The 47356-nt window shown below is 70.2% G+C and carries 36 protein-coding genes (1 of these 36 running past the window's edge); 6 read left to right on the top strand and 30 right to left on the bottom strand.

All coding sequences use genetic code 11. The annotated features are described in order from the left end of the window. Positions 1–113: 113 nt before the first annotated feature. From ACFWU3_RS06330 to ACFWU3_RS06315, 4 genes are all read right to left on the bottom strand, one after another. A complete protein-coding gene (locus ACFWU3_RS06330; RefSeq protein ID WP_384431963.1) occupies positions 114–1571 on the bottom strand; it encodes a GH1 family beta-glucosidase in 1458 nt (485 codons plus the stop codon). Positions 1572–1632: 61 nt separating this feature from the next. After that, positions 1633–2550, bottom strand: coding sequence for a carbohydrate ABC transporter permease (locus ACFWU3_RS06325; protein ID WP_384431960.1), 918 nt, complete (start codon positions 2548–2550; stop codon positions 1633–1635). A gap of 16 nt (positions 2551–2566) precedes the next feature. Next, positions 2567–3520, bottom strand: coding sequence for a carbohydrate ABC transporter permease (locus ACFWU3_RS06320; protein ID WP_384432413.1), 954 nt, complete (start codon positions 3518–3520; stop codon positions 2567–2569). Positions 3521–3663: 143 nt separating this feature from the next. Beyond that, positions 3664–4977, bottom strand: coding sequence for an ABC transporter substrate-binding protein (locus ACFWU3_RS06315; RefSeq protein ID WP_384431957.1), 1314 nt, complete (start codon positions 4975–4977; stop codon positions 3664–3666). A 280-nt stretch (positions 4978–5257) separates the two neighbouring features. Here ACFWU3_RS06315 and ACFWU3_RS06310 point away from each other — a divergent pair, with 280 nt between their 5' ends. Beyond that, positions 5258–6274: a LacI family DNA-binding transcriptional regulator gene (locus ACFWU3_RS06310; protein ID WP_384431953.1), complete on the top strand. Its 1017-nt coding sequence runs from the start codon at positions 5258–5260 to the stop codon at positions 6272–6274. A 170-nt stretch (positions 6275–6444) separates the two neighbouring features. Then, a complete protein-coding gene (locus tag ACFWU3_RS06305; RefSeq protein WP_384431950.1) occupies positions 6445–7194 on the top strand; it encodes a hypothetical protein in 750 nt (249 codons plus the stop codon). Positions 7195–7373: 179 nt separating this feature from the next. Here ACFWU3_RS06305 and ACFWU3_RS06300 read toward each other — a convergent pair whose 3' ends face one another. The 4 genes from ACFWU3_RS06300 to ACFWU3_RS06285 form a co-directional block, all read right to left on the bottom strand. Next, positions 7374–8267, bottom strand: a complete 894-nt coding sequence (locus tag ACFWU3_RS06300; protein ID WP_384431947.1) for a geranyl diphosphate 2-C-methyltransferase — start codon at positions 8265–8267, stop codon at positions 7374–7376. Positions 8268–8279: 12 nt separating this feature from the next. Next, positions 8280–9542, bottom strand: a complete 1263-nt coding sequence (locus ACFWU3_RS06295; RefSeq protein ID WP_384431944.1) for a family 2 encapsulin nanocompartment cargo protein terpene cyclase — start codon at positions 9540–9542, stop codon at positions 8280–8282. A 74-nt stretch (positions 9543–9616) separates the two neighbouring features. Beyond that, positions 9617–11029 carry a family 2B encapsulin nanocompartment shell protein gene (locus tag ACFWU3_RS06290; RefSeq protein ID WP_384431941.1) on the bottom strand — a complete coding sequence of 471 codons (1413 nt, stop codon included), beginning with the start codon at positions 11027–11029 and terminating at the stop codon, positions 9617–9619. 684 nt (positions 11030–11713) lie between these two features. Beyond that, the gene (locus ACFWU3_RS06285) at positions 11714–12664 is read right to left on the bottom strand and encodes an SDR family NAD(P)-dependent oxidoreductase (RefSeq protein WP_384431938.1); all 951 of its coding nucleotides are present in this window, start codon (positions 12662–12664) and stop codon (positions 11714–11716) included. Between the two features lie 909 nt (positions 12665–13573). On the opposite strand from ACFWU3_RS06285, the gene ACFWU3_RS06280 reads away from it, so the two are divergent. Together ACFWU3_RS06280 and ACFWU3_RS06275 are read left to right on the top strand one after the other, a co-directional pair. Next, entirely contained in the window at positions 13574–14179 is a 606-nt protein-coding gene (locus ACFWU3_RS06280) for a hypothetical protein (RefSeq protein ID WP_384431935.1), read from the top strand. Between the two features lie 201 nt (positions 14180–14380). Further along, positions 14381–17071, top strand: coding sequence for a SpoIIE family protein phosphatase (locus ACFWU3_RS06275; protein ID WP_384431933.1), 2691 nt, complete (start codon positions 14381–14383; stop codon positions 17069–17071). A gap of 241 nt (positions 17072–17312) precedes the next feature. Here ACFWU3_RS06275 and ACFWU3_RS06270 read toward each other — a convergent pair whose 3' ends face one another. Continuing rightward, complete coding sequence (locus tag ACFWU3_RS06270) at positions 17313–18095, bottom strand: CAP domain-containing protein (RefSeq protein WP_384431930.1); 783 nt, start codon at positions 18093–18095, stop codon at positions 17313–17315. A gap of 1065 nt (positions 18096–19160) precedes the next feature. On the opposite strand from ACFWU3_RS06270, the gene ACFWU3_RS06265 reads away from it, so the two are divergent. Next, on the top strand, positions 19161–19787 hold the full coding sequence (locus tag ACFWU3_RS06265) for a phosphatase PAP2 family protein (RefSeq protein ID WP_384432410.1): 627 nt from the start codon (positions 19161–19163) through the stop codon (positions 19785–19787). A gap of 22 nt (positions 19788–19809) precedes the next feature. On the opposite strand, the gene ACFWU3_RS06260 is transcribed toward ACFWU3_RS06265, so the two are convergent. The 4 genes from ACFWU3_RS06260 to ACFWU3_RS06245 are packed head-to-tail and all read right to left on the bottom strand — an operon-like array spanning position 19810 to position 23882. After that, positions 19810–21135 carry a glutamate-1-semialdehyde 2,1-aminomutase gene (locus ACFWU3_RS06260; protein WP_384431927.1) on the bottom strand — a complete coding sequence of 442 codons (1326 nt, stop codon included), beginning with the start codon at positions 21133–21135 and terminating at the stop codon, positions 19810–19812. 7 nt (positions 21136–21142) lie between these two features. Continuing rightward, a complete protein-coding gene (gene rfbC, locus ACFWU3_RS06255; RefSeq protein WP_384431925.1) occupies positions 21143–21694 on the bottom strand; it encodes a dTDP-4-dehydrorhamnose 3,5-epimerase in 552 nt (183 codons plus the stop codon). Beyond that, positions 21691–22938, bottom strand: coding sequence for a polysaccharide pyruvyl transferase family protein (locus tag ACFWU3_RS06250; RefSeq protein WP_384431922.1), 1248 nt, complete (start codon positions 22936–22938; stop codon positions 21691–21693). The genes rfbC and ACFWU3_RS06250 overlap by 4 nt, the downstream gene beginning before the upstream one ends. Then, a complete protein-coding gene (locus ACFWU3_RS06245; protein WP_384431919.1) occupies positions 22935–23882 on the bottom strand; it encodes a glycosyltransferase family 2 protein in 948 nt (315 codons plus the stop codon). Before ACFWU3_RS06245 ends, ACFWU3_RS06250 begins: the two co-directional genes overlap by 4 nt. A 158-nt stretch (positions 23883–24040) precedes the next feature. Between ACFWU3_RS06245 and ACFWU3_RS06240 the strand changes: the two genes are divergently transcribed. Continuing rightward, on the top strand, positions 24041–25249 hold the full coding sequence (locus tag ACFWU3_RS06240; RefSeq protein WP_384431916.1) for an RNA-guided endonuclease InsQ/TnpB family protein: 1209 nt from the start codon (positions 24041–24043) through the stop codon (positions 25247–25249). Between the two features lie 13 nt (positions 25250–25262). Here the strand turns inward: ACFWU3_RS06240 and ACFWU3_RS06235 are convergent, their stop codons facing one another. The 17 genes from ACFWU3_RS06235 to ACFWU3_RS06155 form a co-directional block, all read right to left on the bottom strand. Next, positions 25263–26561, bottom strand: a complete 1299-nt coding sequence (locus ACFWU3_RS06235; RefSeq protein WP_384431913.1) for a hypothetical protein — start codon at positions 26559–26561, stop codon at positions 25263–25265. Continuing rightward, the gene (locus ACFWU3_RS06230; protein WP_384431911.1) at positions 26558–27832 is read right to left on the bottom strand and encodes a DUF4910 domain-containing protein; all 1275 of its coding nucleotides are present in this window, start codon (positions 27830–27832) and stop codon (positions 26558–26560) included. The genes ACFWU3_RS06235 and ACFWU3_RS06230 overlap by 4 nt, the downstream gene beginning before the upstream one ends. Further along, positions 27829–28893 (bottom strand): NAD-dependent epimerase/dehydratase family protein, encoded by a 1065-nt coding sequence (locus tag ACFWU3_RS06225; RefSeq protein WP_384431908.1) that lies wholly within the window; start codon positions 28891–28893, stop codon positions 27829–27831. Before ACFWU3_RS06225 ends, ACFWU3_RS06230 begins: the two co-directional genes overlap by 4 nt. Positions 28894–28896: 3 nt before the next feature. Further along, positions 28897–29544: a PIG-L deacetylase family protein gene (locus tag ACFWU3_RS06220; protein WP_384431905.1), complete on the bottom strand. Its 648-nt coding sequence runs from the start codon at positions 29542–29544 to the stop codon at positions 28897–28899. Beyond that, positions 29541–30350: a glucose-1-phosphate cytidylyltransferase gene (locus ACFWU3_RS06215; RefSeq protein ID WP_384431902.1), complete on the bottom strand. Its 810-nt coding sequence runs from the start codon at positions 30348–30350 to the stop codon at positions 29541–29543. The genes ACFWU3_RS06220 and ACFWU3_RS06215 overlap by 4 nt, the downstream gene beginning before the upstream one ends. Continuing rightward, on the bottom strand, positions 30347–31582 hold the full coding sequence (locus ACFWU3_RS06210) for a class I SAM-dependent methyltransferase (RefSeq protein ID WP_384431900.1): 1236 nt from the start codon (positions 31580–31582) through the stop codon (positions 30347–30349). The genes ACFWU3_RS06215 and ACFWU3_RS06210 overlap by 4 nt, the downstream gene beginning before the upstream one ends. Beyond that, positions 31579–32823 carry a glycosyltransferase gene (locus ACFWU3_RS06205; RefSeq protein WP_384431897.1) on the bottom strand — a complete coding sequence of 415 codons (1245 nt, stop codon included), beginning with the start codon at positions 32821–32823 and terminating at the stop codon, positions 31579–31581. The genes ACFWU3_RS06210 and ACFWU3_RS06205 overlap by 4 nt, the downstream gene beginning before the upstream one ends. A gap of 2 nt (positions 32824–32825) precedes the next feature. Next, entirely contained in the window at positions 32826–34130 is a 1305-nt protein-coding gene (locus tag ACFWU3_RS06200) for an O-antigen ligase domain-containing protein (RefSeq protein ID WP_384431895.1), read from the bottom strand. A gap of 1 nt (position 34131) precedes the next feature. Next, the gene (locus tag ACFWU3_RS06195) at positions 34132–35652 is read right to left on the bottom strand and encodes a right-handed parallel beta-helix repeat-containing protein (protein ID WP_384431892.1); all 1521 of its coding nucleotides are present in this window, start codon (positions 35650–35652) and stop codon (positions 34132–34134) included. Positions 35653–35660: 8 nt separating this feature from the next. Next, positions 35661–37637 (bottom strand): alginate lyase family protein, encoded by a 1977-nt coding sequence (locus ACFWU3_RS06190; protein ID WP_384431889.1) that lies wholly within the window; start codon positions 37635–37637, stop codon positions 35661–35663. Next, a complete protein-coding gene (locus ACFWU3_RS06185) occupies positions 37634–39841 on the bottom strand; it encodes a bi-domain-containing oxidoreductase (RefSeq protein ID WP_384431886.1) in 2208 nt (735 codons plus the stop codon). The genes ACFWU3_RS06190 and ACFWU3_RS06185 overlap by 4 nt, the downstream gene beginning before the upstream one ends. 17 nt (positions 39842–39858) lie before the next feature. Next, on the bottom strand, positions 39859–41793 hold the full coding sequence (asnB, locus tag ACFWU3_RS06180) for an asparagine synthase (glutamine-hydrolyzing) (protein WP_384431883.1): 1935 nt from the start codon (positions 41791–41793) through the stop codon (positions 39859–39861). A 3-nt stretch (positions 41794–41796) separates the two neighbouring features. Then, positions 41797–43317 carry a Wzz/FepE/Etk N-terminal domain-containing protein gene (locus ACFWU3_RS06175; RefSeq protein WP_384431880.1) on the bottom strand — a complete coding sequence of 507 codons (1521 nt, stop codon included), beginning with the start codon at positions 43315–43317 and terminating at the stop codon, positions 41797–41799. After that, on the bottom strand, positions 43314–44681 hold the full coding sequence (locus ACFWU3_RS06170; protein ID WP_384431877.1) for a Wzz/FepE/Etk N-terminal domain-containing protein: 1368 nt from the start codon (positions 44679–44681) through the stop codon (positions 43314–43316). The genes ACFWU3_RS06175 and ACFWU3_RS06170 overlap by 4 nt, the downstream gene beginning before the upstream one ends. After that, positions 44678–45943, bottom strand: a complete 1266-nt coding sequence (locus tag ACFWU3_RS06165) for a glycosyltransferase family 4 protein (RefSeq protein ID WP_384431874.1) — start codon at positions 45941–45943, stop codon at positions 44678–44680. The genes ACFWU3_RS06170 and ACFWU3_RS06165 overlap by 4 nt, the downstream gene beginning before the upstream one ends. Then, the gene (locus tag ACFWU3_RS06160) at positions 45933–47258 is read right to left on the bottom strand and encodes a nucleotide sugar dehydrogenase (protein WP_384431871.1); all 1326 of its coding nucleotides are present in this window, start codon (positions 47256–47258) and stop codon (positions 45933–45935) included. Before ACFWU3_RS06160 ends, ACFWU3_RS06165 begins: the two co-directional genes overlap by 11 nt. A gap of 82 nt (positions 47259–47340) precedes the next feature. After that, a protein-coding gene (locus tag ACFWU3_RS06155; protein ID WP_384431868.1) for a sugar transferase crosses the window boundary here: on the bottom strand, positions 47341–47356 show its end. It continues 1463 nt past the right edge of the window; the window shows 16 of its 1479 coding nt (coding positions 1464–1479); its start codon lies beyond the right edge, outside the window — the gene reads right to left on this strand; the stop codon is at positions 47341–47343.

The following is a 47356-nucleotide window of genomic DNA, read 5'->3' as shown; positions in this document are numbered from 1 at the left end:
TTTCGCTGGGCGGCGGCCCTGGCACGGGGGCCGCGTTGGCCCCCGCGGCCGCCCCCCGGTCAACCCCCGGGGCGTGGGGGTGCGCGGCGGGGCCACCCCCCCCTGGCCGCGCCTCACTCGTCCGTCGCGTTGCCCGACAGTGTCCCGGTCCTGGCGACACCGGCATACCACCGGGCGCTCGCCTTGGGAATGCGCCTGCCCGTCGCGTAGTCCACGTAGACCGCGCCGAAGCGCTTGCTGTAGCCGTAGCCCCATTCGAAGTTGTCGAGCAGAGACCACAGGAAGTAGCCGCGGACGTCCACGCCCGACTCGATCGCGCTGTGCACGGCGGCCAGGTGGCCGCGCAGATAGGCGATCCGGTCGGGGTCGAGGACTTCTCCCGCGGGGTCGACGTAGTCGTCGAAGGCCGCTCCGTTCTCGGTGATCACCAGCGGAAGTCGCGGGAACTCCGCTCCGACGCGGACCAGCAGTTCGGTCAAGCCGCTGGGGTCGACCGCCCATCCCATGGCGGTGGTGGGACCGGGCGGGAGGTGGAAGGACACGTCATCCGCCCCGGGCCATGGGCTGTGCGCACTCCTGCCGTGCCCGTCGGAGCGGTGGCTGCCGTCGGTGGCACCGCCCGAGACCAGCGTGGGCGTGTAGTAGTTGACGCCCAGGAAGTCGAGCGGTTGGTGGATCTCCGCTGTGTCGCCCTCGTGTACGAACGACCAGTCCGTCAGGCGGGCCGTGTCCCGGAACAGTTCCGCGGGGTAACTGCCTTCGAGCATAGGTCCGGTGAACACGCCGTTGGCCAGTGTGTCGATGCGGCGGGCGGCCTCGACGTCCTCGGCGCTCCCGGTGAGAGGGCGTACATGGTGCAGGTTGAGTGTGACGGCGATGCGCGCATCGCCCGGGAGGTGCGCGCGCAGTGCCTGGACCGCTCTGCCGTGGCCGAGGTTGAGGTGATGGGCCGCTCGCAGCGCGGCGACGGGATCGGTGCGGCCCGGGGCATGTACCCCCGAGGCGTACCCGAGAAAGGCACTGCACCAGGGCTCGTTGAGAGTGGTCCAGGTGCCCACCTTGTCACCCAGGGCATCGGCGGCGAGAGCCGCGTACTCGGCGAAGCGTTCCGCGGTGGCGCGTTCCGGCCAGCCTCCGGCGTCCTCCAGTTCCTGGGGCAGGTCCCAGTGGTAGAGGGTCGCGAGCGGCTCGATGCCGTGGTTCAGCAGTTCGTCCGTGAGCTGTCGGTAGAAGTCCAGCCCCTTCTGGACAGCGGGGCCCCGTCCGGTGGGCTGGATGCGGGACCAGGACAGCGAGAACCGGTAGGCGTTCACACCGAGGTCGGCCATGATCGCGACGTCCTCGCGCCAGCGGTGGTAGTGGTCGGTGGCGATGTCGCCGGTGTCGCCGTTGCGGACCTTGCCCGGGGTGCGGGAGTAGGTGTCCCAGATGGAGGGGGTGCGGCCGTCCAGTCCGGCGGCGCCTTCGATCTGGTATGCGGCGGTCGCCGTTCCCCAGGTGAATCCCTGGGGGAAGACGAGGTCCTCGCCGCTCGGGGCAGTGGGCGCGAGGTGTCGGGCAGCGGTGTCCACGGGGGTCCTTCCAGGAGAGCGGTCGTTCAGTGCGCGGGATCGGTGAAAGGGGCGGGCGCGCTCAGCCCTTGACCGCTCCCTGCATGATGCCGCCGACGATCTGGCGGCCGAAGACGATGAACATCGCCAGCAGCGGGAGCGTGCCGAGCAGGGCGCCGGCCATGATGAGTGACTGGTCGCGGACGTAGCCCGCGCTGAGCTGGGTGAGCGCGACGGGAACCGTCGGATTGCTCATGTCGAGCACGATGAACGGCCAGAAGAAGTCGTTCCACGCGTGCACGAAAGTGATCATGAACAGGACTGCCATCGCCGGCCTGGCGACCGGCAGGACGATGCTCCAGAAGATGCGGAGCGAGTGCGCGCCGTCCACCCGGCCCGCCTCGACGAGTTCGTCCGGCAGCGCTTCGGCGAGGTACTGGCGCATGAAGAACACGCCGACAGCGCTGACGAGGGTGGGGAAGATGACCGCGGGAAGCCGCTGCCCCCAGCCGAGATCGCTCATCATCATGAACAGCGGTACGACGCCGAGTTGGGGCGGCACCATCATCGTCCCGATGACGAGCATGAGCAGGATGTTGCGCCCCTTGAAGCGCAGTTTGGCGAAGGCGAAGCCGGCCAGTGTCGCGAACAGGACCGTCGACAGCGCGATGACGCCCGCCACGATGAAGCTGTTCAGCATGGCCTTTCCGAGCGCCGCGTCCTGCCACGCCTTGCCGAGGTTCTCCAGGAGATGCGGACCCGGCAGGAACGGCGGCGGGGACTGGGTGACCCGGGTGTTGTCGCTCGACGCCGCCACCATCGTCCCGTAGAGAGGGAACAGCGACACGAGAGCGGCGATGCCGAGCAGGATGTAGGTGACAGGCCCCGCGTGGTGCTGCCGGCCGGCCTTCGGTGAGAGCAGATGCCGTCGCGGTCGGGAAGCGGCGGGGACGGCTCGCGGGCGTACGTCCGGGCGGTCCCGGAGGCTCTGGGTGGTCATGGCTGAGTGCTCCTGATCAGGGCCTGCGGGATGCGATGCGCTTGACGACGCGCTGGATGACGAAGACGAGGATCAGCACCAGGAACATCGCCCAGGCGACAGTCGCCGCACGCCCCATCTGGTAGTTCTTCCACCCCTCCTCGTAGAGGAGCAGGCCGAGGGTCTGGTACTGGTTGTCGGCTCCGCCGGTGATGCCGTTCGGGCCCTGGCCGAAGATGAGCGGCTCACCGAAGAGCTGGGTGGCGCCGATCGTGGAGAGCACAATGGTGAAGACGACGGTGGAGCGGATCCCGGGAATGGTCACCTTCAGGAACTGCTGCCAGCGGGAGGCGCCGTCGATGGCCGCCGCCTCGTAGCGCTCGCGCGGCACGGCCTGCATCGCCGCGAGGTACAGGAGCGCGTTGTAGCCCGTCCAGCGCCAGATCACGATCGTGGAGATGGCCGTCTGGGCGGCCCACTTGTTGTTCTCCCAGTCGATGTTGTCGATTCCCACCACGCTCAGCAGCCAGTTGATCATGCCGAAGTCACGCTCGAAGAGCATGGTGAAGACAAGGGCTGCGGCGCCCACCGAGGTGGCGTAGGGCGTCAGTGCCGCAACACGGAAAAACGTGGAGCCACGCAGCCGGTAGTTGAGCAGATGCGCCAGGCCAAGGGCCATCAGGAGCTGGGGCACGGTGGAGATGACGCCGATGGTGAAGGTGTTGAACAGCGCGTTCCAGAAGCGCTCGTCCTCCCACAGGGCGACGTAGTTGTCGAAAGCCACCCACTCCATCAGGTCCAGCGAGGCCAACTCGACCCGGTGGAGGGAGATCCATCCCGTGTAGACGAGGGGGTAGAAGCTGAAGGCCGCGAACACGGCGAAGAAGGGGGCGATGAAAGCGTACGGCGCGCCACGCAGGTCGAGCCGGTGCAACAGCATGCTGCGGCGGGGCCGGTCACGGTCGTGACGGTTACGGAGGTCGGGTGTGATGCCGTGCGAACGCTGAGGGCTGGGGGCGGGCTCGTCGGCCGGTGCGGTCGGGGTGGAAGTGGCCACCGGGGATCCTTACGTGGGACGGGGATGGACCGGGGCCCGGCGACCACGAGAGGAGTGGCCGCCGGGGCGGGGTCAGGTCATCCAGCGGCCTTCTTGATGCGCTCGTCGGTGGTCTTCCACGCCGTGTCGGGGCTCTGGTTCTGCGCCTCGATCAGCGTCAGGCCCTGGGAGAAGATGTCCTTGATCGTGCCGTCCTTGCGGCCGAGGACCTGCTCGTCGGGGATCTCCTCGGCCGCGGCGCCGAAGATCTTGCCGATCGGCGCCTCGCTGAAGTACTCGGACGTGGCGTTCGCGACCTGGGGTGCGGCCAGCGCCTGCTGCGAGGAGGGGAAGTTGCCGATCTTCTCGAAGACATGGGCCTGCTGTTCCGGCGCCGTGAGCCAGGCGACCAGCTTCTTCGCCTCCTCCTTCACCGGGCTCTTGTCCATGACGCCGAGGAACGAGCCGCCCCAGTTGGCTCCCTTCGGAGCCTTCGCGACATCCCACTTGCCCTTGTTCTTCGGGCCCGCCTTCTCACTGATGTGGCCGAGCATCCAGGCCGGGCACACGGTGGTGGCGAAGGTGCTGTTGGCCAGGGCCGGATCCCAACCGGGCTGGAACTGCCGGAGCTTGGCGGTGAGCCCCGAGGTCGCCGCTTGCGAGGCCAGCGCCCAGGCGTCGGTGACGACGGGGTTGTCCTGATAGACGAGCTTGCCGTCCTTGTCGTAGAACTGCTCGGAGTTGCCGTAGATCATGGCGTTGAACAGGCCGCTGGAGCTGTCCATGAAGGCGACCTTGCCGCCCTTGAATCCGGCCTTGAAGGTCTTGCCGGCCGCCACGTACTTCGCCCAGTCGCCCTCCCACAGTTGGGCGACCTTCTCGCGGTCGGTGGGTAGGCCCGCCTGCTGGAAGAGGTCCTTGCGGTAGCAGACGGCCATCGGGCCGATGTCCGTGCCGAGGCCGATGACCTTGTCGTCCTTGGTGGTGACCTGGCTCAGCTTCCATGGCAGGAAGTGGTCGACACCGGGCGCGTCCGCCAGGTCGACGAACTTGGCGGCCTGGGTGTCGACGAGTTCCTTCGCGCGGCCGATCTCGATGCCCTGGATGTCCTTGAGGCCGCTGCCCGCCGCCAGATGGGTCTGCAGGGCGGTGTAGTACGTCTGCTCGTCGCCGGCCACCTCGGCCTTGATGGTGACGTTCGGGTGCTCCTTCATGTACCGGTCGAGGAGCCCGGTCTCCTTGTAGCCCATGACGCCGAAGAGGCCCATGGTGATGGTGACCTTGCCGTCCTTGACGCCTCCGCCGGTCCCGCCGGTGTCGCTGCCTCCGCAGGCGGTGACCAGTCCGAGTGCGGCCACGGCCGCGACAGCGGCTATGCCTCTTGTACGCAGCAGTTTCTGAGCCCTGCTCATATTGCCCTCCCAGCGGCGGCACCGACGTCGGAGCACGAGCCTGTCGGTCCTGCCTGTGCGGCTCGATCATCGAGTGGGAACGTTCCCAATGGCGGTGGGAACGTTCCCACCGAGTTGCGCGAAGCCTGACCGCCCTTCGGTCGCTGTGTCAAGAACTTGAATCGACTTCGTTGCCACCACGTGTCGTGGTCCATGGTTCGTGGAAGCCTCGGAGCCGCTGATCCTTCTGGCACAATGCGCTGGTGAACGGCGTGCCGATGCCGACCCACGAGGAGGGGCCATGGGGGAAACACGGCGACCGACCATCAAGACCGTGGCCGCACGTGCCGGGGTCGGGCGCACCACCGTCTCGCGAGTGATCAACGGCTCCACCCTCGTCAGTGACGAGGCCAAGGCTGCCGTTCTGGACGCCATCGCCGAGCTCGGCTACGTACCCAACTCGGTGGCGCGTGGCCTCGTGACCAGCCGGACCAACTCCATCGCGCTGGTGATTCCCGAGTCGGAGAGCCGGCTCGGTTCGGAGCCCTATTTCGCCGCCGTCATCCGGGGTGTGAGCACCGGCCTGGCCGACACGCGTACCCAGCTCCAGCTGGTGCTCGTACGCGACAAGGGCGAGCGTGACCAGCTCACGGACTCCGTCGCGGAGCGGCGTGTGGACGGAGTGCTGCTGGTGTCGGTGCACGAGCACGACCCGCTGCCGAGCCTGCTGGAAGCCCTCGGGCTGCCCACCGTCCTCGCCGGCCGGCGCTCCGCTGCCGAGTCGTTGAGCCATGCCCACTCCGACAACCTCGGCGGCGCCGCGGCGGCGGTGCGCCATCTGCTGGCCCGCGGCCGGACCGCGATCGCGACCATCGCGGGGCCGCTGGACATGGATGTCGGCCGCGCCCGGCTCCAGGGTTGGCGAGAGGCGCTGGCGGAGGCGGGCCACGGCGCGGACGAACGGCTGGTCGCCACAGCCGACTTCACCGAAGAGGGCGGACGTCGCGCTATGCGTTCGCTTCTTGAACGGGCACCGGAACTCGATGCCGTTTTCGTCGCTTCGGACGTGATGGCTGCGGGGGCGATGCTGGAACTGCACAGCCAGGGGCGACGCATTCCGGACGACGTGGCCGTGGTCGGCTTCGACGACTCGTTCATCGCGCGCCACACCGATCCTCCGCTGACGAGTGTGCGTCAGCCGGTCGAGGAGATCGGGTCCACGATCGCCCGCATCCTGCTCGCCGAGATCGCCGACACCGATGCGCCTCGACAGCAGATCATGCTTCCCACGGAACTCGTCGTCCGCAGTTCGTCCTGAGGGCGAGGAGGAGGGCGGGACCGCGGACCGGTCTTCGCGAGCGCGAAGATCGTGCCGTCGGCCGTGGTGTGGCGAAGGGGTCGCGTGCCCTGCGAACGTTGTTGGGGGAGCAGGGTTGCCCCCGTAGATACTGACCCTCATGGACGACGTGGCGGCGAGGGGGGAACGGCATGATTTCTGAGCCGGAGGTGGCGGGGGAGTTCGGTGGGGCGGAGCCCCGGGAGGTGATCGGCGACTTCGACCAGGAGCCGGCGGGAAGACGTATACCCCGGACACGATGGGTGTGGGCGCTTGGCGGGGTGGTCGTGGCATCGGCTGTGTGGGTGGCAGCGCTGCCCCTGCTCGGGGCACTCGATCGGAAGCCGGACATGCACGGGTACGCGCTGGACCAAGACCTCTGTCGTTCCCTTCAACTGCGGTCGATCGGCGGGGCGATCGCTCCGAGAGAGACCACTCCCATGACCGACTCAGGGCTGTTGGAGCACCCTGCACTCGACCAGATCCAGTGCCTCATTTCTCTGGGATCACCGACGAGCGGGGACGCGGATGGAGGTGGGTGGTCCATCCACTACACCGTCGGACTCGACGTGGCGCTGCACAAGAAGGCCGACCCTGCCGTCGAATTCGAGGCGCGGCGACGAGTGACTGATCTGGGCGTTGTTCCTGAAGAACTGGTGGAGACGATTCCGGACCTCGGCGACGAGGCGTATCTGGTGACGCCGGATGCCGGGAGTTCGGAGCTGAGAGTGGTGGAGGGCGGCGCGGTCCTTTCACTGCAACTCTCCGCCTCCACGCAATACCAGGGTGCCGACGACAACGATGAGGTGGTGGGGGAGGGGCCGGACACCCCCGATGTGTCTCAGTACCGGTCCGCGTTGATCGGCGACATGCGTGACCTGATGTCGAGGCTCAAGCGATGAGTCCGAGAAGTAACCGTTGCGAGCAGGTGGCGGCGTCCGCTCCTGCGGTTCTCGCTCACACTCCCACATGCTGGTGGCCTTCGTGACGAGGTGGGTGCGCCGATGGGACGGACCCGCCAGATGGTGGGTCCGCCCCACTGGAGTGGTGGTCCGCGTCGGCGCCGGTCGGCCGCGCTCCGTCAGATGCGGTCGGCGGCGATCAGGAGGTACTGGAAGGAGCCGTCCTTGTAGGAGTTGATGAACGCCTCTTCGATGCCGGTGACCAACTTGGACGTGGCCCGCAGCTCCCAGTAGGGGAGGGTCGCGGGGGTCAGGTCGACAACAGCCTGCGGTACGAGGCGGTTGTCGGCCATCGCGCGCAAGTACTCCCGGCGTGAGTGGATGTTGCACTCGAAGTGTGCGTTGATCTGGGAGACCCACTTGGAGGGCTGGCCGTAACGGGGGTTCCAGCAGCCGGTGATGGTCACGTAACGGCCGCCCACCTCCAGGACGCGGGAGTGCTCGGCGAAGAGGTCGTCCAGGTCGACGTACATGCTGGACTCGTTGTTCCAGGAGGCAGCGGCCCGACCGGTCTCGAAGGGCGTGTTGAGCATATTGCAGACACGGGCGTGGACATGGTCCTCGATACCGAGTTCACGGGCGCGCCGGTTGGCGAACTCAGCCTGTTTGGCGGACAGGGTGACGCCTTCGACCGTGCATCCGAAGCGCTGGTGGGCCATGACCATCGAGCCGCCGCGGCCGCAGCCGGCGTCCACGAGGGTGTCGCCGCGCCCGATGGAGCCGAGGTGGTCGAGGAGGAGTTCGGCCTGCGCCGATTCGAGCCGGTGGAGCTCCGCGATCAGCCGCTTCTCGTACGCACTGTCATCGGCGTCGCCGAGGGCATCGTGGTCGATGTCACCGATGCCGTAGTGGTGGTGGTAGAGGCCGTCGACGTCGCCGAGGCGCAGGTTCACCGGCCTGGCCTCGTGGTCCCAGTAGCGGGCGATGTCCCCCTGGTAGGGAGTCGTCGGGGCCGGGATGAACGCGGAGGGTGCTGCGGAGGCCTCGGTGGTGGTGAGTTCGGCGCTCGTCATGTGAATCCATCCTTACCAGAAGTCGGGCAGGCTGTAGCGGTAGGTGTTCGTCTGGTGCCAGTAGTGGTTGCCGTCGACCCATGCGGCGACGCCCCGCAGGAATCGTTGGACGCCCGGGACGGGGCAGGCCGCGGAGAGAGCGGCGGCCTCGTCCTCGAAGGCGTGCATCAGGTCGTTGTGGACCTCGACCGCCTTGAGGTACGCGTCCTGCTCCGACGCGCCCTCGCGTTCGGCGATCACCACCGGCAGGTTCAAGTGCTTGCCGGGGGCGGCGAGTTCCTTGGTGTAGGAGTACAGGTCGTTGACGATGGTGGTGGCGTTCCCGGCGAGCGCGATCACGCGCTGCATGGCGGGCTGCGCGTGGAGGTCCGCCGGCAGCTCGTAGCCTCCGACCGTGTCCGTGATGGTGGGGCAGGGGCGGAAGTTGTTGAACTGCCGCATCGCCAGGTACTCCCAGACCTCCGGCACGTGGTCGGTCTGACTCCAGGCGGCCTCGGCGAGGTACCCGAGATGCAGACGTGCCATGTCGTGCCGGTAACGGTCGGCCTGGGAGGGGGTGGACTGCTGGACGAAGTACTCCATGGCCGAGCGGTACGCACGGCGTGGGGCGTCCGAGTGCAGGGACTGGGCCCACTGCGGCCGGTACTCCTCCGTGGTGTGGAGGTGATCGAGGGCGGTGTGCGCCAGCAGGAGCCGACCGCCGAGGCCGATGGGCGAACCACCGTGGTCCTCGCAGTAGCAGTCGTCCACCGCGTTCTCGGCGACCATCAGCCGGGTGGCGATCATCAGGTGGTCGACGGACGGTGCGTCCGGATGGCAGGCCACCATGTAGCGGCCCACCGAGAAGCCGTCGAATTGGTCCTCCCACTCGTCCGGGTACAGGTCGACTTCCTCCAGCGCCCAGGCCTTGATCCGTGAGCTGACCTCCTCCACCCGTACCTGGTCGGGTTCCGCCACGGGGTGGTGGTAGAGGCCGGGGATCGGGTGGCCCACGGGCGTTTCCGCCTCGGGGGGCTTCGGCGGGCCTTCGCGCGGGGTCAGATACAGGCTCGCCGTGCCCAGACCACTGGGGCCGCGCAGGACCCTGGCCAGAGCGGACGGGACGGACGGGACGGGCGGATCAGGCGGATCAGGCAGGACGGGTGGCTCGGGCGGGACGGGCGCGACGGTGACTTCGGCGGCGGAGGCCCGTACGGCGTCGACGACGGGCGCCCCGAAGCGGGCCGCAGCGGCCGGCAGGCTCGACTGCACGGCGGAAGGCCCGGGATCGGACATCCAAAGCTCCTTGATGAGGCGGGTGACTGCCCCGGTTCCGGGCGGTCCCGGCCGGCCGGGGGTCCGGACCGTGCCTAGGCGGGCCGACGGGCGATCTGCACGTTCTCCAGCACGCCGAGTGCGTCGGGCACCAGAACGGCGGCGGAGTAGTAGGTGGTGACCAGGTAGGAGATGATCGACCGTTCGTCGAGGCCCATGAAGCGCACCGACAGACCGGGCTCGTACTCCTCCGGCAGACCGGTCTGGCGGAGCCCGATGACGCCCTGGTTCTCCTCGCCCGTTCGCATGCAGAGGATCGAGCTGGTGTTCTCCTTGGTGATGGGGATCTTGCCGCACGGCAGGATCGGCACGCCGCGCCAGGCCGGGACCTGCTGTCCGCCGAGATCGACGTGGTCCGGGTAGAGCCCGCGGGCGTTGAACTCGCGTCCCATCGCCGCGATCGTCCGAGGGTGGGCGAGAAAGAACTTGGAGCCGCGGCGGCGGCACAGGAGCTCGTCGAGGTCGTCCGGAGTCGGCGGCCCCGAATGGGTCTGGATGCGCTGCTTGAAGGAGGCGTTGTGGAGCAGTCCGAACTCGCGGTTGTTGACCAGCTCGAACTCCTGCCGCTCGCGCAGCGCTTCGATGGTGAGCCGCAACTGCTCCTTGGTCTGGTTCATCGGCTCGTTGTAGAGGTCGGCGACCCTGGTGTGGACCCGAAGCACCGTTTGCGCGATGGAGAGTTCGTACTCGCGCGGGTGGGGCTCGTAGTCGACGTAGGTGCCGGGCAGTTCGGGTTCGCCGGTGTGGCCGGCCGACATCGCGATCTCGGCCTCGCCGTGCCGGTTCTGCCGCTGCTGCGGCAGCGCACTGAATTCCCGTACGTGGGCCTGGAGTCCGGGTGCGGCTGACAGCACGGCGCTGAACTCGTCGCGGGACAGGGTGAGCAGGGTTCCGGCGGTTTCGGCGGTGGCGGTGGAGTCCCATGTGGCGTCGGAGGACAGCAGGGCGTGATCACCGAAACGCTCGCCGTCGGCGAGCACGGCGACGGCGATGTCGTCGCCGTACTTACCCACGGAGGTCTGCCGGATCCGGCCGTGGGCGATCAGGTGGATCTGCTCGGCAGGAGCGCCGCGCTCGGCTAGCACCTCGCCCGCGCGGAAGTCGCGCTGGACGCACCGCCCGGCGAGTGCGGTGAGTACCTCGTCGTCCTCGAAACCACGCAGCAGGGCCAGTTCCCTCAGCTCGCGGGGGATCACCCGGACATGGGCGCCGTCCTGCACGAACTCGACGCGGCCGTCGCCGACGGTGTAGCTGAGCCGGCGGTTCACCCGGTAGGCACCGCCCTTGGTCTCCACCCAGGGGAGCATCCGCAGCAGCCAGCGGGAGGTGATCTCCTGCATCTGCGGGGCGGACTTGGTCGTGGTGGCGAGGTTGCGGGCGGCTGCCGTGCCGAGACTGGACTGCGGGGGCGGTTCCAGTTCGGCTTCCGGGCTGGTCTCAACGGTCATCGGGCGAGGACTCCTTCGGGGCGGCGGCCGGCATACGAACGCGTTGCCGGTGAAAGGGAAAAGGGAGTGAATATCGGGATTCCGTCCGGATGCCGGTTCACCGTAGTGGCCGTTGCACCCCGTCTGACCTGGAAAACCGTCGGGATTACTTCGATGCAGTGGCAATGTGATCTGCGACGTTTGCCCGACGACCGACGAGATCCGGTCACATCCAAGATTTTTCCCTGCGGGGGAGGGGGAGGCGTGCTGACCAGGCCCGGAAGCGGGGGAGGGGGCGACGTGAACCACTCTCCGGGTGCCGGAGCCTGCGTGGATGCCGATCCGGCCACGCTCCTCGGCCGCGAAGTGACCTTGCGGTGATAAGCAATGGGGGAGGGTGGCCGTCCTGCGGGCGACTCGTCCTTCACCAGCGGGCGGGCCGTGGGGACGATGTCCGCCGGCCGGTACAGCGGGCTGCTGCGATCGGCGTCATCGACGGACGCCCGAACGAGGCGACAACTGCCCTACGTGGTCGACTGATCGAGACTCTCGCCCACTTCCGGGGGTGGTTACGGAGACGTCTCCGCGCCTCGATGATCTGGATCAACGCCCGTAATGCAGGCAACCGGTTCCGACGGAGAGCCCCGGTTGGCCGGACCGAGCACCGCAGTTGGCTCCAGGAAAGGACTGCCCTGAGCGCGGCGTCTACTGGAAGCCCAGGTGCGGATCGGTGCCGGCCAACTCACCGCTGGAGGCCCACAGGCGAGCAGCGATCGCCGGATCGGCCATATGAGAGGGGACGGGCTCACGCCGTGGTGTGCCACGCAGGCCGAAGAACCTCGGCCCCCACAGCTGCCCTCCCCGCACCCCCGAGTCGAGGACGGCACGGACGACGGGCCATGCTCCGGCGTCCTTGCCCTGCACCAGGAGCCCGGCGGGCAAGGCGCGCAGTCGCTCGGCGGGTGTGGTCATGTGTACCGGCGGACGCGACGGGGTGAGGGAGTCCAGCGCGCCGCCGGGGTGGGCCACCACACTGAGCACCGTGCTGCCGACGGCTCGCAGACGGCGATCGAGTTCGAAGCCGAAACACATCTGCGCCAGCTTCGATCGGCCATAGGTGCGCTTGGGCCGGTAGTCCCGGGTCGACTGCAGATCGCCCAGATCCAGTCGCTCGGACCGCGCCGCGAAGCTTCCGACCGTCACGATGCGGCCTGCCGGCGCCGCTGACAGCAGGGGGGCAAGCTGTTGGGTGAGAGTGAAGTGGCCGATGTGGTTGGTGCCGAACATCAGCTCGTGGCCATCCTCGGTCTCCCGACGCGGCGGGGCGTCGAGCGCGACCCCTGCGTTGTAGACCACCGCGTCGAGATGATCGAGGTCCAGCCCGTCCACGGCGGCCTTCGGTGACGACAGGGCGGCGAGGTCCAGTTGAAGATGCCGGACGTGCGCGCCGGGGACGCGCGAACGGATCGAGGCCATGGCAGCGTCCGCCTTCGCGGCGTCCCGACTGCCGAGCACCACGACGGCACCGGTGGCGGCGAGCTGCTCCGCGACGAAGTAGCCGATTCCCGCGTTGCCGCCGGTGACCAGGAAGGTCCTCCCCTCAGCAGACGGCAGCCGGTGAACGTCCCACGGCCGGCTCCGGGATGGGAAAGACACGATGACGGGGCTCCTTGTGCTCGGGCGGCGTGCTCATCGCGAGCACCAACCCGCCCAACATCGCAGCCCGCACCGACAAACGGCCGACAGGTCACGGCCACCGCCGACAGGTCCCCGACGCCCCTCACAGTCCCGAGCGGCTGCCTGCCGGCAGGATCGGGTGCCCGGTCGTCACAGCGAAGGTGAGACCGCTCGGCCCGAGGCGCTGGAGCGAGCCCTCCTGGGTGACCTTCCGCCGGCCCTCCTGCGCGTGTGCAGTACCACCCAGCAGGCGAGGGCGACGGTGGTGACAGTCCAGGCCGCGAACCACAGCGAGAGCCACCAGCGAGGATCGGGGCGCAGAAGTGCTTCCGTGGCGGCCAGTGAGACGGCGACGGACAAGCCGCAGCACAGGAACAACGCCGCCCAGACCACAGCGAGACGCCTCCTGTGTTCGGCTGCCTTTCGCTGTACCTCGCGGTTCCTCATGGTCCCCCTTGATGACGCGTCGAACAGCCGGGCCGGCACCCGCCGTGCCAGGTCCGGGTGTTGGGCGTTGCAGTTGCCTGGAAGGCGAGTGCTCGGCAGGCCGTGTTCCACGCGCTACGGAGGTGTGACGGCGGTCACACATGCCTCGGTGTGAGCTGGCGACGTTTCGCTCCGCGTCTGCCGCTCCAGTCGGTCATCCGCCGCAGGACCGGTGCGAAGACGCTGTCCCGGTGTGTCGCCGCCCGCTGTGACCTTCGCTCCTTGAGTTCAGCGCCCCCCTCGGCCGATCGCCCCCGTACGCCGACCAGGCGCCGTGTCCCCGACGTTTGCCCGCGGTGAGCGATGGAAAGGTCGAGTCCGACGTACGGTCGACCGACCGGCTGAGCCTCACCCGGCGGGGGCCGGTTCTCCTTGACGCCGTGACCGAACGGGAGCCCGCCGATGCGCCTCTACGCCCAGACTCCAGCTCGCCGGAACCGCCAGGTGCTCGGGGACCTGATCGCCCTGGTCCTGATGGCTGCCGCAGTGAAGTTCGCCCTGGTCGTGCACAAGGCGATCATGCTGTTGGTCGAGCCGGGGCGGAAGGTCGAGAGTTCGGGCGACAACCTCGCCTCCGAACTCGACAACGCCGGCGACGCGGCCTCGGACGTGCCGCTCGTCGGCGACCTGCTGAAGAAGCCGCTCCAGTCCGCAGCCGACGCGAGTACCGGGTTCGCCGACGCCGGACAGTCGCTCCAGGACACCGTCAGCCAGATCGCCACCCTGACCACTACGGCTCTGATCGTCATTCCCGTGGTCTTCGTCCTGCTCCTGTGGCTTCCTCCACGCCTGCGCTGGATGCGGCGCAGTGGCGATCTTCGACGCCTCCTCGACGCACCCGGAGGCGCGGATCTGCTCGCCCTGCGCGCCCTCACCGGTCCGCCCGGCGATCTTGCCAGGCTCCAGGCTCCTCCCGGCGGTCTCGCCGACGCTTGGCGCCGCGGGGACCAGCACGTCATCGCCGACCTGTCCGAGGTCGCACTCCGGCGGGCCGGCCTGCGGCCCTGACCGGGGAAGCAGGGCAGGTTCCCCCTTCGGGCCCTGCGCGGTTCTCGGGCTCCGGGGGCGTGGTCGCCGACCGCGCCACTCGACCCAGGGCACCGTGGGCCGGCAGGCCCCTGTCCAGCGGCTACCGGGTAGGTATAGCCCGATTACCTCCAGTGATGCTAGAAAGGACGCGTGATCAGGCGTTTTGACCGATTCCGTGGTGTGTCGGTTCAACCACGGATCGACAAGCGCCCCAGGAGCGTCGCCGGGCAGGTGTTCCTCCTGCAGGTGGTGGTCGTGGTCCTGCTCGTTCTGGTGGCGGTCGTGGCGCTGCTGCTTCAGTCCCGGTACGACGGCGACCGAGAGGCCAGGACGCGATCGATCGCCGTGGCGGAAACGTTTGCGCAGACACCGGGTCTGCTCGCGGCTCTGGAGTCGCCCGATCCGGCCCGCATCCTCCAGCCGATCACCGAGGAGACCCGTAAAGCCGCGGGCGTGGACTTCATCGTCGTGATGGACACCAAGGGGATCCGCTACACCCACCCGCAGCCGGAGCGGATCGGTCAGCGATTCGTGGGCACGATCGAGCCCTCGCTGGCGGGAGAGGTCACCGTCGAGAGTGTCGACGGTCCTCTCGGCCAGGAGGTGCAGGCCGTGGTCCCCGTCACCGCGCCCAACGGCTCCGTCGTGGGCCTGGTCTCCGCGGGCCTCACCGTCGAGAGCGTCACCGGCGCGGTCTACCAGCAGCTGCCGGTCATCCTCGGCGCGGGCGCCGCGGCCCTCGCGCTGGCCATGGGCGGTACGGCACTGGCGGCGAGACGGCTGAAACGGCAGACCCATCTGCTCGGCCCGGCCGAGCTGGCCCGGATGTACGAGCACCACGATGCGGTGCTGCACGCCGTGCGCGAAGGTGTCGTGATCATCGGCGACGACGGTCGGCTCGTACTGGCGAACGACGAGGCCAGACGGCTGCTGGACCTGGATCCCGACTGTGAGGGCCGGCGCGTCGCCGATCTGCCCGGTCTCGATGCCGCGACGGCGGATCTGCTGGCCTCCGGACGTGCGGCCACGGACGAGGTCCAAGCGGCCGCGGACAGGCTGCTGGTGGTCAACCAGCGCCCGACGCACGGGTCGGCCGGCCCGACGGGCGCCGTGGCCACCATTCGCGACTCCACCGAGCTCCAGGCGCTGACGGGCCGCGCGGAGATCGCCCGTACACGGCTCAAGCTGCTGTACGACGCCGGCGTCGGCATCGGCAGCACACTCGACGTCAGGCGTACCGCCCAGGAGCTGGCCGACGTCGCGGTGCCCCGCTTCGCCGACTTCGTCACCGTCGACATCGCCGACCCCGTCCTGCACGGGGAGGAGCCGAACGGCGCGGGGACCATGCGACGCACCGGCGTGAGCGGTATCCGTGACGATCATCCGCTCTATCCCCGGGACCGACTGATCATGTTCGTGCCGTCCACGCCACAGGCCCGCGGGCTGGGCAGTGGGCGGGCAGAGGTCGTGACCGATCTGTCCCAGGCGCCGGGCTGGCAGGCCCAGGACCCGGAGCGGGCGAAGGAGATCGTCGAGTACGGCATCCACTCGCTCATCACGGTGCCGCTCCAGGCCCGGGGTGTGGTCCTCGGCGTGGCCAATTTCTGGCGCTCGCAGAAGCCGGGCGCCTTCGAGGACGAGGATCTCTCCCTGGCCGAGGAGCTGGTCGCCCGCGCCGCGGTGTCCGTGGACAACGCGCGCCGCTACACGCGCGAGCACGCGTTGGCCGTGACGCTCCAGCGCAGTCTGCTTCCCCGCACCCTGCCGGAGCAGAGCGCGGTGGAGGTCGCGCACCGCTATCTGCCGGCGCAGTCAGGGGTGGGCGGCGACTGGTTCGATGTCATCCCGCTGCCGGGCAGCCGGGTGGCGCTGGTGGTCGGCGATGTCGTCGGCCACGGTCTGCACGCCGCGGCGACGATGGGGCGACTGCGCACCGCGGTGCACAACTTCTCCACGCTCGACCTGCCGCCGGAGGAGATCCTCGGCCATCTCGATGATCTCGTCGGGGGCCTGGACCAGGACGAATCGGACGGCGACGGCGGGACGGAGATGACAGGCGCGACCTGTCTCTACGCGATCTACGATCCGGTCTCACGGCGTTGCACCATGGCCCGTGCCGGGCATCTGCCGCCCGCCCTCGTACGCCCGGACGGCACCGTCGAGTTCGCTGACCTTCCGGCCGGCCCACCGCTGGGACTCGGCGGTATGCCGTTCGAGGCCGCCGAGTTCGAGCTGACCGAGGGGACCCAGCTCGTGCTCTACACGGACGGACTGATCGAGGAGCGCGGCCGGGACATCGACGTCGGCATCGAGGAACTGCGTCGCGCCCTGGCGCATCCCGGGCGGCCGCCGGAGGAGAGCTGCCAGGCGGTGCTGAGCGCTCTGCTGCCCGCCCGTCCCACGGACGATGTGGCGCTCCTGATCGCCCGTGCGCGGGTGTTCGGGCCGGACCGGGTCGCAGAGTGGGACGTGCCGCGCGATCCGAGCGCGGTGGCGGGAACGCGGGCGGCGGCCGCGTCGCACCTGGACGAGTGGGGTCTGTCCGAGCTGGCGTTCAGCACCGAGCTCATCCTCAGCGAGCTGGTCACCAACGCCATCCGCTACGGCTCCGGAGCGATCCGGGTCCGGCTGGTGAACGACCACGGCCTGACCTGCGAGGTGGCCGACGGAAGCAGCACCTCGCCGCATCTGCGGTACGCCGCGACGATGGACGAGGGCGGCCGCGGGCTGTTTCTGGTGGCCAAGATGGCCGAACGCTGGGGCACCCGCTACACGCCCGAGGGCAAGATCATCTGGGCTCAGCAGGCCCTGCCGGGGGAGAACGGGGACGGCGAGGCGCTGCTCGAGCTGTTCGACACCGAGGGCATGTGACGGGGAGACCCGCGCGGGGAGGTTCACGGGACGGGCTGAGACAGTCGGGGAGGGGCGCGCCGGCCGGCATGCCATATCGGACATGTCCGGACGGCGTCCGCTGTCTCCCGAAGGCGACCACCACCTCTCCGGCGGCGAGATGGTGCTCAGGGCCGCCGGTGAGGTGGGTGATGGTGGACAGGCCGGTGGCGATGCGGGCGCATCGGTGCCGGTGCTGTCGCGCCCGTCTTCGCGGTTCCGGCTATCGGGCGGTGCCGAAGTCCTGCGTCCAGTAGTCGTCGGGCTGCGCGTGACCGACGCCGATCTCCTTGAACGCACAGTTGAGGATGTTGCTCTTGTGGCCGGGGCTGGCCATCCACCCCGCCATGACGCTCTCGGGGGTGTTGTACCCGTAGGCGACGTTCTCGCCGTAGGTGCTCCATTGGTAGCCGGCGCGCGTGATCCGCTGACCCGGATCCGATCCGTCGGAGCCGGTGTGGTCCATGTTCCGGTGGGTTGCCATGTCCTTGCTGTGATCCTGCGCGGCCTTGGCGAGCTTCGCGTTCGACTTCACCGGGGAGCATCCCGCCTTGCTGCGCTCGGTGTTGACGAGGGCCACGACCCGGGCGATGTCGCCGGACGCGGGTGCGGCGGGCTTCGGGGTTGCGGGCTTGGGCGCTGCGGGCTTCGGCGTGGTGGGCCTGGGTGCGGCCGGCTTCGGTGTGGCGGGCTTCGGTGCGGCAGGCTCGGGGGCCGCCGGCTTCGGCGCGGCCGGCTTCCCGGTGCCGGGTGCCGTCGTGGGCTTCTGCGCGTCGGGGCCGGTCGGCTTCCGGTCCCACGTGTCCCTGTCCCATCGCCGGTCGGTCTTGTCCCCCTGCCACCGCTGTTCGGCGTGTGCGTTCTTCCAGTGGCCGTGCGACCGGGTGTCCTGGGTCCCCTCCGGGTCCATACAGGCCATGGCGACAGAGGGCACACCCACGGCCGCCATGGCGACGGCAGCGATGGTGATCTTCCGGTAGTGCTTCGTCCTGCGGTGCTTGCTCATGTGTGACCTCACTCGGCATCGCGGAGCGCCACCGAAAGCGGTTGGCCCGGTCCGTTCTGTGGGTGACCAGTGGTGGCGCCTTTGCGGGCAGCCATTGTTAGGACCGCTGCACGCGGAGGGCAACGACCAGCGACTACGGCACACGATCGTAGGTTCGGATCGCCCTTGCCAAGAGCGTGCGGGCGTGTATGCGGAACCATCCACGCCCTTTGACGCCCCATCAAAAGAGCCCGTGCGCCCGACGAGGGGTCGCCTACGCGACGAGGCCTGAAAGCCGCCGGGCACCGTATGAGGTGTGCTCATTGAGAGATGGACAAATATCCCTATGTCACCAGGTGAGGTCACTGCCGGTGGCCCGCCTGGCACGGGAATGTCTGTGGCGGATGTCACGGAACCATTGCTTCCGCTTCGTCTCCGCCCCTTGAGGGGTCGCGGTCAACCCCCGCCACTCCCAGCGCGCGCCATCGGCAACGAACGGGCGCTTCGAGGGAGATGGTGCGCAAGTGGTGCGAATCGTGGCAGAGGGTTCCGCGCCGAATAAGCCATTCCAGGGCAATCGCGCCAGATACTCGCAACCGTCCCATGTTTGGGCAACAAGGTTTCGTCGGAGGCGACGTTGCCGTGCAGAATGCTGTGGGCGGTGCCGCGGATCTCCGGAGAGCGACCGTCTGGCACCGGCCTTCGGGGCGAGGATGTTCGCGACGGCAGCAAAGCGGTGGCACCGAGGTTGGTCCGGTGCTCGGTTCGACCGAGCCGCGGGAGTCGGGCATGACCAGTGAGAGATGCCGCGACTGAGGAGCGTTCCGCGGTTCCATCAGGAGAGGGGACTCGTGGGCGGCCGACACGCCGAGGGGCCGGCGATCGCAAACAGGAAGGCGCTGACGCATGGCTGTCCACCGGTCGGATGAAGCGTCGCACCTTCGCCCTGCCTCCAGGAGTCGCGATCCGGAACACCCTCTGCCGTTGAGGGCAGAGCACCTCGGACCCACCGGACGCGGTGGGCGTGCGGCCGGCCGGTCGGCGTCCGCGGTGCTGCCCCCAACGCTGCGCGCATGGCTCGGGCTGATGGCGGCCCTCGCCGCGCAGGTGGTCGTCTTCCTCGGCGTCGTGTACGCAGGCCGGGGCGAGCCCGGACGGGTCGACAGCTGGATCATCCGGCCGACGGCGGACAGTGTCGGCCCGCCGTGGCGGGACGTCGCTCTGGCCATCGACGTCCTGGGAGAGCCGGTGGGAGCGGCGATGCTGGTCGTGGCCATCGCGACGGGCTGCCTGCTGCTTCGGCGTCCCCGCGCGGCGGTGTTCGTCGTTGCCGGCTCCGCCCTGGCCGTGGCGACGACGACGCTGCTCAAGCCCCTGGTGGGACGCACCATCCACGGAGCCGACAACCTGTCCTATCCGAGCGGGCACACCGCCTTCTTCACCGCGCTGGTCCTCGTGGTGGTGATGCTCGCGACCGGCCGGCTCCGTCTCGGCAGGACGGCCGGCATGTCGGTCGTGCTCGCCGCAGCGCTGGTCGCGGCCGCCGCCATGGGCTGGGCACAGGTCGCCCTGGGCGCCCATTACCCGACGGACGCCCTCGGCGGCTGGTGCACCGCGCTGGCGGTGATCCCGGCGACCGCCTGGCTGGTCGACCGGATCGCCGACCGGCTGGTCGATCGGAGAGCCGGTGCCGGTCGGCGGGAGCCTCGCTGACGTCACGTCACGTCGCCTCACGTCACGCCAAGCGGCGGAACACGGGCTTCACCGGCCGTCCCCCGAGCCACGGCGTGGGGTCCCCGGCGTCAAGTGCCTTCCGGTACACCGCACATGCCTGCGCCACCACGTCGACGGTGTGATCGATGTCGGCGTCGCTGAGCGCGCTGCTCACCACGAGCGACGGCGCCAGCACCCCGCCCGCGAGAAGACTGCGCAGAAGGAGGGTTCGGTACTGCTGCGACGGCTGCCCGCGCTCGTCAAGGGTGGCGAAGACCAGGTTGCTGGCCCGGCCCCGGACGACGACATGGTCGCCGACGCCCATGACGCCCGCGACATCCCTGACGCCGGTGGCCAACCGCTCGCCGAGGGCATGCAGTTGTGCGGTGATGCCCTCCTCGACGTAGGTGGCCTGCACGGCCATCGCTGCCGCCAGTGAGTGCGTTTCCGCACCGTGCGTGGTGGACAGCAGGAACACCCGCTCGTCGAAGTGACGCAGTCCGCCCCGTTCCATCAGCTCACGGCGCCCGGCCAGTGCGGAGACGGCGAAGCCGTTGCCCAGCGCCTTGCCGAAAGTGGAGAGGTCCGGGACGACGCCGTACAACCCCTGGGCGCCCGCCTCGGACCAGCGGAAGCCGCTGATCATCTCGTCGAAGACCAGCACGCAGCCGTGCCGGTCGGCCAGTTCGCGCAAGCCGGCCAGATAGCCGGGCGGCGGCTCGGTGTGGCCGGCGGGTTCGAGGATCAGACAGGCGACCTCGCCCTGATACCGGGTGAGCAGCTCCTCCGTCGCGGCAAGGTCCCCATAGGGGAACGCCACGGTGAGGTCGGTGATCGCCGACGGAATACCGGCGGACATCGGCGTGGAGCCGATGAACCAGTCGTCGACGGAGAAGAACGGCTGGTCGCCGCAGATGGCCACCCGCGAGCGCCCGGTGGCGGCGCGGGCGAGGCGCACCGCGGCGGTGGTCGCGTCGGAACCGTTCTTCGCGAACTTCACCATCTCGGCGGTCGGCACCGTGGCCAGGAAACGTTCCGCCGCTTCGGCCTCCACGATCGACGGCCGGACGAAGTTGCTGCCACGGTCGATCTCCCGTCGCACCGCCTCGACCACGCGCGGGTGGGCGTGGCCGAGGCTGACCGACCGCAGGCCGGAGCCGTACTCGATGTAGCGGTTGCCGTCCACGTCCCACACATGGGCACCGCGGCCGTGGCTGATGACCGGGGCCAGATCCTCGGGGTACTGGTCGTCGCCCTTGGCGTAGGTGTGCGCACCCCCGGGGATCACGGCGTGCAGCCGCTCGTTCGCCGCCCGCGACAGGGGCAGTTGGAACTCTTCGCTGTCCACGCCGACCTCAACTCTCTCTGTGCTTCAGGACCTCGGCGAGGCTCGGCGCCTCCCGGTCCCGCTGGGACATCGACGTGACCGGCAGCGGCCAGGGGATGGCCAGCTCCGGGTCGTCGAAAGCGATCGTCACGTCCTCGGCCGGATCGTGGCGGCGGTCTATCCGGTACGAGGTGTCGGCGATCTCGGACAGCGCCTGGAAGCCGTGCGCGCACCCCGCCGGGATGTACAGGGTCGCCTGCGTATCGCCCGACAGCTCGAAGGAGGCGTGGTCGCGGTAGGTCGGCGAGTCCGGCCGCAGGTCGACGACGACGTCGAAGATCTGCCCGTAGGAGCACCGCACCAGCTTGGCCTCGCCGGCGCCGGAGCGCAGGTGCAGGCCGCGCAGCACGCCGCGGACCGAGCGGGACACGCTGTCCTGGACGAAGGCGTTCGGATCGAGGCCCACCGAGCGGACCACGTCGGCGTCGAAGGTGCGGCAGAAGAAGCCGCGCTCGTCGGCGTACGACGTCGGCTCGAAGAGGTACGCGCCCGCGATCGCCGGGACTTCGGTCGCCTTCATGGTGTCTCCTGCCGGGTGCGGGCGTGTCCGTGGCCGGTCGCCGGGAACAGAGCGGCGGTCAACGCGGTGAACTGGTCCTCGAGTTGGCGGGCGGCGACCAGGTTCCGCTCGGCGAGGATGTGCCGCAGCTCCGCCGACTGCTTCTCCAGCGCCCGGAACTGTTCCAGCAGCCGGTCGGCGTCCACCTCGCGAGCCGGGTGGCAGTACCCGTCCAACCCCATCCGATCCATGAGCGCGTCGCTCTTCGCCGCATAACTCAGGGCGAGCGTCGGGGTACCGACCTTCAGCGCGCAGATCAGGTTGTGATACCGGGTCGCAACGACGCTCTCGGCAGCCGCCATCTCCTTCATCAGGTCGGCCAGCGTGGCCGCCTCGGCAGCGGTGACCAGCGGCGAGTCCACCGCGTCGAGGATCGCGGAGACCACCGGCGCGTCGCACTCGTCCCCGGTGAGCAGCCGAACCGGCCTGCCGTCCTCGGCCAGTGCGCGGACGAACCTGGTCGTTCCGTCGAGGTAGCGCCGGTGGATCTCCTCGGCCCGGGCGCGGTCGTCGTTGCCCCCGTGGAAATCCATGACGCCGACGCACACCGGGCCCGGCGGGACCGAGAGCCCGTCGGGACCGCCTGTCGACGGTGTCGGCAGGGCGAAGGCGAGGTCCGGGTAGATCTCGTCGCGCGCGGTGTCCACGCCCATCGCCCGCATCGCGTCGCGGGACTGGGTGTCCCGGTACGACCGGTAGGCGGCCAGCCGTGCGGACCGGCGCACCAGAGCCCGGGTCGCCCGGTCGCCGATCGCGGTGGCGCCGACGCCGACCAGCGCGACCCGGGTGCGGAACAGCCGGCCGGTCGCGCAGAGCAGGAACAACGAGTACGGGAAGCCCCACGGCCGCAGGGGCAGTGTTGCCTCCAGGACGCCCATGCCCGGCACGATCACCACGTCGTGCTTGCGTACCCAGGCGGCGGTGCGGAACGCGTCGACGAGTTTGCCCAGACCCTTCGCCACCATCGCGCCCGCACGGGACGCGGTCCGGTACTCCCCGCGGTACCAGTGCAGCCGCGTCGCGGGGATCCCGTACCGGGACGCCACGACCTCGGGCCCGCCGCACAGCGCGTCCACCACGGCCTCCGGGTGCTCGGCGCGGAGGTACCCGAGCACGGCCTCGAGCGACCCGTCGTTGCCGAGGTTGCCGGAGCCGAGCAGTCCGAACACCCCGACACGCACCGGGGTTTCGCCCACGGACGTCACGCCTGCCTCCCCTCACGCCCGGCGACGACGGCATCGACGGAGACGGTGAGCCGGCCCGGGTCGACCGGGGCGCGGTCCTCGACCCGTTCGCCGGCGCCGGGCCGGACCCGGCTGGTCATCCAGGCGGCCAGGTGGCGGAAGCACGCGCGCCGGTCGGCCGGGGACAACGGCGCCCGCCGGATCGCCGCGACGAAGCCCCAGACGTACTCGGCGAGCAGTCGGGGCGTCGGGTGCAGCTTGCCTGCCCGGCGCGGGTCCAGGTTGACGCACCGGGAGCGCTTGGACGGGTTCGCCCGCTCGGCGCGGGTGGGGTGGTCGCGGCGGAAGTACAGCAGCTCCGGCACCTGGTGGAAGGGGCCGTTCAGGACGATCTCGGCGACGAAGGTGCGGTCCGCGTGGTGGTAGCTGTTGTGCGGCCTCACCCGGCGCAGCATGTCGGCACGCATCACCCCGTAGAAGTCGTCGCCACCGGGCTCGAACAGGAAACTGCGGAAGCGCTCGGGCGCGTGCGGCGAGGCGGTGGCGAGCCCGTACTCGTAGGGGACCTTCAGCTGTCCTTCACCGTCGATGACTGCCTGGTCGGAGTGCGCGAGGATCACCTCCGGCCGCTCGTCCAGCGCCTCCACGCACCGTCGCAGCAGGTCGCGGGCGTAGAGGTCGTCATGCGAGGCCCACTTGAACAACTCGCCGCGGCACTCGGTGAACACGTAGTTGTGGTTCGGTGCGGCGCCGATGTTCCGCAGCAGCCGGATGTACCGGATACGTGTGTCCTGCGCGGCGTACTTGCGGCAGATGTCCTCGGTCCCGTCGGTCGAGGCGTTGTCGGAGATGACCAGTTCGAAGTCCTCGTAGGTCTGGCCGAGCAGGGCGTCGAGCGATTCGGCGAGGTACTCCTCGCCGTTGTACACGGGCAGGCCGATGCTCAGTCTGTGAATGGCAGTCATCGGGATTCCTTTGTGAATACCCCGGCCTTGAGGCCGGAGAGTAAACGGATCCCTGCGCAGCAGGGGCGGGAACGCCGCGTCGCCGGTGGAGCGATTCGATGTGTACCATCCACCTGCTGACAGCTCGTGCTCACATGCGAATTGATAGAATGTGAGGCATGGTGCAGCAGGTGAAGCGGGCGTTCAAGTATCGCTTCTATCCCACGGACGAGCAGGCGGCGGAGCTGTCGCGGACGTTCGGCTGCGTCCGCCTCGTGTACAACCGGGCGCTGGAGGAGCGAACCCGCGCCTGGTACGGGGAGCAGCGCCGTGTCTCCTACGCCCAGACGTCTGCTGCGCTGACTGAGTGGAAGAAGACTGAGGAACTCGCCTTTTTGACCGAGGTGTCTTCCGTTCCGCTCCAGCAGGCACTTCGCCACCTGCAGACGGCGTTCGGGAACTTTTTCGCCAAGCGGTCCAAGTACCCACGGTTCAAGTCGAGGAAGATGTCTCGTGCGAGCGCGGAGTACACTCGCTCCGCTTTCAAGTGGAGTGATGGCAAGCTCACCTTGGCGAAATTGGCGGCGCCGCTGGACATTCGCTGGTCGCGGCCGCTCCCGGAGATGGCGGAGCCGACCACTGTGACTGTCTCGCGTGACGCGGCGGGTTGCTGGTTCGTGTCCCTGTTGTGTGAAGACACCATCGCCCCTGCCCCGGCCACGGATGCCGTGGTCGGGGTCGACGCCGGAATCACCTCGCTGGTGGCCCTGTCCACTGGGGAGAAGATCACCAACCCCCGGCACGAGCATCGCGATCGAGCCCGGCTCGCCACAGCGCAGCGGGAACTGTCCCGTAAGGCCAAGGGCTCGAACAACAGGGAGAAGGCCCGCCGGAGGGTGGCCAAGGTTCACGCTCGGATTGCCAACCGCCGCGGGGACTTCCTGCACAAGCTCACCACTCGGCTCGTCCGTGAGAACCAAACGGTCGTGATCGAGGATCTCACCGTCCGGCATCTGCTGAAGAACCGTAAGCTTGCGCGCGCCATCTCGGACGCGTCGTGGACGAAACTGCGCTCCATGCTGGAGTACAAGTGCGTCTGGTATGGGCGGGAACTTGTAGTGATTGACCGCTGGTTCCCCAGCTCGAGGCAGTGCGGAACCTGCGGACGAGTCCGCGAGAAGTTGCCGCTGAATGTCCGCGAGTGGACGTGCACCTGCGGCGCTTTGCATGATCGTGACGTTAACGCGGCACGCAACATTCTGGCCGCCGGGCTGGCGGCAGCGGCCTGTGGAGACGGTGTAAGACCTCAACGGGAGACCTCCCGGACGGGGCTGTTGTCGGTGAAGCAGGAAACCCAGCGGGCGACCGCTGGAATCCCCCGCCTGTAGGCGCGGGAGGAGGTCAAGGCGTCCTCGCTTCGGGGATGGTGTCCTGGTGGTGTTCGCGCAGTGCGGAGCGCAGCTGGAGCCACCACACGGCGGAGCCGGCGAGCGTCGCTGCGGCGACGCCCCAGGCCGAGCCGACCGTGCCGCCCAGCGCGGCTCCGCCCAGCCCGCCTGCCACATAGCAGGCGGAGGCGAACAGTTGGCAGCGCAGACTGCGCCGGGCCGCGGCGAGCGCGCGCAGCCCCGCCGCCGCGCCGGTGCCGAGCCCGGCCCATGCGACGCCGAGGGTGACCGGCACGATGAGTTGGGAGGCGGAGTGCCAGACGTCGCCGAGCACGAGTTCGCCGAGCCGGTCCGGCATCAGGAGCAGCGCCCCGCCCCAGAGCAGCGCGGCGGCGGCCTGCCCGCCCCCCAGCAGGAGGCAGAACCTGCCGAGGCGGTGCGGGGACCGCCGCAGCACTCGTGCCGCCTCCGCGACCGTGACCAGCGAGAGGCCCATCAGCAGGGCGAGGAACGGGCCGAGGAGGAGCTCGGCGCCCCGGACCGCACCCACCGCGCCGACCCCGACGATCACACCGAGCCCGTACGCACGCAACTGGCCGGCGCCGCTGAGGCTGACGTTCTCGACGAGGTACCGGTATCCGAGGTCGCGTTGCTCGCGGAGCCACGCGCGTGCCTGGGTCGTCCGGGGCCGGATGCCGGACTGGATGTATCCGTACCCCGCGGCCACCGTGGCGGACGCGCCCCAGGCGAGCACGAAGGCGGCAACGCTGCCCGCGTGGGCCGCCACGACCAGGGCCGGGACGAGTGCGATGCCCCACACGAGGTCGTTGACGAACGCCTTCCGCCCGAGGCCCGCGGCGAAGAACGAGTACCGCCAGGCGTCCTGGAGCAGCAGCCCCGGCAGCATGACGCCGAGGCACGCGAACGCGGGTCCCACACTGCCGCCGAGAGCGACGCCGATGGCCAGACACAGCGCGCCGATGGCGGCGCCGACGACGAGCGCGGTACCCGACGACCGGGCCACCGCCCCGCGCCAGGACGCGTCCGACACGCCGCTGAAGCGCACCACGAGCGGATCGGTGGCAAGGCCGCGGGAGACGTTGAGCACCACGCCGTACGTCACCCAGGCGAGGCTGAACACGCCGAACGCCGTCACGCCCAGCGAGCGCGCCACGTAGACGCCCACCGCGAAGTTGCTGATGCTGGAGGCCGCCTGGTCGGCCAGTCCCCAGGACAGCCGCCCTGCGAAGGCACGCCGGGCGGATCCGGCTGCTGCCGTCGCCTTCTCCTCCTCGATGGCCATCCGCGTCATGCCTTGATCAGACCGGCGCCGTGCAGGGCGTCGGCCGCGGCGGCGACGGTGTCGAACGGCAGCCCGGACCGCTCGGCGACGTCCAGCAGACTGTGCTCGCCGTCGGAGAGGCTGAGGACCCAGAGCATGGCCATCTGCGCCTGCTGCGCGTCGCTGCGGCCGCCGAGCGAGTCGTACAGCCCGCGCCGCCCCAACTGCGGCTCCCCGTAAGGGCTCAGGTTGAGATACCGCCGGTTGCGGTCCAGCAGGGCGAACGCCTCGCGGCAGACGGCGAGCGTGTCCGCCATGGCCGCGGGGGAGACGAAGTCCGGGTTGTCCGCCGAGGTGTGGTACTCGGGGTATCCGGCGTACGGGGTGCGGCTGAGCGAGCCCACGCCGAGATTGAACCCGGGTGTGCAGTACTGCCGTTCGTCGTAGCCGTAGGGGGTGAACTCGTTGACGTGGTGGGGGCGTTCGGAGGCGGCGAGGACGTGTCGCATGACTTTGTCGATCTCGGCGTCGCCGCGTCTGCTCTGTTTGTACGTCAGTGAGCCCGAGTCGCCGGCGCAGGCCAGCACGAGCCCGTGCTTGACGCTCTCCACCCGCTCCGCGTTGCGGGCCAGCCAGGTGATCGCCCCGATGGTGCCGGGTGCGTAGATGAACCGGTAGGTGTAGTACGGCGTTTCCTGCGCCAGTGCCCGGGCCAGGTGCGTCGCCACCGCGATGCCCGCCAGGTTGTCGTTGGCCAGCGATGGGTGGCAGATGTGGCAGGAGACGATCACCTCGTCGGGGACCTGACCGGGGATCACATGCTCGGCGTAGGTGAGGTGGCCGTCCGCGAGGGTGGAGTCGATGCGTACCTCGTAGTCGCCGTCCGGCAGCGCGTCCAGGGTCTCCTGCGACAGGCAGAATCCCCACTCCGGCTTGTAGTAGCTCGTGCGGTACGGCACCCAGCTCGGGTGGTCCGGCAGGGTGTGCAGGTGTGCGCGCAGTTCGGAGAGCGGCATGGTGCGGGACACCGGCACGCTGTAGCCGAGCACGTGGAGGCTGGACGCGGCGAAGTCGACGACCCGGTTGCCGGCGGCGTCGGCGATGTAGGCGTCCCGGATGTTCCACTCCTGGGGCACCGTCCAGTCGAGTACCGGTGTCCCGGTCGGCACCTCGTGCACCTGGAGCGGGACGTATTCGCCGACGATGTCCAGGGTGGCGCGTACACCGTCGCCGGTGATGCTCCGGCAGAGCGGGTAGAGCCGCTCCACCAGTGTGTGCATGTCCTCGCCGGCAGAGGTCATCGGCGCCACCGCAGGGTGTCGTCGACGGCGCCGGCCTCTGACGCCGCGCGCAGCACGGCGAGGCGGGTGAAGCGCTGCTCGAAGTCCTCTCGCGTGAGCCCGTGTTTCCGGTAGGCGTCGGCGAGTTCGAGCGCGCCCTGCTTGACTGTCCACTCGCAGTCGAAGCCGGGTATCGCGGCGCGGAACCGGGAGAAGTCCACGCGGTACGAGCGCGGATCGGCGCCGTTCTCCCCGGTGATCTTCACCTGTGCGCCGGAGACCGCCTCGGCGACCTGATCGGCGATCTCGGCGACCGTGACGTTGTTGATCTCGCTGCCGATGTTGAACGCCCGGTCGTGAACCGCCTCGCGCGGCGCGGTGAGCGCGGCCGCGAAGGCCCGTGCGATGTCGGCGGCGTGGACCAGCGGACGCCAGGGGGTGCCGTCGGAGAGCACCAGCACCTGGCCGGACAGGAGCGCGTGGCCCACCAGGTTGTTGAGCACGATGTCGGCGCGCAGCCGGGGTGAGAAGCCGAAGGCGGTGGCGTTGCGCATGTACACCGGGCTGAACTCGGCGTCGGCCAGCGCGTGCAGATCGTCCTCGACCCGCACTTTCGACTCCGCGTACGGCGTCACCGGGCGCAGCGGGGCGTCCTCGGTCACCAGGTCGTCACCGCCGGAGGCGCCGTACACCGAGCAGGTCGACGCGTACAGGAAGCGCCGCACTCCGGCGTCGCGGGCCAGCCGCGCCATATGCACGGACGCGTGGTGGTTGATGTCGTAGGTGAGCTCCGGAGCCAGCGATCCCAGCGGGTCGTTGGACAGGGCGGCCAGGTGGATCACGGCGTCCACCCCGGCCACATGGTCGGCCGTGACGTCGCGCAGGTCCACCCGGTGCCCCATCGGGGCGCCGCCCACAGGCGCGCCGGCGCCGACTGGGGGAGGGTCAGCGGGCGGCGGGCCCAGCACGCAGTCGGCGAACAGGCCGGCGTCGAGCCCGACGACCTCGTGTCCGGCGGCCGTGAGCACCGGGGCCATGACGGTGCCCAGATAGCCCTGGTGCCCGGTCAGAAGTACGCGCAAGGTTCATTCCCCCAGGTCGAGAGTGAGTTTGGTGACGGCGAAGGCCTCGGCGTAGCGCGCCTGGCATTCGATTCCGCGGATCCGGGCCAGCCCGAGGAAGGCCTCCCGGTCGTACCAGGGCCGGTGCCGCTGCGACGGGTAGTGCTCCTGCAGCAGCCGCACCTTCTGTTCGGCGGTCTCCGGCGTCAGCGGCTGGTACGCGGACGGACGGCCGAGGTCGCCGTCCCACTTGACGATCTCGTAGCCGAGGACGAGGTGATCGCGGAACGCGGTGGGTATCAGCTGCGCCAGGCCGCGGTGATCCTGGTGCGCGTCGTCGGTGCGCGGGGCCAGGATCAGATCCGGCTCGGTCTGTCCGCGCAGCTCCTCGACCGCGGACTTGGCCTCCTCCCAGTGCGCGGGCAGACGGCCGTCCGGCAGCTTGTGCACGGTGAGCCGCAGGTCGGCGCCGGGGCAGAAGGCTGCCAGCGCGGCCCGCTCCTCCTGCTCCCGGTCGCTGCCTCCGCCGGAGAGCACCAGTGCGTCGATGCGGATACCCGGCCGGGCGAGGCACAGCGTCAGGAGCGTGCCGCCGGCGCCGATGGCGATGTCGTCGCAGTGCGCGCCCACCGCGACGATCCGGTCCAGACGTCCGGTGCCGAGCCGGATCATACGGTCCTCACCCCGGCCTTCGCCCCTTCGCCGTCCCGCTCCCACACGGCCCACGGGCGGTCGCCCCGGGCGTAGGCGGCGTCGAGCGCGGCCCGCTCCTTCACGGTGTCGGTCGGTTTCCAGAACCCGCGGTGCTGGTGCGCCACCAGCCGTCCGCGCTTGGCCAGTTGGGAGCAGCCGTCGGCGACCAGGTCCCCGTTCTCCGGGATGTGGTCGAAGATCTCCTGGCGGAGCACGAAGTAGCCGCCGTTCTCCCACAGCGGCAGCTCGCTCACCGCGGTGATGCCTCCCACCAGGCCGTCCTCGCCCAGGTCCACGCAGTGGAAGGACGACTGCGGCGGCACCACCATCATCGACGCACCGGCGTCGCGCCCGGCGAACCGGTCGATCATCTCCGGCAGCGGGGCGTCGGTGAGCACGTCGGCGTAGTTGGCGAGGAACATCTCGTCGCCGTCCAGGTGGTGGCGCACCCGGCGCAGCCGCTCCCCGATCGGTGACTCGACGCCGGTCTGCGCGAACGTGATCGTCCAGTCCGAGATGTCGGTGGACAACAGCTCGGTCCGCCCGCCTCGCAGCACGAAGTCGTTGGACGTCGTCTCCTCGTAGTTGAGGAAGAAGTCCTTGATGTGGTGGGCCCCGTATCCGAGGCACAGGATGAACTCCGTGTGCCCGAAGTGCGCGTAGTAGCGCATGACGTGCCAGATCAGCGGCCGGGGGCCGACCATCGCCATCGGCTTGGGCACGTCGTCGGGGGTTCCGTTGCGCATCCGCATTCCGTAACCGCCGCAGAACAAAACGACCTTCACGACGCGACCTCGACAATGCTCAGTTCCGGGATGGGGAAGACCAGCCGGCCGCCCCACTCGCCGATGAAGGACAGTTGCTCGACCAGCTCGGCCCGCAGGTTCCACGGGAGGACGAGGACGTAGTCCGGCCGGTCGACGGATATCTGGTCGGGCGGCAGGATCGGGATGCGGGTGCCCGGAGTGAACCTGCCGTGCTTGTAGGGGTTGCGGTCGACCGTGTACGGGAGCAGGTCGGGCCGGATGCCGCAGTGGTTGAGCAGGGTGTTGCCCTTGCCCGGGGCGCCGTAGCCGACGACCGTCTCGCCGCGGTCGGCCGCCTCGATGAGGAACCGCAGGAGGTCCCGGCGCACCGTGGCCACCCGGGCGGAGAACTCGGTGTACCCGGACAGCTCCTGGAGCCCGGCGGCCTTCTCCCGGGCCAGCACGTCGGTCACCCGCGCGGTCGGCTCACCGGCCGCCTCGGCCGGCCGTGCCCACAGCCGGATGGAGCCACCGTGCGTGGGCAGCAACTCGACGTCCACCAGCGACAGTCCGCCGCTGGCCAGCGCACGGATCGCGGCAGCGACCGTGTAGTACTGGAAGTGCTCGTGGTAGATCGTGTCGTACTGGTTGTCCTCGATCAGGGTCAGCAGGTGCTGCACCTCGATGGAGACCCAGCCGTCGTCGGCGACCAGGGCGCGCAGACCCTGGGTGAACCCGACCACGTCGGGGATGTGCGCGTACACGTTGTTGGCCACGACCAGGTCGGCCGGTCCGTGCTCACCGCGGACGGTGGCGGCGGTGGCCGGGTCCAGGAACTCCGTGAGCGTCGGCACCCCCGCGTCCCGCGCCGCCTTGCCGACGTTCACCGACGGCTCGATGCCGAGGCAGCGGATCTCGCGGTCCACCACATGCCTCAGCAGGTACCCGTCGTTGCTCGCGACCTCGACCACGAAAGCGTCGGTGCCCAGCCCCAGCCGCTGCACGGCGTCGGCGACGAACGTCCGTGCGTGCTCCACCCAGGAGGTCGAGAAGGAGGAGAAGTACGCGTACTCGCTGAACGTCTCCTCCGGCGTGATCAGCGGCGGGAGCTGCGCCAGCCAGCAGTCGGTGCAGACCCGCAGGTGCAGCGGGTACGCCGGCTCCGGCCGGTCCAGTTGGTCCGCGGCCAGAAAGCTCTCACATGGTGGCGTCGCCCCGAGATCGACGACACTCGCCATCGCCTCCGAGCCGCAGAGTCGGCATCGTGTCATGTGCTGTCCCCATCCCCCCTGCTCGCGCGGACGTTTCCGCCGCGAGCCAGTGCGGACCGTCCCGCGATCGCGGTGCGGTACTCCTCCAGCAGGCGCTCCAGGCCCACGGCCGGGCTGAACCCCTGCTCGTATCGGCGCCGGGCCGCCTGGCCCATGTCCCGGTTGCGGGCCGGCTCGGCCGCGATCCGGCGTACGCAGGACGCGAGCGAGGCCACCTCGCCCGGCCGGTGCAGCAGCCCGGTCACGCCGTCCTCGACGAGTTCGACGAAGGCGCCGTGACCGGCGGCGACGATCGGGACCCCCGCGGCCATCGCCTCGACGACCACGAGGCCGAACGCCTCGAGCCATGTCGAGGGAGCCACCACCGCGACTGATCGCGCGATGGCTTCCCTGCACTGGTCCGTGTCGTACAGGCCGACGTAGCGCACGTCGTCGCGGCCCGCCGCCCAGGCGGTGACCTCGTGCTCCAGCGGTCCCGTGCCGGCGATCACGAGCGGCACGCCCACACCGCCGCTCGCCGCGATCTCGTCCCACGCGGCCATGAGCAGCCGTACGCCCTTGGCCTCCGCGAGCCGGCCCAGATAGAGCAGATGCTCGCCCGAGCCTGACCGGCGGGCATCCGTGTCGGGCACGAAGTTGTGCTTCACCGCGAGCCGTTCGGCCGGCATGCCGGACCGCACCAGGACATCGCGCTGCGCCGCGGAGATGCAGAAGAACCGCTCCACGCCGGACCACCACCGCCGCCGGTTGACCGACAGGCTGATCGCGAGCGGCACCGTCGCGAGGCGGGAGTTCCGGTAGCAGCCGTGCCGGACGGCGGGCAGCGGCGCCGCCGACCCGACGCACTCGGTGCACGGCCGGCCGTCCCGTTGCAGCGTGCCGGGCGGGCAGATCTGGGTGTAGTTGTGCAGCGTGGCGACGGCGGGCACGTGGGCGTCCGCGCAGGCGGCCAGCACCGCGGGGGACAGGAGAGGGAAGACGTTGTGGACGTGCACCACGTCCGGCCGCTCGGCGCGCAGCCGGGCGGCGAGCTCCGTGCGGACCGCCGGGTTCCACGGCACGAGGAGCGGCACTGCGGCCTTGCTGAGCAGGGACCGGGCGGCGATGTCGTCGCTGCGCCGCTCGAACACCCCGACCTGATGGCCGGCCGCACGCAGCAGCTCCACCTCCTGGTCGACGACCTTGTTCTCCCCGCTCGGCTGCGCCGAGGCGTAGCGGTTGTGCACCACGAGAACGTGCATGGTCAGGTCACCTCCGTTCTCCGGGCCCATCGCGGGACACGCCGTCGAGGGACAGGGGGCGTTGCGAGGGGGGCGGCCGTGGGCGGCGCCGCGAGCAGCGAGGCGGCCAGGGCCAGATGCAGCAGATACGGCGAGGCGTCGCCCAGGCCGGCTTCGGTGTACGACGCGATCGCGCAGTAGCTGATCAGGAAGATCGCACAGGCCCGCTGCAGCGAGGGTGGCCGCAGCAGGGCGATGCCGCCGAGGACGACGATGATCGCCGCCACCAGGGTGACGCCGATCAGTCCCTGTTCCTGGTAGACGGCCAGCCAGCTGTTGTCGATCGGCAGCCCGCCGAACGACTTGTCGCCCAGGCCCATGCCGAACACCTTCTCCCCGGTCGTCCGGGGTGCGGCCAGCAGGGCGTCCCAGACCTTGGCACGACCGGTGAGACTGGAGAAGTTCTCCTTGGTCTGTCCGCGCAGGAACCACGCCTGGAGCAGGGAGGAGAACCCCACCGCGGCCACCGTGGCGCACAGCACCGCCCAGGTGAAGAAGCGACGGGCCGCGGCGCTGGTGAGGAGGAGCGATCCGATCGCGAGCACCAGCCCGACGAACAGGCCGAGTGTGGCCGTCCGGGTATGGGTCAGCGCGAGCAGGACGAGTGAGGGCACGATGACCACCGACGCGCCGAGCTTGTCGGTCCGGCGGCCCACCACCAGCAGCACGGTGAGCCCGATGATCACCGCGGCGTACTGCCCGATCTGCGGCGGGGTGAGCGGCCACAACGCGCCGACCAGCCGCCCGCCGTAGAGCTCGGGCAGGGCCGCGCCCGGTGAGATGAGCAGGCCGGCGGCCACCGACCCGAGCACCGCGAAGTACATCCGGATGTGATGCCGGACGAACGTCAGGCCGCCGTCCCACCAGCGACTGAGCAGCCACAGCGTGCCGACGAAGAGGGCCAGCCGGGCACAGCGGAACAGGGCGCCGAACCCGGACTCCAGGTTCGCGCTGGAGATGACGCTCGCCACCAGGAGCAGGGTGAGCAGGGACACGTACGCGCTGGCCCGGATTCGAAGCCGGAGATTGACCGCGAGCGCCAGCGTGAACGCGGCGACCAGCGCGCCCATGGTGACCATCTGGATCAGGGACCGGGGGAGCGGGACGATGGTCTTCGCCCCGGCGGAGCCGAGCGTGTTGAGGACCAGCAGTCCCCATACCGTCCCGACGATCCTCGGGGAGCCGGCAGGGCGCGGCGCGGCGCCGGGTTGCCCACCCGCCGTGTCCGGTCCGTCCGGCAGCCCACCGCGTTGGAGATCCTGGGCCATCTCAACCACCGGCCCGGGGGTCGAGCGTGCTGCCCGCGTCCTGCTCGTACGGCACACCCTGCCAGCGCACGAAGTCGAGGACCTGGCTCGGGTCGTGGGCGACGAATGTCCACGGTCCGACGTAGACGTTGTCGCGCCAGCGGTTGTGCTGCGTGCGCGTGATCGCCTCGGAGACCCGCTCGCCCCGGTACGGCGACCAGTCCGGATAGGTCCCGTAGTTGGCGAGAACCGCCATGCGGTCGCAACTCACCGTGCACTTGACGACTGCCTTGTCCAGCACGAAGCGGTTGTCGTGGATCTCCACGCGCTGCGTCTTCCACCGGCAGTCGCCGTACAGCGGTGCTACGGCGATGGCCGGCTTCTTGCAGCGGGCGATGTCCGGGACCAGCAGGGTGCAGTCACCCGACGAGGTGTTGGCGGGGCTGTTGCAGAAGCGGTCGGCGTTCTCCCACAGGGTGATCCCGGACCAGTTGTTCTCCAGCACGTTCCGATAGATCTCGATCTTGTCGGTGCGGGCCTTGATCCGTGGCTCGCCGCCGGACTCGGACACGTAGACGGTCGCGAACGGGAAGGTGTCGCCGCGGTCGGCTTCCAGGCGGCCCTCGACCCAGTTGTTCCGCCGGATCGTGTTGCCCCGGATGACCGCGTTGTAGCTGGTCTCGTAGATCAGCGCGGCGCCGTCGTTGCCTTCGATCAGGTTGTTCTCGATACGGAAGTCGTTGTTGTTGGTGTCCGCCCACAACCCTGTTCCACGGTTGTCGTGCACCCAATTGCCGCGCACATCGGCGCCGTTGACGGCCCAGAACTTGATGCCTCCGGTGCAGCCGCAGCCCTCGCGCCGCCGCTCCCAGTCGTCGGTGTTGTTGCCCGTGATCTCGTTGCCCTCGACCACCAGGCCGCTGATGGGCCCGCCGCCCTTGTACGCGTTCATGCCGTACTGACCGTTGCCTCGCAGGCAACTGGCGCGGACCTGCTGGCGGGCACCGGCCATCAGCCCGGCACCGGAGTTGTCCCGGATCGTCGCGTGTTCGATCACCCACCCGTCGGCCGAGTCATGGTTGACCACGCCCTCGTCCAGCGGTGCGACGAAGCGCTGCACGGTCAGATGCCGGATGGCGACGTCGCGGGCTCTGCCGCCGAACGCGTACTGGTTCTTCTTCCGCCCGTCGAGCACCGCGCCCGGCGCACCGAGGTAGTGGTTCCCCTCCTTCGGAACGACCTGGGCGAACCGGTCCGAGTCGAGCGTGTGCTTGCCCGGCCGAAGCCAGAAGGTGGTGTGGGGCGGGCTGCTCCTGGTCTTCGCCGCCAGGTCGCCGACGACCGCGGGGTCGACGGTGACCGCGCCCGCCGGCGCCTGCGTCGGCCCGGCCGCCGGCTCGGCGCACACGCGCGACACGGTCCTGGACGACGGCGCAGCGCTCGGCTTCGCCCCGGCGTCCGACGTGCTGTCACAGCCGGTCGCCAGCAGTGCCAGAGCCAGTGGTGCCGCCGCCCACGCCGAGTGCCGTCTCGTGAATCCCACGCGCCCTCCTAGCCGTGGAACCTGAGCACGGTGGTGAACTCTCCCAGCGGCGCGGCGGCGTCGGCGGAGCCGGTGCCGACCAGCGTGGTGGAGGGTTCCTTGCGCCCGAATCCGGGGGAGTACCAGCCCAGCGGCGGGTCGCTCTCTCCGCGATGCTCGCGCCAGTTCAGCTGCTCGGGCAGGTCGAGCACCGCGGAGCGTCCTTCGCCGTCCCGGGTCCAGGTGAGCACGGCCCGGCTTCCCACCAGGTCCGCGGTGATCGCGGGGCCGAGGTGGAACGCCAGTTGTACGGCCCGGTTGGGACCACGTACCTCGTCGACCACCCTCAGCTCCCGGCTCGCGGCCGTCAGTTCCACCCGGCGGCGGTGCACGGAGCCCTGGTAGCCGTCGTGTTCGGCGCACCAGCGGGCCGTCCCTCCGTCGGCGGCGCCGGAGGTGTCCGCGACCAGGACGCGGCTGCGGGCGTGCCGGGTCCACAGGAACGGGCCGCCGGAGACGGACTGGTCACTGCCATCCAGTTGCAGGGTGTTGTGGGCGAGGGTGGACCGGAAGTACTGACGCCATGCGGGCTGCCCGTGGTAGCAGTACGTCCCCGGGTCGGCGAGCACATCGACTCCGTCGTGCCGGACCTCCACGGACAGCGCGTCCGCGTGGGCGTGGGCGGCGATGGACAGGAAGCCGTGCGGACCGCCGTCGCAGCGGCACCAGATCTCCTCCGGACCGCGCAGGACGGTCATGCCGGCGTCGGCGAAGTGAGCCGGCCGGCTCACCGGGCGCGCCTCTTGCGGTGCGGTTCGTTCGGCCGGGTACGACCGGATGAGCGCGGCCAGCAGCGGGGTGCGCACATCGGTGTCCGTTACCGCCGGCCACCAGGCGAGCCGGCCGAACACGGCGTCTCCGGTGTTCAGCAGGGAGGCCCAGCGGTCGGTGCCCGCGCCGTCCACGATCAGACCGTGGCCGTCGTCCGCGTCGCCCTGACGCGGCGGCCGCAACCGGTTGTCCACGACGGCCGCGAGCGCGTCGGTCATCCGCAGCAGCACCAGCCGGATCGATGCGGGGACCGGCACGTCGGCGGCGTCCGCCTCGGCCACCGCGGCCAGGCCGAGCTCCAGCACCAGTCCGTGGTACTCGGTGGCCAGTTCACGGTTGAGGCCGGAGTCGAAGGTGTTGCCGCGCAGATGCCGCTCCAGCGACCGCAGGGCTTCGGCCCGCCAGCGCGCCGAGGAGGGGAACCACCCGAACGCGCAGGCCGCGGCGAACTGCCCGGCGGCCTCGGCGATGACGTGGTTGTTCGCCGACGACCCCCGGCTGGGGAAGGCGGCCAGCCAGCGCTGGTGGTGCCAGATCTGGTTCAGCGCCACCGGGTTGTCCTCGAACAGTCCGGCCGCGCCCGGCCAGCCGTCGAGCAGCCGGCGGATCCACACCCAGGACAGCAACCGGATCCCCAGCTCGATGCCGCTGATCCAGTGCACCCCGTGCAGCGGCGCGTTGGCCGCCCACCACAACCGCAGATGCTCGGCCACGCGCTCGGCGTACCGCTCGTCCCCGGTGATCGCGTAGGCGGCGGCGAGCACGGTGAGGTACTGGTGCCGGGACGGCTCCCAGATCTGCTTGATGTCCCCGACCGCGTCCTCGTCGCGGTACGGCACGTCGAAGGCGTAGCCCCACGGAGCCCGGCGCCCGGTCTTCGGGTCGTACCACCAGTCCGGGTCGACCAGGTCGTCGCGGACCACCCCGAAGTACTCGACGTGCCCCGCCATCTGCCGGTCCGCCTCGGTGATGAGACGTTTCGCGGCGTCCGGTGGGACCGAGGCGATCGCGTGGGCGGGCAGCGCCGCCGTGAACCGGGCGCCGGTCACGGTCGGGCAGGCCGGCGGCGCCGACCGCCACCGCCGTCTGCGTACCGCGTCGCCCGCCCGGCCGCCGACCTCGCGCGGTCCCATCCGGGACAGGCGCCGCAGGTACCAGCCCGCGGTCATGGTCATCGCGCGCTCGCCAACGTCACCGGCGTGCCGCCGGCCAGGCCGGTCTGCACGGCGAGGGTGGCCGCGGTGGTGGCGACCAGCGACTCCAGCGGCACGGGCATCGGTCCGCCGGTCCGCACGGCCCTGACGAACGCGGCCAGTTCGGCCTCCTGGCCCTTGTCCCGGGCCTTGGGCAGCCGCGAACTGACCCACCGCTTGCGGCCGCTCCCTCCGTCCGCGAACAGCGAGGCGCGGACGAAGTCGTCGAACCGCAGCACCTTCCCGTCCGCGATGAGATCCAGCGTCTCCTTCGGGAAGCCGGCCGCTCCGGTGGTGACGTAACTGATGGTCGCGGTGGAACCGTCCGGGTAGCGCAGCACGATCTGCAGGTCCTCGTTGCCGGACGGGGCGACCGCGTACACCGAGACGGGATCGGCCTCCAGCAGCCAGCTCGCGGTGTCGATGAAGTGTCCGCCCTCGCCCGCGAACCGCGAGCCCTCCGTGCCCTGTTGGAGGTACCAGCTGCCGTGTCCGAGGCGGCCCGCGTTGACCAGGTAGCGCAGGCTCGCCGGACCGGTCCGGGCGCCGAACCGCTTCTTGGCCTCCTGGAGCAGCGGCGCGAACCGGCGGTTGAAGCCCACCTGCAGCCGGTCGTTGCCGGACTCCTCCACCGCCGCGAGCACATCCGCCAGGTCGTTCTCGGTGAGTGCCAACGGCTTCTCGACGAACACCGCCTTGCCGGCCAGCAGCGCCCGTCGGGTCAGTTCGGCGTGCGAGCTGTGGCGGGTGACGACGAACACCGCGTCGATGGCCTTGTCGCCGAGCACGGCGTCGAGGTCGGTGGTCGCCTCGGCGAAGCCGAACTTCCGCTGGGCGTTCGCCGCGGACAGCGCCGTCGTGGTGACGACGGTCGACAGTTCGACGCCGTCGCGCTGTGCCAGATGAGGCAGCAGCATCGACGTCGCGTAGTTGCCCGCGCCGACGAACGCCAGCCGCACCGGTGACGTGGCGGCCACGGCCCGGGTGGACCCCGGGCCGCTGCGTGGCTTCACGGCGGGCACGGTCACCGCCGGGGCCTCGGCCTGGGTTGTGTGGTCGGCGGGACCGGGGTAGCGGAACAGCACGGCCACGGCCTTGAGTTCGCCGTCCTTCAGGCTCCGGTACGTCTCGACGGCCTGGTCGAAGTCGGCGATGTGGGAGATCAGCGGCTCCACGTCGACGCTGCCGCGGGCGACGAGGTCGAGGAAGCAGGCGAGGTTACGGCGCTCGGTCCAGCGCACATAGCCGATCGGGTAGTCCCGGCCGTCGAGTTCGTACTCCGGGTCGTAGCGACCGGGGCCGTAACTGCGGGAGAACCGGACGTCGAGTTCCTTCTCGTAGTACGCGTTCCACGGCAGGTCGAGGCGGCACTTGCCGATGTCGACGACCCGGCCGCGGTCCCGGCAGAGCCGCGCGGCCAGCTCGACGGGCTGGTTGCTGCCGCCGCCGGCGGCCAGGTACACCTGGTCCACGCCGTGACCGTCGGTGAGTTCGGCGACGGAGTTCTCCACGACCGCGGAGGCCGGATCGCCGCAGGCCGCAGCGCCCAGGCGCTCGGCGAGTTCGCAGCGCGCCGGGTCGGGGTCGGCCCCGACGACGCGCACCCCCGAGGCGGTGAGAAGCTGCACCACCAGCTGCCCGATCAGCCCGAGACCGATGACCAGAGCCACTTCGCCGAGCCGCGACTCGCCCTGGCGGACGCCCTGCATCGCGATCGACCCGACGGTGCCGAAGGCCGCGTGCCGCGGAGCAAGGCCGTCCGGCACCGGGGCGTAGAGGTTCTTCGGCACCCAGTTCAGCTCGGCGTGCAGCGCGTGCTCGTTGCCCGCGCAGGCCACGAGATCGCCGACCTTCACGTCGTCGACGCCGGCGCCGACCTGCTCGACCACCCCGCACAGGGAATAGCCCAGCGGCGTGTACGAGTCCAGCTTGCCCATCACCTTGCGGTAGGTCGCGGGCACCCCGTTGGTGGCCACACTCTGCATGACCTTGGCCACCTGGTCCGGGCGGGAGCGGGCCTTGCCCAGCATCGACATGCCGGCCTCGGACACCTTCATGAGCTCGGTCCCGGTAGATATCAGCGAGTAGGCGCTGCGGACCAGCACCCCGCCCGGCTTGCACCCCGGCACCGGCACGTCGAGCACCGCCAGCTCGCCGCTCTTGTAGTTCTGTACAACCTGCTTCACCCGTACTCCTCTGATTCCTAAGCCGTGTACCGAGTGCTCTGGCCGGACCCAGAGGTCGCGTCGCGATACCAGTACTCGAGGGTCAGCACATGCCACAGATGCTTGGAGAAGTCCCGCTGCCCGGCGGCGTCCTCGGCGGCCATGCGCGCCAGCGCGTCGCGGCGCAGGAAACCGGAGTTGACCAGCACCCCGTCGTGGATCACCTCGCGTACCAGCGGTGCCAGATCCCGGCTCATCCAGGCGCGCAGCGGCGCGCTGAACAGGCCCTTGGGGCGGTACACGATCTCCCGCGGCAGGACGGAGGCGGCCGCCTCCTTGAGGACGGCCTTGCCCTGCCGCCCGACGATCTTGCGATCGCCGGGCACGGCGAACGCCGCCCTGACCACCTCGACGTCCACATACGGCACCCGCACCTCGGTCGACGCGGCCATGCTCGACCGGTCCGTGTAGGCGAGGTTCAGGCCCGGCAGGAACATCCGGGCGTCGCCCAGGCACATGCGGTTGACGAAGTCGTCGAGGTCGTTGTCCTCGTAGATGTCGGCGTGCTCGGTCAGCACGTCGTCGACCGTCCCGGCCAGGTCCGGATCGATCAGAGCGAGCAGCTCGTCCTGGTCGTACATGGTGTAGCTGCGCCGGAACGCGGTCTCCTCCGGCAGATCGGCGAAGGACAGGAACCGCTTGGCGAAGCGCACCGACCGGTAGCCCCGGCGGGCCGAGGCGACCGGCAGCCTGTCCACGACCGCGGACACTCCACGCCGCAGGGGCCGCGGGACGCGCTGATAGCGCAGCGCGAGCACATTGGCCAGGTGCTTGCGGTACCCGGCGAACAGCTCGTCGGCGCCCATCCCCGAGAGCATCACCTTGACCCCGGCCTCCCGGGCGGCCGAACAGATCAGGAAGGTGTTGATCGCGGCGGGGTCACCGATCGGCTCGTCCAGGTGATACGTCATCTGGGGCAGCAGGTCGAGCACGTTCGGAGCGATCTCGATCTCGTGCAGATCGACGCCGAACCGCTCCGCCACCTGCCGGGCATACCGCAGATCGTCCGGCATCGCCTCGAACTTGGCGTCCTCGGCGCGGAACCCGATCGTGTAGGCGGAGATCCCGGGCTGGTGGCGGGCCGCCAGCGCGGTCAGGTAGCTGGAGTCCAGACCGCCGGAGAGGAACGTCGCCACGGGTACGTCGGAGAGCAGATGACGCCGGGTCGACTCCTCGACGACAGCGGCCAGGTCCGGCTGCTCGCCGGCCAGCGCCCGCTCCCGCCCCTCGGCTGCGACGTCCTTCAGATGCCAGAACCTGCCGCGCTCCACCCGCCCGTCGGGCCGGCACCTCAGCCAGCTTCCCGGCGGCAGCTTCTCCGCTTCGCGGAACGCGCACCGTGAGTCCGGCACCCAGTAGTACAGCAGTGAAGCCACCAGCGCCGCATGGTCCACCTCCAGCGACCCGCCGGTCGCGGCGGCGAGCGCCTTGAGCTCGGAGGCGAACACCAGGCCCCCGGCGCGCCGGAGCAGGAACAGCGGCTTGATGCCGAGCTGGTCCCGGGCGAGCACCAGGTCACCGGTGCGTTCGTCGAAGACCGCCAACGCGAACATGCCGCGCAGCCGGGGCAGGCAGTCCGTGCCCCAGCGCCGCCACGCCTCCAGCAGCACCTCGGTGTCGGAGGTGCCGCGGAAACGCACTCCGCCGGATTCCAGCTCGGCCCGCAACTCGGGTGCGTTGTACAGCTCGCCGTTGTACGTCAGGGCGAGGCCGTCCGAGACCATCGGCTGGGCGCCCGTCTCGGACAGGTCGATGATGGCCAGCCGGCGGTGCCCGAGGTGGACCTCGCCGTCACCGAGTTGGTGGCCGTAGCGGCCCGCCCCGTCGGGACCGCGGTGGGCGAGGGTGTCGGTGAGCCGGTCGGTCACGACCTTTCCGTCGGGCCATCGGTACGTGCCTGCGATGCCGCACATGTGCTACCGCGCTTCCTGGTTGCTGTCCGGGACCCGTGCCGCCGCCATCGGCAGCCGCTCCGCCTGCCGCCGGCCCGCCCCCTGCTGTCGGGCCGGCCGCTCGCTCCGGCCGCGCAGGGCGATGTGCAGGCCGTCCCACAGCGTGCCGTCGGTCCGGTCACGCGGGTCGGGGTCGATCAGCACCACACCGATCACCGGTATGTGCTGGTCCGCGAGTTGCCGTGCCACGGTGTGCAGCCATGCGGCACTGGCGTGCCCGGCCCGCACGACGAGCACGGTCCGGGTGCCGAGGTACTGGAGGTCGGTCCAGGCCGTGCCGGGCGCCACCGTGCCGACGCCGAGCAGGCGCTCCTCGGGCGACACGGTCGCGACACGCTCGCCGCTGACCACGGTGGGATCACCCGGCTTCGCGCGTCGGCCGGCGAGCTGCGGGCCGGGCAGACCGTCGACGACGACCACGGGCCCGTCGGCCGCCAGCGCCCCGGCGACGTTCAGCGCGAGCACACTCGCGCTGCGCGCACACCCCAGTTCCAGCAGCGACAACGGTTCCGCGGAGCCGCGGGCCGTGCGGGCCAGGGTCCCGGTGAGCCGTTCACGCGCCACCCGGGTCCGTCGGCGCTGCCACAGCCTGCCCGACCGGCGGGGCAGTTCCGCGATGACCGAGGCACCCAGATTCGCCGCGATGTCCCGGCGCAGCACGGGACGGTCCGCCACCACGGTGCCGACCGCGGCCAGCGCGAGTCCGACGACGAGTCCGAGGATCAGCCCGATCGCGGCGTTGGTGGCCGCCGCCTTGGGCAGGGAGTGCCGTACCGCGCGCGGGGCGTCAACGATCTGTGTGCCGGCGACGACCTTCGGAGTTCCGGTGCGCGCCTCCGCGGCGCGCTGGTCGAATTCGGCTATCCGCGAGCTGAGTTCGGCCCGACGGGCGAAGAGCGACTCGATGTTCGCCGACGCCTTCGGGTCGGCATCCGGGGACTGCTCGCCGATCGCCTTGTTGACCTCGCCGAGCTCGTCCCGCATGCGGTCGCGCTGGTCGAGCAGGGCCGCGGCCTCGGCCTGTGCGGCTCCCCGCATCCGCCGCACATGGTCCGCGACGAACGCATCGGCCAGCGCCCGGGCCCGGGCCACCGCTTCCGCGTCGTCGTCGCCGGTCACATCGATCTGCAGCAGGTTGTTGGTCAGGCCGGTGCCCCGGTAGTCCCGCATGAAGTCCTCGGGCTTCTCCGGGGACTTCAGGGACCGCAGGGCGATGCCGGCCACCCGCGTGGTCTGCAACAGCTCGACGTCGGTGCGGATCAGCGTTCCGGTGTCGTTCGGCTGGTCCTCCTTGTGCGCGACCAGCACCTTGGTCAGCGCGCTCGGCGGCGGCGGCAACAGAACCGCGAGCGCCGCGCCGATCAGCAGGCCGAGGAGCGCCATCGCGCTCCACAGGCGGCGGCGCCTGCGCACCGCCACCACCAGCCCTTGGAGGTCGAGGAGCGTGACAGCGCCCGACGACTCCGAAGTCGTGCTTGTCGTCACGCTGAACCTCCCGTAGCACGGCCGCGCACCGCGAGTTCCGGAGTGGCGTCGTCCGCAGGACGGGCGACGGACCGATGGGGGCGGGCCCGGACCGGGCCGGCGACGACGACGCCGAGGACCTCGTGTCTGCCGTCCGCGCACGCCTCGGCGATGCCGGCGAGCTCCTCCGCGGTCCAGCTGCCCGCGCTGAGCACCACCAGGGCGCCGGACTCGGTGTCGCGGTCCGGGACCAGTGGCCGGTCCACCGCAACCTCCACCACTCTTAGCAGCGGATTGCCCCTGGCCTCGGCGACGAGCTGTACGGCGGCCCGGCGGGCGATCTCGTCGCCCTCCGGTACGACGACCAGCAGGGGCCGGGGGAGCGGCAGCAGGTCCCGGACGCGAGCGCACACGCGGCCGTAGCGGATCTGTCGTCCGCTCTCGTCGCCGGACTTCTGCGGGGCCGGCATGTCCCACCGGGTGTCGGTGCCGAGGAGCCGGCGGATCCATGCCCGTGGACCCCGGCCTTGCGGCCGGTGCCCGCGCCTGTCGTCGGGCACGTCGACCGTGCCGAGCAGTGCCGAGCCCAGGGCGGCGGCGATCTCCCCTTCGGTGCGCAGCCGGCGATTCGTGCGTGCGGCGACGAGATGGCCGATGACCGCGAGCAGGAAGAACAGCAGTGCCCCGGCGACGATGAGCTGCGTCCTCGTCGGCGGTGCCTCACCGGCCGGCTTGGCGGCCGGGCCCATGACGATCATGCCGGCCTTGTTGTTCGCCGGGTCGGCCTCGTCCAGCTTCGTCATGGCCTCTTCCAGCGAGGTGCGCAGCTTTTCGAGGGAGGTGCGGGCCTGCACGCTCTCCACGGTCCGCCCCGGATCGGCCGCGTTGGCCAGTTCGCTGATGCGGCGGTTGGTCTCCTCGACCTTCTGCCGCAGCGCCTCGGGCCCCGTCGCCGCGCCGGGAGCGGTGCTGCCGCCCGCGATCCGCTCGGCGAACGCGACGAACTCCTTGGCCACCCGGTCGGAGAGTTGCTGCGCGCGTTCCGGAGTGTCGGCCGTACCGGAGATCTTGATGATGTTTCCGTCGGCGGCCTTGGCGCTCACCCGGTCCCGCAACTCGCCGGCGCCGACGTCGGTCCAGTCGAGAGCGGCGCCCGCGCGGTCGACCACCGTCGAACTGGTCGCCACATCGACCTGGGTCAGCAGCTCGCGCTCCTCCCACTGCCCCGGCAGCAGTACCGATGCCGACGCCGTGTACCGCGGAGGGAACACCAACGAGGCGCCGTAGCCGACGAGTGCGCCCACCACGGCGAGGAGCGCGAGAAGCCGCCACCTCCGCCGGAGAATCCGCCCCACGGTGACCAGGCGGATCGTGTCATCGCTCAACGGTGCTGCCTCTTCCCTGTGCGTACGGGGGTGCTCGCCGAGACCGGAGACCGGTCACGGCACGCGGCGGAGTAGGCGGCGAGCAGCGAGGCCTGAGAGTTCCGCCAGGAAAGCTCCCCGCTGATCCGCTCCTGGCCGATCTTGCCCATCCGGGCCCGCTTCTCCGGATCGTCCATCAGCAGTGCGATGAGCTCGGCGAACTCCGCCTCGTCGTTGGCCGGTGCGTAGACGGCGGCGTCATCGGCGGAGACGCGCGCCTCCTTGAGGTCGAACGAGACGATCGGCCGGCCCATCGCCATGTACTCCAGGACCTTGTTCATGGTCGACACGTCGTTGAGCGGATTGCGCGGGTCGGGGGAGAGGCACACGTCCGCGGTGGACAGGTAGCGCACCAGGTCGGCGTCCGGAATGCGCCCGGTGAACTGCACCTGCTCCGTGAGCCCCAGCTGCCGGGACAGCTCCACCATCGCGTCGAACGCGTCGCCGGCGCCGACGAACACCGCGTGCCAGTCGGTCCGCCCGAACTCGTCGCGCAGCTTCGCAAGGGCCCGCAGGGCGTAGTCGACTCCGTCCTGAGGACCCATGACGCCGAGGTAGCACAGCAGATGAGGTTTGCCGCGCTTCAACTCCGGTTCGGGCGGCACCGGTTGGAACCGGTCGGTCTGGGGCGCACTGCGCACCACGAACACGTCCTCAGGGCGTTTACCGCCACGGCGCATCGCGACGTCCCGGTAGCTCTCGTTCGTGGCGAGCACGATGTCCGCGGCCCGATACGTCCGCCGTTCCAGCGCACACACGCCGCGATAGAGCAGGTCCTTGCCGCGGTCGAACCGGGAGAGGTACAGCTCGGGTACCAGGTCGTGCTGGTCGAAGACGAACCGCGCGCCGCGCCGTTTCAGCCACAGCGCCGGCAGGAACAGCAGGTCGGGCGGATTGCAGGCGTGGACCACGTCGACCGGGCCGACCTCGCGGGCCAGCCGGGCTGTGTGCCACAGCGCCGTTCCGTACTCGCGGAGGTAGCCGGCCGGTCCACCGGTGGCCGCGCGCAACGGGTAGCGGTGGATCCGCACCCCGTCGATCACCGCCTCCGGTTCCGTGTCCCTCTTCTCCCCCCGGGGACAGATGACGTGCACCTCCCAGCCAGCGTCGCGGAGCGTCGTGCACTCCTGCCACACCCGCCGGTCGAACGGCACCGACAGGTTCTCCACCAGGATCAGCGCGCGACGGCCCGAGCCGTCGCCGCTGATTGCGTCACCAAGCAAGGCCCATGTACCCCGGTTCGGTCCGGCGCGTCTCGGCGTCGGGAAGGCGGATGAGGTCGATGATCACCGGGTCGCCGCCATGGGGCAGCGCCGAGAGGACGGCCGGGTCCCTGGTCCCGACCAGGCACACCTCGGCGTGGTCGAGCACCTCGTCGACGGAGTCCGCGAGCAGCTGCGCGAGGTGCGGCAGCCGGGTCTCGATGTACTCGCGGTTCGCGCCGAGGAGCCGCGAGAGGCTCACGTTGGCGTCGTGGATCCGCAGGTCGTATCCCTTGCCGTGAAGTTTCTCCGCCAGTTCGACGAGCGGGCTCTCGCGGAGGTCATCGGTGCCGGGCTTGAAGGACAGTCCGAACAGGCCGACCTTGCGCTTGCCGGTGCGCTCGACCAGCTCCACCGCGCGTTGCAGATGGTCGGAGTTGGAGGGCAGCACATGGGAGAGGATGGGCACCGAGACGTCGGCCCGCTGTGCCGCGTGGACCAGGCTGCGCAGGTCCTTGGGCAGGCAGGAGCCGCCGAAGGCGAAACCGGGCCGCAGATAGGCGGGGCTGATGTTCAGCTTGCGGTCGGCCAGGAACACGTCCATCACCTGGTGCGAGTCCACCCCGAGCGCCTGGTACACCGCGCCCAGCTCGTTCGCGAAGCCGATCTTGAGGCCGTGGAACGCGTTGTCCGCGTATTTGATCGCCTCGGCCGTCGGGACCGGCACCCGGAACACCTCGCCGGGCAAGCCGTCGTACAGCGCCGAAACCGTATCGCCGCTTGCCGTGTCGAACTCGCCGATGACGGTCTTCGGCGGGTCGAAGAAGTCCCGCACGCTCGTGCCCTCGCGCAGGAACTCCGGGTTGACGGCGACCCCGATGTCCACGCCGGCCGTGCCGCCGAGGGATTTCTCCAGGATCGGTACCAGCAGGTTCAGGCAGGTGCCCGGGAGCATCGTGCTGCGGAACACGACGGTGTGCCGCCCACTGTGCCCACCGCCGGCTGCCAGCGCGGCGCCGATCTGCTCGGTGACCCGCTCCAAGTAGGTGGTGCACAGGCTGCCGTTGGGCTCCGACGGCGTGCCCACACAGATCAGAGACACCTCGCTGTCCCTGATCGCCTCGCGGACATCGAGGGTGGCGCGCAGTGCCCCGGTCCGCACGACGTCGGCGATGAGCTCGCCGATCCGCTCCTCGACCACCGGGGCCTTGCCGTCGTTGACCAGGTCGACCTTGACCTGGTTCACGTCCACCCCGATGACCTCGTGCCCCATGCTGGCCAGGCACGCGGCCGACACACAGCCCACGTAGCCGAGCCCGAAAACGCTGACTCTCACGACCCGTTCCTCCCCCCAGGCAGGCCCTCATGGCCTGCGTCACATGCGCCCGCCGGCCGGCCCGGCCGCCGCCCTCCGCGCATCAGTAGGCCCCCTGC

The sequence above is a fragment of the Streptomyces sp. NPDC058685 genome (assembly GCF_042714725.1).
In the GTDB taxonomy this organism is placed as follows: domain Bacteria; phylum Actinomycetota; class Actinomycetes; order Streptomycetales; family Streptomycetaceae; genus Streptomyces.
This window is presented reverse-complemented; position numbering and strand designations above follow the sequence as displayed.

Bases quoted from the DNA above. Each gene is read 5' to 3' on its own strand.
- ACFWU3_RS06210 (WP_384431900.1), bottom strand. From the start codon at position 31,582: ATGACACGATGCCGACTCTGCGGCTCGGAGGCGATGGCGAGTGTCGTC.
- ACFWU3_RS06245 (WP_384431919.1), bottom strand. From the start codon at position 23,882: ATGACTGCCATTCACAGACTGAGCATCGGCCTGCCCGTGTACAACGGC.
- ACFWU3_RS06280 (WP_384431935.1), top strand. From the start codon at position 13,574: ATGCGCCTCTACGCCCAGACTCCAGCTCGCCGGAACCGCCAGGTGCTC.
- ACFWU3_RS06315 (WP_384431957.1), bottom strand. From the start codon at position 4,977: ATGAGCAGGGCTCAGAAACTGCTGCGTACAAGAGGCATAGCCGCTGTC.
- asnB (WP_384431883.1), bottom strand. From the start codon at position 41,793: ATGTGCGGCATCGCAGGCACGTACCGATGGCCCGACGGAAAGGTCGTG.
- ACFWU3_RS06325 (WP_384431960.1), bottom strand. From the start codon at position 2,550: ATGACCACCCAGAGCCTCCGGGACCGCCCGGACGTACGCCCGCGAGCC.
- ACFWU3_RS06240 (WP_384431916.1), top strand. From the start codon at position 24,041: ATGGTGCAGCAGGTGAAGCGGGCGTTCAAGTATCGCTTCTATCCCACG.
- ACFWU3_RS06295 (WP_384431944.1), bottom strand. From the start codon at position 9,542: ATGTCCGATCCCGGGCCTTCCGCCGTGCAGTCGAGCCTGCCGGCCGCT.
- ACFWU3_RS06190 (WP_384431889.1), bottom strand. From the start codon at position 37,637: ATGACCATGACCGCGGGCTGGTACCTGCGGCGCCTGTCCCGGATGGGA.
- ACFWU3_RS06300 (WP_384431947.1), bottom strand. From the start codon at position 8,267: ATGACGAGCGCCGAACTCACCACCACCGAGGCCTCCGCAGCACCCTCC.
- ACFWU3_RS06230 (WP_384431911.1), bottom strand. From the start codon at position 27,832: ATGACCTCTGCCGGCGAGGACATGCACACACTGGTGGAGCGGCTCTAC.
- ACFWU3_RS06265 (WP_384432410.1), top strand. From the start codon at position 19,161: ATGGCGGCCCTCGCCGCGCAGGTGGTCGTCTTCCTCGGCGTCGTGTAC.
- rfbC (WP_384431925.1), bottom strand. From the start codon at position 21,694: ATGAAGGCGACCGAAGTCCCGGCGATCGCGGGCGCGTACCTCTTCGAG.
- ACFWU3_RS06310 (WP_384431953.1), top strand. From the start codon at position 5,258: ATGGGGGAAACACGGCGACCGACCATCAAGACCGTGGCCGCACGTGCC.
- ACFWU3_RS06200 (WP_384431895.1), bottom strand. From the start codon at position 34,130: ATGGCCCAGGATCTCCAACGCGGTGGGCTGCCGGACGGACCGGACACG.
- ACFWU3_RS06220 (WP_384431905.1), bottom strand. From the start codon at position 29,544: ATGATCCGGCTCGGCACCGGACGTCTGGACCGGATCGTCGCGGTGGGC.
- ACFWU3_RS06305 (WP_384431950.1), top strand. From the start codon at position 6,445: ATGATTTCTGAGCCGGAGGTGGCGGGGGAGTTCGGTGGGGCGGAGCCC.
- ACFWU3_RS06205 (WP_384431897.1), bottom strand. From the start codon at position 32,823: ATGCACGTTCTCGTGGTGCACAACCGCTACGCCTCGGCGCAGCCGAGC.
- ACFWU3_RS06235 (WP_384431913.1), bottom strand. From the start codon at position 26,561: ATGACGCGGATGGCCATCGAGGAGGAGAAGGCGACGGCAGCAGCCGGA.
- ACFWU3_RS06290 (WP_384431941.1), bottom strand. From the start codon at position 11,029: ATGACCGTTGAGACCAGCCCGGAAGCCGAACTGGAACCGCCCCCGCAG.
- ACFWU3_RS06270 (WP_384431930.1), bottom strand. From the start codon at position 18,095: ATGAGCAAGCACCGCAGGACGAAGCACTACCGGAAGATCACCATCGCT.